General features: G+C 45.5%; 59 protein-coding genes, 2 tRNA genes, 1 other RNA gene, 1 pseudogene and 1 other annotated feature (1 of these 64 cut by a window edge). Of the genes and pseudogenes, 17 read left to right on the top strand and 46 right to left on the bottom strand.

The window, feature by feature from the left end:
* The 8 genes from ACIFQN_RS00315 to ACIFQN_RS00280 form a co-directional block, all read right to left on the bottom strand.
* Positions 1-810, bottom strand: the 5' portion of a protein-coding gene (locus tag ACIFQN_RS00315; RefSeq protein ID WP_429831036.1) for a CPBP family intramembrane glutamic endopeptidase. Its footprint begins 165 nt before the window's first position; 810 of the gene's 975 nt are visible here — the first part of the coding sequence; it begins with the start codon at positions 808-810; the stop codon falls past the left edge of the window.
* A gap of 71 nt (positions 811-881) precedes the next feature.
* A complete protein-coding gene (locus ACIFQN_RS00310; RefSeq protein ID WP_429831035.1) occupies positions 882-1,358 on the bottom strand; it encodes an SRPBCC family protein in 477 nt (158 codons plus the stop codon).
* Positions 1,359-1,423: 65 nt separating this feature from the next.
* Positions 1,424-2,020, bottom strand: coding sequence for a recombination mediator RecR (gene recR, locus ACIFQN_RS00305; RefSeq protein WP_429831034.1), 597 nt, complete (start codon positions 2,018-2,020; stop codon positions 1,424-1,426).
* 30 nt (positions 2,021-2,050) lie between these two features.
* Entirely contained in the window at positions 2,051-2,362 is a 312-nt protein-coding gene (locus tag ACIFQN_RS00300) for a YbaB/EbfC family nucleoid-associated protein (protein WP_429831097.1), read from the bottom strand.
* A 40-nt stretch (positions 2,363-2,402) separates the two neighbouring features.
* Positions 2,403-4,115 carry a DNA polymerase III subunit gamma/tau gene (dnaX, locus tag ACIFQN_RS00295; RefSeq protein ID WP_429831033.1) on the bottom strand — a complete coding sequence of 571 codons (1,713 nt, stop codon included), beginning with the start codon at positions 4,113-4,115 and terminating at the stop codon, positions 2,403-2,405.
* A gap of 129 nt (positions 4,116-4,244) precedes the next feature.
* Complete coding sequence (locus ACIFQN_RS00290; RefSeq protein ID WP_429831032.1) at positions 4,245-5,675, bottom strand: PAS domain-containing sensor histidine kinase; 1,431 nt, start codon at positions 5,673-5,675, stop codon at positions 4,245-4,247.
* 277 nt (positions 5,676-5,952) lie between these two features.
* Positions 5,953-6,217: signal recognition particle sRNA large type (ffs, locus tag ACIFQN_RS00285), an RNA gene on the bottom strand.
* A 79-nt stretch (positions 6,218-6,296) separates the two neighbouring features.
* Positions 6,297-8,039, bottom strand: coding sequence for an HD domain-containing phosphohydrolase (locus tag ACIFQN_RS00280; RefSeq protein WP_429831031.1), 1,743 nt, complete (start codon positions 8,037-8,039; stop codon positions 6,297-6,299).
* A 270-nt stretch (positions 8,040-8,309) separates the two neighbouring features.
* On the opposite strand from ACIFQN_RS00280, the gene ACIFQN_RS00275 reads away from it, so the two are divergent.
* The gene (locus ACIFQN_RS00275; protein ID WP_429831030.1) at positions 8,310-9,203 is read left to right on the top strand and encodes an EamA family transporter; all 894 of its coding nucleotides are present in this window, start codon (positions 8,310-8,312) and stop codon (positions 9,201-9,203) included.
* Here the strand turns inward: ACIFQN_RS00275 and ACIFQN_RS00270 are convergent.
* From ACIFQN_RS00270 to ACIFQN_RS00260, 3 genes are all read right to left on the bottom strand, one after another.
* Positions 9,191-10,069 carry a DMT family transporter gene (locus ACIFQN_RS00270; RefSeq protein WP_429831029.1) on the bottom strand — a complete coding sequence of 293 codons (879 nt, stop codon included), beginning with the start codon at positions 10,067-10,069 and terminating at the stop codon, positions 9,191-9,193. The genes ACIFQN_RS00275 and ACIFQN_RS00270 overlap by 13 nt on opposite strands.
* 102 nt (positions 10,070-10,171) lie before the next feature.
* Entirely contained in the window at positions 10,172-10,828 is a 657-nt protein-coding gene (locus ACIFQN_RS00265; RefSeq protein ID WP_429831028.1) for a DedA family protein, read from the bottom strand.
* A 14-nt stretch (positions 10,829-10,842) separates the two neighbouring features.
* Entirely contained in the window at positions 10,843-11,430 is a 588-nt protein-coding gene (locus ACIFQN_RS00260; protein WP_429831027.1) for a class I SAM-dependent methyltransferase, read from the bottom strand.
* Positions 11,431-11,727: 297 nt separating this feature from the next.
* Between ACIFQN_RS00260 and ACIFQN_RS00255 the strand changes: the two genes are divergently transcribed.
* On the top strand, positions 11,728-12,036 hold the full coding sequence (locus ACIFQN_RS00255) for a DUF4870 domain-containing protein (RefSeq protein ID WP_429831026.1): 309 nt from the start codon (positions 11,728-11,730) through the stop codon (positions 12,034-12,036).
* A gap of 298 nt (positions 12,037-12,334) precedes the next feature.
* Here ACIFQN_RS00255 and ACIFQN_RS00250 read toward each other — a convergent pair whose 3' ends face one another.
* From ACIFQN_RS00250 to ACIFQN_RS00215, 8 genes are all read right to left on the bottom strand, one after another.
* The gene (locus ACIFQN_RS00250) at positions 12,335-12,970 is read right to left on the bottom strand and encodes an NAD(P)-dependent oxidoreductase (protein ID WP_429831025.1); all 636 of its coding nucleotides are present in this window, start codon (positions 12,968-12,970) and stop codon (positions 12,335-12,337) included.
* A 277-nt stretch (positions 12,971-13,247) separates the two neighbouring features.
* Entirely contained in the window at positions 13,248-13,637 is a 390-nt protein-coding gene (locus ACIFQN_RS00245) for a rhodanese-like domain-containing protein (RefSeq protein ID WP_429831024.1), read from the bottom strand.
* Positions 13,638-13,661: 24 nt separating this feature from the next.
* Entirely contained in the window at positions 13,662-13,928 is a 267-nt protein-coding gene (locus ACIFQN_RS00240; protein ID WP_429831023.1) for a metal-sensitive transcriptional regulator, read from the bottom strand.
* 89 nt (positions 13,929-14,017) lie between these two features.
* A complete protein-coding gene (locus ACIFQN_RS00235; protein ID WP_429831022.1) occupies positions 14,018-14,500 on the bottom strand; it encodes a DsrE/DsrF/DrsH-like family protein in 483 nt (160 codons plus the stop codon).
* A gap of 84 nt (positions 14,501-14,584) precedes the next feature.
* Entirely contained in the window at positions 14,585-15,373 is a 789-nt protein-coding gene (locus tag ACIFQN_RS00230) for a sulfite exporter TauE/SafE family protein (protein ID WP_429831021.1), read from the bottom strand.
* Between the two features lie 324 nt (positions 15,374-15,697).
* Positions 15,698-15,922 carry a sulfurtransferase TusA family protein gene (locus tag ACIFQN_RS00225; RefSeq protein WP_429831020.1) on the bottom strand — a complete coding sequence of 75 codons (225 nt, stop codon included), beginning with the start codon at positions 15,920-15,922 and terminating at the stop codon, positions 15,698-15,700.
* Between the two features lie 115 nt (positions 15,923-16,037).
* Positions 16,038-17,432, bottom strand: a complete 1,395-nt coding sequence (locus ACIFQN_RS00220) for an ATP-binding protein (RefSeq protein ID WP_429831019.1) — start codon at positions 17,430-17,432, stop codon at positions 16,038-16,040.
* 35 nt (positions 17,433-17,467) lie between these two features.
* Positions 17,468-18,154, bottom strand: a complete 687-nt coding sequence (locus ACIFQN_RS00215) for a response regulator (protein WP_429831018.1) — start codon at positions 18,152-18,154, stop codon at positions 17,468-17,470.
* A 161-nt stretch (positions 18,155-18,315) separates the two neighbouring features.
* On the opposite strand from ACIFQN_RS00215, the gene ACIFQN_RS00210 reads away from it, so the two are divergent.
* Positions 18,316-19,116 carry a C40 family peptidase gene (locus tag ACIFQN_RS00210; RefSeq protein ID WP_429831096.1) on the top strand — a complete coding sequence of 267 codons (801 nt, stop codon included), beginning with the start codon at positions 18,316-18,318 and terminating at the stop codon, positions 19,114-19,116.
* A 331-nt stretch (positions 19,117-19,447) separates the two neighbouring features.
* Here the strand turns inward: ACIFQN_RS00210 and ACIFQN_RS00205 are convergent, their stop codons facing one another.
* From ACIFQN_RS00205 to ACIFQN_RS00165, 9 genes and pseudogenes are all read right to left on the bottom strand, one after another.
* Positions 19,448-19,606, bottom strand: a complete 159-nt coding sequence (locus ACIFQN_RS00205) for a hypothetical protein (RefSeq protein WP_429831101.1) — start codon at positions 19,604-19,606, stop codon at positions 19,448-19,450.
* Positions 19,607-19,732: 126 nt separating this feature from the next.
* A pseudogene (locus tag ACIFQN_RS00200) lies at positions 19,733-19,978 on the bottom strand (transposase zinc-binding domain-containing protein); the annotation flags it as partial.
* Positions 19,979-20,088: 110 nt separating this feature from the next.
* Positions 20,089-20,787 (bottom strand): glycerophosphodiester phosphodiesterase, encoded by a 699-nt coding sequence (locus ACIFQN_RS00195; RefSeq protein ID WP_429831017.1) that lies wholly within the window; start codon positions 20,785-20,787, stop codon positions 20,089-20,091.
* Positions 20,788-20,832: 45 nt separating this feature from the next.
* On the bottom strand, positions 20,833-21,696 hold the full coding sequence (locus ACIFQN_RS00190; protein WP_429831016.1) for an ABC transporter permease: 864 nt from the start codon (positions 21,694-21,696) through the stop codon (positions 20,833-20,835).
* The gene (locus ACIFQN_RS00185; RefSeq protein WP_429831015.1) at positions 21,693-22,868 is read right to left on the bottom strand and encodes an extracellular solute-binding protein; all 1,176 of its coding nucleotides are present in this window, start codon (positions 22,866-22,868) and stop codon (positions 21,693-21,695) included. Before ACIFQN_RS00185 ends, ACIFQN_RS00190 begins: the two co-directional genes overlap by 4 nt.
* Positions 22,869-22,952: 84 nt before the next feature.
* Positions 22,953-23,978 (bottom strand): ABC transporter ATP-binding protein, encoded by a 1,026-nt coding sequence (locus ACIFQN_RS00180; RefSeq protein ID WP_429831014.1) that lies wholly within the window; start codon positions 23,976-23,978, stop codon positions 22,953-22,955.
* Between the two features lie 35 nt (positions 23,979-24,013).
* Positions 24,014-24,838: an ABC transporter permease gene (locus tag ACIFQN_RS00175; protein WP_429831013.1), complete on the bottom strand. Its 825-nt coding sequence runs from the start codon at positions 24,836-24,838 to the stop codon at positions 24,014-24,016.
* A gap of 49 nt (positions 24,839-24,887) precedes the next feature.
* Positions 24,888-25,886 carry a CehA/McbA family metallohydrolase gene (locus ACIFQN_RS00170; RefSeq protein WP_429831012.1) on the bottom strand — a complete coding sequence of 333 codons (999 nt, stop codon included), beginning with the start codon at positions 25,884-25,886 and terminating at the stop codon, positions 24,888-24,890.
* Positions 25,887-26,351, bottom strand: coding sequence for a hypothetical protein (locus tag ACIFQN_RS00165; protein ID WP_429831011.1), 465 nt, complete (start codon positions 26,349-26,351; stop codon positions 25,887-25,889).
* 355 nt (positions 26,352-26,706) lie between these two features.
* Here ACIFQN_RS00165 and ACIFQN_RS00160 point away from each other — a divergent pair, with 355 nt between their 5' ends.
* Both ACIFQN_RS00160 and ACIFQN_RS00155 read left to right on the top strand, forming a co-directional pair.
* A complete protein-coding gene (locus tag ACIFQN_RS00160) occupies positions 26,707-27,720 on the top strand; it encodes a LacI family DNA-binding transcriptional regulator (protein ID WP_429831010.1) in 1,014 nt (337 codons plus the stop codon).
* Positions 27,721-27,735: 15 nt separating this feature from the next.
* Positions 27,736-29,100 carry an MATE family efflux transporter gene (locus ACIFQN_RS00155; RefSeq protein ID WP_429831009.1) on the top strand — a complete coding sequence of 455 codons (1,365 nt, stop codon included), beginning with the start codon at positions 27,736-27,738 and terminating at the stop codon, positions 29,098-29,100.
* A gap of 132 nt (positions 29,101-29,232) precedes the next feature.
* Here the strand turns inward: ACIFQN_RS00155 and ACIFQN_RS00150 are convergent.
* A tRNA-Ser gene (locus ACIFQN_RS00150) sits at positions 29,233-29,321 on the bottom strand.
* A gap of 186 nt (positions 29,322-29,507) precedes the next feature.
* Here ACIFQN_RS00150 and ACIFQN_RS00145 point away from each other — a divergent pair.
* Complete coding sequence (locus ACIFQN_RS00145) at positions 29,508-30,227, top strand: pseudouridine synthase (protein WP_429831008.1); 720 nt, start codon at positions 29,508-29,510, stop codon at positions 30,225-30,227.
* A gap of 56 nt (positions 30,228-30,283) precedes the next feature.
* Here ACIFQN_RS00145 and tadA read toward each other — a convergent pair whose 3' ends face one another.
* Entirely contained in the window at positions 30,284-30,772 is a 489-nt protein-coding gene (gene tadA / locus ACIFQN_RS00140) for a tRNA adenosine(34) deaminase TadA (protein ID WP_429831007.1), read from the bottom strand.
* Positions 30,772-31,368: a nitroreductase family protein gene (locus ACIFQN_RS00135; protein WP_429831006.1), complete on the bottom strand. Its 597-nt coding sequence runs from the start codon at positions 31,366-31,368 to the stop codon at positions 30,772-30,774. The genes tadA and ACIFQN_RS00135 overlap by 1 nt, the downstream gene beginning before the upstream one ends.
* 369 nt (positions 31,369-31,737) lie before the next feature.
* Here ACIFQN_RS00135 and ACIFQN_RS00130 point away from each other — a divergent pair, with 369 nt between their 5' ends.
* On the top strand, positions 31,738-32,235 hold the full coding sequence (locus tag ACIFQN_RS00130) for a ribonuclease H-like YkuK family protein (RefSeq protein ID WP_429831005.1): 498 nt from the start codon (positions 31,738-31,740) through the stop codon (positions 32,233-32,235).
* Between the two features lie 798 nt (positions 32,236-33,033).
* On the opposite strand, the gene ACIFQN_RS00125 is transcribed toward ACIFQN_RS00130, so the two are convergent.
* A complete protein-coding gene (locus ACIFQN_RS00125; protein ID WP_429831004.1) occupies positions 33,034-33,237 on the bottom strand; it encodes a hypothetical protein in 204 nt (67 codons plus the stop codon).
* Between the two features lie 37 nt (positions 33,238-33,274).
* Positions 33,275-33,487, bottom strand: a complete 213-nt coding sequence (locus ACIFQN_RS00120; protein ID WP_429831003.1) for a helix-turn-helix transcriptional regulator — start codon at positions 33,485-33,487, stop codon at positions 33,275-33,277.
* 167 nt (positions 33,488-33,654) lie between these two features.
* Between ACIFQN_RS00120 and ACIFQN_RS00115 the strand changes: the two genes are divergently transcribed.
* Positions 33,655-34,020: a helix-turn-helix domain-containing protein gene (locus tag ACIFQN_RS00115; RefSeq protein ID WP_429831002.1), complete on the top strand. Its 366-nt coding sequence runs from the start codon at positions 33,655-33,657 to the stop codon at positions 34,018-34,020.
* 94 nt (positions 34,021-34,114) lie between these two features.
* Here the strand turns inward: ACIFQN_RS00115 and ACIFQN_RS00110 are convergent, their stop codons facing one another.
* A complete protein-coding gene (locus ACIFQN_RS00110; protein WP_429831001.1) occupies positions 34,115-34,468 on the bottom strand; it encodes a winged helix-turn-helix transcriptional regulator in 354 nt (117 codons plus the stop codon).
* A 200-nt stretch (positions 34,469-34,668) separates the two neighbouring features.
* On the opposite strand from ACIFQN_RS00110, the gene ACIFQN_RS00105 reads away from it, so the two are divergent.
* The 3 genes from ACIFQN_RS00105 (at position 34,669) to ACIFQN_RS00095 (ending at position 35,895) form a co-directional block, all read left to right on the top strand.
* Positions 34,669-35,079, top strand: a complete 411-nt coding sequence (locus ACIFQN_RS00105) for a DoxX family protein (protein WP_429831000.1) — start codon at positions 34,669-34,671, stop codon at positions 35,077-35,079.
* Between the two features lie 206 nt (positions 35,080-35,285).
* A complete protein-coding gene (locus ACIFQN_RS00100) occupies positions 35,286-35,456 on the top strand; it encodes a hypothetical protein (protein ID WP_429830999.1) in 171 nt (56 codons plus the stop codon).
* A 10-nt stretch (positions 35,457-35,466) separates the two neighbouring features.
* Positions 35,467-35,895 carry an alpha/beta fold hydrolase gene (locus ACIFQN_RS00095; protein WP_429830998.1) on the top strand — a complete coding sequence of 143 codons (429 nt, stop codon included), beginning with the start codon at positions 35,467-35,469 and terminating at the stop codon, positions 35,893-35,895.
* A gap of 120 nt (positions 35,896-36,015) precedes the next feature.
* Here ACIFQN_RS00095 and ACIFQN_RS00090 read toward each other — a convergent pair whose 3' ends face one another.
* From ACIFQN_RS00090 to ACIFQN_RS00080, 3 genes are all read right to left on the bottom strand, one after another.
* Positions 36,016-36,459 (bottom strand): OsmC family protein, encoded by a 444-nt coding sequence (locus tag ACIFQN_RS00090; protein WP_429830997.1) that lies wholly within the window; start codon positions 36,457-36,459, stop codon positions 36,016-36,018.
* A gap of 178 nt (positions 36,460-36,637) precedes the next feature.
* Positions 36,638-37,429: a hypothetical protein gene (locus tag ACIFQN_RS00085; RefSeq protein WP_429830996.1), complete on the bottom strand. Its 792-nt coding sequence runs from the start codon at positions 37,427-37,429 to the stop codon at positions 36,638-36,640.
* Positions 37,430-37,517: 88 nt separating this feature from the next.
* Positions 37,518-38,117: an RNA polymerase sigma factor gene (locus tag ACIFQN_RS00080; RefSeq protein WP_429830995.1), complete on the bottom strand. Its 600-nt coding sequence runs from the start codon at positions 38,115-38,117 to the stop codon at positions 37,518-37,520.
* Between the two features lie 1,431 nt (positions 38,118-39,548).
* Here ACIFQN_RS00080 and ACIFQN_RS00075 point away from each other — a divergent pair.
* The 4 genes from ACIFQN_RS00075 (at position 39,549) to ACIFQN_RS00060 (ending at position 44,678) form a co-directional block, all read left to right on the top strand.
* Positions 39,549-40,361, top strand: a complete 813-nt coding sequence (locus ACIFQN_RS00075; RefSeq protein WP_429830994.1) for a hypothetical protein — start codon at positions 39,549-39,551, stop codon at positions 40,359-40,361.
* On the top strand, positions 40,358-41,005 hold the full coding sequence (locus ACIFQN_RS00070) for an ABC transporter ATP-binding protein (RefSeq protein WP_429830993.1): 648 nt from the start codon (positions 40,358-40,360) through the stop codon (positions 41,003-41,005). Before ACIFQN_RS00075 ends, ACIFQN_RS00070 begins: the two co-directional genes overlap by 4 nt.
* Before the next feature lie 2,478 nt (positions 41,006-43,483).
* Positions 43,484-43,624 carry a hypothetical protein gene (locus ACIFQN_RS00065; RefSeq protein WP_429830992.1) on the top strand — a complete coding sequence of 47 codons (141 nt, stop codon included), beginning with the start codon at positions 43,484-43,486 and terminating at the stop codon, positions 43,622-43,624.
* A 475-nt stretch (positions 43,625-44,099) separates the two neighbouring features.
* Entirely contained in the window at positions 44,100-44,678 is a 579-nt protein-coding gene (locus ACIFQN_RS00060) for a hypothetical protein (RefSeq protein WP_429830991.1), read from the top strand.
* An 82-nt stretch (positions 44,679-44,760) separates the two neighbouring features.
* On the opposite strand, the gene ACIFQN_RS00055 is transcribed toward ACIFQN_RS00060, so the two are convergent.
* The 8 genes from ACIFQN_RS00055 to ACIFQN_RS00020 form a co-directional block, all read right to left on the bottom strand.
* Positions 44,761-45,732 carry a tyrosine-type recombinase/integrase gene (locus tag ACIFQN_RS00055; RefSeq protein WP_429830990.1) on the bottom strand — a complete coding sequence of 324 codons (972 nt, stop codon included), beginning with the start codon at positions 45,730-45,732 and terminating at the stop codon, positions 44,761-44,763.
* Between the two features lie 182 nt (positions 45,733-45,914).
* Positions 45,915-45,991 (bottom strand) — tRNA-Arg (locus tag ACIFQN_RS00050).
* 96 nt (positions 45,992-46,087) lie between these two features.
* Positions 46,088-47,377, bottom strand: coding sequence for an isocitrate lyase (gene aceA, locus ACIFQN_RS00045; protein WP_429830989.1), 1,290 nt, complete (start codon positions 47,375-47,377; stop codon positions 46,088-46,090).
* Positions 47,378-47,413: 36 nt separating this feature from the next.
* Positions 47,414-49,024 (bottom strand): malate synthase A, encoded by a 1,611-nt coding sequence (aceB, locus tag ACIFQN_RS00040; RefSeq protein WP_429830988.1) that lies wholly within the window; start codon positions 49,022-49,024, stop codon positions 47,414-47,416.
* Between the two features lie 420 nt (positions 49,025-49,444).
* On the bottom strand, positions 49,445-50,725 hold the full coding sequence (serS, locus tag ACIFQN_RS00035) for a serine--tRNA ligase (protein ID WP_429830987.1): 1,281 nt from the start codon (positions 50,723-50,725) through the stop codon (positions 49,445-49,447).
* 51 nt (positions 50,726-50,776) lie between these two features.
* Positions 50,777-50,998: a binding site (T-box leader), on the bottom strand.
* A 150-nt stretch (positions 50,999-51,148) separates the two neighbouring features.
* Positions 51,149-51,724: a pyridoxal 5'-phosphate synthase glutaminase subunit PdxT gene (gene pdxT, locus ACIFQN_RS00030; RefSeq protein WP_429830986.1), complete on the bottom strand. Its 576-nt coding sequence runs from the start codon at positions 51,722-51,724 to the stop codon at positions 51,149-51,151.
* Positions 51,725-51,734: 10 nt separating this feature from the next.
* The gene (gene pdxS, locus ACIFQN_RS00025) at positions 51,735-52,619 is read right to left on the bottom strand and encodes a pyridoxal 5'-phosphate synthase lyase subunit PdxS (protein ID WP_429830985.1); all 885 of its coding nucleotides are present in this window, start codon (positions 52,617-52,619) and stop codon (positions 51,735-51,737) included.
* Between the two features lie 109 nt (positions 52,620-52,728).
* Positions 52,729-54,036 carry a D-alanyl-D-alanine carboxypeptidase family protein gene (locus tag ACIFQN_RS00020; protein ID WP_429830984.1) on the bottom strand — a complete coding sequence of 436 codons (1,308 nt, stop codon included), beginning with the start codon at positions 54,034-54,036 and terminating at the stop codon, positions 52,729-52,731.
* Between the two features lie 207 nt (positions 54,037-54,243).
* On the opposite strand from ACIFQN_RS00020, the gene ACIFQN_RS00015 reads away from it, so the two are divergent.
* Positions 54,244-54,696, top strand: a complete 453-nt coding sequence (locus ACIFQN_RS00015; RefSeq protein ID WP_429830983.1) for a hypothetical protein — start codon at positions 54,244-54,246, stop codon at positions 54,694-54,696.
* 151 nt (positions 54,697-54,847) lie between these two features.
* Here ACIFQN_RS00015 and guaB read toward each other — a convergent pair whose 3' ends face one another.
* Positions 54,848-56,308, bottom strand: a complete 1,461-nt coding sequence (gene guaB, locus ACIFQN_RS00010; protein ID WP_429830982.1) for an IMP dehydrogenase — start codon at positions 56,306-56,308, stop codon at positions 54,848-54,850.
* A 167-nt stretch (positions 56,309-56,475) separates the two neighbouring features.
* On the opposite strand from guaB, the gene ACIFQN_RS00005 reads away from it, so the two are divergent.
* A complete protein-coding gene (locus ACIFQN_RS00005) occupies positions 56,476-57,492 on the top strand; it encodes a YaaC family protein (protein ID WP_429830981.1) in 1,017 nt (338 codons plus the stop codon).
* The last annotated feature ends 31 nt before the right edge of the window (positions 57,493-57,523 follow it).

Here is a 57,523-nt window from a genome sequence, read left to right as displayed (position 1 = left end):
GCTGATCACAATACCGATCATTGCTCCCAGGCGACGCACTAGATATGTTTGCACCACACCTCGAAACAGCACCTCCTCGGCAATCGGAACGAGTATCCCAATTACCACAAAAGAGGCCAGTGCCGCCAGCATATCCGTGTCTTTTGCCTGCAAAATTTCTTTTTCAATCTGCTGTTCCCGCTCGGATGAAAGGGACAACCCAAACCAGTCAGCTATCGGGTTGGTAACCGCCACATCCAAAACCTTGGCAATCAAAAAGAACAACACCAGTAGCATGATGATCATCCGACCGAGTCGAACGGGCCGCTTCACACCAATTTCCTCCATACGTCCCCGAAACCATAATGGTACCATTAGCAGGAGAAACAATTGAAACGACGCAGATTCCAGTGTCCCTAGAATCGTCCCCCGGGAAAAGAAAGTGCCCTCCAGAAAAAATCCGTATACGATGAGCATGCCTGTTTGAAATACATGCATCCAGGCCACAATATGCAGCACATCGTTACCTGACAAATCCCGCTTTGCCCACAGACAGGAAGTTTGTTTTCTCTCTCTCCAAAGGGCAATGAGAAAACCGATTGCACCCACCAGGCTAACTGCCACTACGGCAAAAACGAGGAGCGACACCCAGACTTGCGGCTGGTCCGTCGTAGAAGCAACCCATCGTCCGTCTTCACCGAGATGAAAACGAACCATGGAAAACTCTGCGGCAAACATGAGCCAATACCCGACAAACAGCATGATTGCCCACGGAGTAGACTTTTGTCGCCATGCACCACTCTGTAGCGACAGTCCCGGTCCTGTCAACATCTCCTCACGCTCCTACTTTTACTCTATGTCTCGTCCATTCAAAAAAGTCCGTCTGGAGCCAGGACTCTTTTTCATTCGTTCTGGCTCAGTAACGCCTGAGCTTCAGCTACGCTCTTGATGTACTCGTTGCGTGTACGCAAGAAATTGGCCATATATTTTTCTAGCACAAGCCAATCAAAAAATCTGCCCAGAATGCCTGCTGGTGACGTGTAATCAAACGTATCCAGCATCCGGGTCTGGGTGGTTCCGAGAGGTATAAATTTATGTTCATGGCGAAACCGTTTGAATGCTCCGGCAACCATTTCATCGACAAAATACCGCGGCTCTTCCATCTCGGTAATCTTGGCAGTCAAATTTTGTTTAATCCCAAAGTGAACAGCCTCCCAAGTAACGGACTCTCCCAATTGGATGAGGCCACTGGTCACCCCAGCGATTGCCCTCTCCCGTGTCTTTGCCGTAGATTCCATATGCAGATCAATACTTCGAGCAGCATCAAAACAGATTTGCTGAGGTGCGCCAATGAGAAACTCCATGCGGATTACCGGCATGTCGCTTCCTCCTTTCATTGAAACGAAAAAAAGACAGGTAGATAGCCCCTGCCTCTCTTCGTTTCTTATAGGTCACGCCGACCTTCGAGTGCTTTGGTCAGCGTGACTTCATCCGCATATTCCAAATCTCCGCCTACCGGCAATCCATGGGCAATGCGCGTTACACGAATCCCAAACGGCTTGATGAGTCGTGAGATGTACATCGCTGTCGCTTCGCCTTCGATGTTGGGATTCGTTGCCAGAATGACTTCCTTTACCTGTTCGTCACCGAGACGCTTTAACAGATCCGGAATACGAATGTCCTCTGGTCCAATTCCGTCCATCGGCGAGATGGCACCTTGCAATACGTGGTAGTATCCTTCAAACTCTCTCGTCTTTTCCATCGCCACCACGTCTCTAGGCTCCTGCACGACACAGATGATCGAACCGTCCCGACGCTTGTCCCGACAGATATGACATGGATCCAGATCGGTAATGTTGTTACAGACCGAGCAGTAGTGAAGCTGGCGCTTGGCGTTCACTAGCGCCTTGGCCAGATCCAGCACGTCGTCTTCCTTCATGTTGAGTACAAAAAAGGCAAGCCGCCCAGCAGTCTTGGGACCAATGCCGGGCAGTTTCATAAAACCTTCAATCAGCTTGGAAACCGGTTCTGGATAGAACATCGTATAAAACTCCTTTACCTGTTTGGCTTATTAAAACAGGCCTGGGATGTTCATGCCTCCAGTAAATTTACCCATTTCTTTGCCAACCATCTCATCTGCTTTGCGCAGGGCGTCATTGACTGCCGTCAGCACCAGATCTTGCAGCATTTCTACGTCCTCAGGATCTACTACCTCTGGCTTGATGACGATATCTTTAATTTGTTTGTGTCCATCTGCCTTAACAAGTACTGCACCGCCGCCTGCGGAACCTTCAACGATCTTTTCTTTCAAGCCCTCTTGAGCCTTTTGCATGTCTTCTTGCATCTTCTTCACTTGCTTCATCATTTGTTGCATTTGCTGCATGTTTTTCATTGGGGGATCCTCCCTAAATGTTTATTATGAATTAGTCTTTTACTTCGACAAGCCCTTCGCCTACGAGCTTAATGGCTTCGGCTAGAAAAGGGTCCTGCCCATTTTCCTCAGGAGCATCCTTCTGCCCCACCTGCTCATCCACGCCTTGCCACTCTTCCTCCATCACGGATAAAAGCTGCAAGGGCCTTCCCAGCGCATTTGACATGACACGCTCAACTACACTCTTCAGTTCAGGCTCCATGGTCTTGTCACAGTGAATCGGACTCGTAAAGGTGACCACAACTGCATCGCTACCAGCAGCAACCGGCTGACCGTTTACTAGCCAAGCCTGGTACTGAATTTTGACCTTTTTTAAATCAGTCAAAATCTGGCTCCACTGTCCACGTACCTGTCTGGTGAGGTTCTCATCCAGCGTCTTGGCTACATCCCGAACTCTATTTAACGGGGTACGGGAGCCACCTGCTGCCGCAAGGGCACGTCTCGGCTCGGCCTTTCGGGGCTCTTCCGCTTTTTGCTGGCCGGGAACGATTATCTGACCCTGCAGCACTTGTGCCAAACGTTCTTCCAATACACGTATACGATTGGACATACCGGACAGTTCCTCACTGTTCATCGGTGCGGCTTCAGATGCAGCTGCTACACTTGCTCCCACGACTTGAGCCGCAGGCTGGCACATCTTCACCAGCGTCAGCTCCACCAATACTCGTGCATACGTTGACCATTTCAATTGGGCCAAGGCCTGGTTGCATATCTCAATCGTCGCATACAGATCAGGCAATGTGTACATCTTTGCTACTTCAGCGAACTGATCGTCTATCATCGTCCGCTCTACGATCTCTTCCAACTGAGGTGCCGTCTTCAGTAGCAGCATATCACGGTAGTAGTAGAGGAAATCATGCAAGAACTGCTCTGGATCCTTCCCCTGCACCATCACCTGATCAAATTGCTCCATGACCTGTGCGACATCGCGTTTGGCAATATGTTTGGCAAGGACAGAAAAGTACGATTGGGCAACTGTTCCCGTAATTTGCATGAGATCGCTTGCCCGAACCTCGTCCTTGCTATAGCTAATCGCCTGGTCCAAGAGGCTCAGTGCATCACGTGCTCCGCCTTCCGCCATTTTGGCAACCAATTGAAGTGCCTGCTCTTCTACCCGTACCCCCTGGGACTCACAAATCCTCCGGAGAAGATCGACCATCACCTTTAGCGGAATCCGGTGGAAATCGAATCGCTGACAGCGAGAGATGATGGTAGCTGGCAGCTTGTGCGGCTCTGTTGTCGCCAAGATAAAAATAACGTGGGAAGGGGGCTCCTCCAGCGTTTTCAGCAAGGCATTAAATGCCTCCGTCGTCAGCATATGCACCTCATCAATGATGTACACCTTGTACTTGACGTCGCTGGGGGCAAATTTCACTTTATCACGGATGTCACGGATCTCCTCGACCCCACGGTTGGACGCGGCGTCAATTTCCAGTACATCGGTCACTGATCCATTTGAGATCGCTTTGCATGTATCGCATTGATTACACGGCTCACCATCTATCGGCTGCTCGCAGTTGACTGCTTTGGACATGATCTTGGCCGCACTTGTCTTACCCGTACCACGGGGACCGTTGAACAAATAGGCGTGGGACAGCCTGCTTTCGCGTAAGGCATTACGCAAAGTAATCGTCACATGTTCTTGTCCGACTACATCCTGAAACGTCTGTGGTCGATATACGCGATAAAGCGCGGTATAAGCCATGTTCGTGTGACACTCCCCATCTGCTCAGTCCTCTTCCATATCCTATATATTATACACCATTGGATTGGTTCGTACAAAGAAAACGCCCCGATCACCTATGTGCGGGACGCTTCTTGTGAATAGACGTTTTTACAAATAAGGGAGCATGATGTGAAAGGTGGTTCCGTATCCCTTTGACGAGACACGAATCTGTCCGCCGATATCGTGAATGATTTTTTGACAAACCGACAACCCAAGCCCCGTTCCTTCTTCTTTCGTCGTAAAAAATGGGTCAAAAATCTTGTCGATGATGTACAGCGGAATACCAGGACCCGTATCGTGGATGTCGATGCTCATTCGGTCCCCATCCTGATCAATATGGTGAGAAATCTGGAGCGTCCCCTGTTCTCCCATCGCTTCAATCCCATTTTTACAAATGTTGATAAATACTTGTTTTAGAAGCTCATTATCACCGACCACCATAGGCAGCCTCCCTCGGGAAGTAAAACGGACATCAATTCCGTATAAAAGGGCCTGTGATTCGACAATCGGCAAAATTTCTTCGAAGACGGTGTTGAGATCAACCATACAGTATTGAATATCACGCGGCTTGCTCAGGAGCAAAAACTCGCTGACCAGTGAATTGATTCGATTGATTTCCGTCAGCATGATTTCGGTATAGGTCTTCTCCCGATCCATGCCACTGTCCCCAAAAGATTTTAAGAACATTTGCAAAAATCCCTTTATGGAGGTCAACGGATTGCGGATCTCATGGGCTGTGCCAGCCGCAATTTGACCAATCATGGCCAGTCGTTCATTGCGTTCAATTTTTTGCTCAAACGACCGCAAATTGGTGATGTCTTTAAACAGGACAAACGCTCCAACTGTTTTGCCAGCCTCGTCCTGCAAGGTGTTGGCATCAACGATCAATTCATACCGCTGGTTGTCGTTGGTCCAGGAAGTAGCAATATTCTGCAGCTTGACGCCTTCTAACAACTCTTTTTTTATGAGCCGATGTTGTTCAGGAATGCCAGCAAACACTTGATCAACATGCTTGTTGATGACATGCAATCTCTCCATGCCCAGTAGCTTGCACGCTGCCTGACTCGCCTCGATGATATGACCGTATTCGTCGAGAATGAATAGTCCCAAACTGGTGTCGTGGGTGAGCTTTCCCAGCAATCGTTCTGACAGGGGCTGATCGGTATCCTTCACCAATTGGAATAAGTGGATCAAATAAAGAGGCTGCTCGGCCTCTTGTACGAGTATCGTTGCGGGAGTCTTTTTACATCTGCCTTGTTTATCGCGCCATTCGATCTCGATGTTTGATCCAAGCTCTGTTTCTCTTTGCAACAGTTCCTCGTACATTTGTTCCGCGGAGCCTTGATAAGGTAGTATAGTCTGAAACGGTTGATTAATAAGTCGATCACATGAATATCCGGTTACACGAAGCAGTTGTTCGTTGACTTCCACGATACTACCCGCTTGATTCACCAATAAAACGGCAGTAGGCAGTTGATGCATGAACCGCTGCAATCGTCCGGACGAGCCGACGAGATGTAACGAAAAAGATGCGCTCACAGCTTGTCCCCCCTGGCCTATGACGTACTTCCGTGTGAAAAAATGCAAACGCGATTTCTTCCACCATTATGAAAACTTCGTGAAAAAGAGCTCAAAACCTGCCCTTGGAAGTACCAGATCGGAGGGAAATGTTTCGCTAGTTATCGTCAAAAATCAACAAAAAATAAATAGCTCGATCAACAAAATCTCATTTCGAAGCCCTGCCCTAGGTGGAGAGCATACAAAAAGTAGCATGCCTCCCGCAGGAAACATGCTACTTGGCATTCCTATATAAGTACCGTGCACCTATCTTCGATAATCCTCATCCAAGCGTTACTCATGGTAGCAGCTCAGAGCAGGCCACCCTGCGGCACACGCGATGATCCACTTATGGCTGCTTCCTTCCGGACCTGACCAGGTTCATGGGTTCGCGTTGCACAGGACCCGCTCCTCAACACCGCCGCCATAAGGCAGCCTCACATAAGAAAACCTATGATAGGAATTCAACCCTGCTATTGCGGATTGCAGGTTACAGGGCACCGCAACCTCCCCGTCTAGCACGGTACGATTAGAATACCAAAGATAAGCAATGATAGCAAGGCGAAAAGGCATCCATTCGAGGTAAAAGCATCCTCATGTACCTTATCTTAGATCAGAATAGCCGGAAGATGCTGCCTCAATAGCCAGCTTTTCGAATTCATTCGGTTGTTTTACTTGAATGGCACCCTCGTCAAAAGCTTGTTGAAAGACTGCAACAATATGGGGGTCAAACTGCGAGTGTGAACCGCGCAAAATTTCTTCATATGCTTCGGTAATGGTCATAGCCTTACGATAGGAACGTGTCGACGTCATCGCGTCAAATGTATCGGCAACAGCAAGGATGCGACCAATGATAGGAATTTTTTCTCCTTTTAATTGATCCGGATAACCGTACCCATCCCAGCGTTCGTGATGATGTCTGACACCGGGACTGACATGGGCAAGACTCTCGATCTGTTCCACGATATCTGCTCCGATCGAAGAGTGCTGCTTCATTTGCTCGTACTCCTCTTTGGTCAGTCTCCCGTTCTTTAAAAGGACATGATCTGGAATCGCAACCTTTCCAATATCATGCATCAAGCTGGCATAACGCAGGTCATCGCGCGAAAACAACTGACGATCCGACTGATTCATATGATCGTAAATGATGAGGGCGTACTCCGTAACTCTCTCCGTATGTCCGGCTGTATATGGGTCCTTCATCTCTACCGCTAAATAAAAGCTGCGTACAATTTGGTCCAGACCTTTTTGCAAATATTCCCGTTCACGACCGATCAAGGTATGCATCTGTTCGGCCATCTGATTAAACTTTCTTTCCAGCAGCGTGATCTCTTCCATTCCTTGAATGGGAACACGTACAGAAAAATCACCCTGCAACAAAACATCGGTAGCATCCACCAAGGTGGAGATTGGCTTGCTAACCCACCGAGAGAGTCTATGAGCGACGTAAGCGGCAAATCCCACAATCAAAGTGATGATGCAAAATAGTATCACATTTAGCCGATCAAGACGGCTAGTTATATCTTCACCCGGAAGCCTTTCTACGTACATATTTCCGCTTGTCGGGGAAATTTGAAGATAGGCGTACACTAGCCTTCCTTCTTCGCGAAAAGAAAACACTTCGCCACCATGCGAGGTTTTCAGCGATCTGGCAAGGAAGTCATAATCAGGAAGGTCTTGTATCTGTTTCCCCAGCTTCTCCCGATCGGCATGAATTAAGATTTTCCCCGTAGGAGAGATTACCATTAGCTCTTTATGCGTGTGCAAAATATTGCTTTGAATCCAATCGGCTAATAGGTCCAGCCGAATCTCCACCAACAAGATCCCAAATGACCTACCTTCATCGTTATGTACACGTTGAGAAAAAAACATAGATTTTTGAGTACTCAATTGATCCAAGCGACTGAGCAACCATACCTTATCCTCTTTAAGTCCAATATCCTCTCGATTAAACCAGAACGGCCGTTGCTTATCATTGTCCCAGCCATGCTCTTCACGCAAGGAAAGGGAGCTGAGATCGTCCCGTAACAAATGAATATTTCCAACCACTTCATGAGCCTGAGTAAAATGTAAGAAAACACTTTTTACCAGCTCTGCTTCCGACTTCTTCTCGGCCATCTGCAAGATAGGATTTTCGGCCAATTGAGTCGTTTCTTTTTGCATATTTTGAAAAAAAAGGGTCATCTGTTCGTCGACTAGATTTTGATGCCTTCCAATGCTTATTTCGTATTGTCCATACACTGCCGCTTGCGCTTCTCTATAAAACAGAAAACAAATCAACAAAATCGGGAGCAGGCTCAGCAGCAAAAAGGTTGCAAATAATCGGTCCTTTAATTTTAAAAGCACATGTGTCTCCCCCTTCCTTCTGCGCTGTAGGGTTGAAGCAGTTGAAGCACACTTAATTCTTCGTGTCACTTCCCTATTTCCGCGCTGAAAGAAAAGGTAAACCTCTAGGACAGGTTTCTTTTTGATACATAGACAAAGCTGTTATAGCGTATTATCCTAGCTAAGACAAAAAAACGGATGTTTCGCTGCCCCCTTGTGAGGACATAAACAGAGTCGACAGCTATGTTTCCCGGACTTTTTGAACAACCATTATGTAAGGAGATACCTGATATGAGATACGTATTGCTCGTCTTTTTGGGGGCTTGTAGTTACGGAATTTTATCTACCATCGTAAAGCTCGCGTACGAGCAAGGCTATTCACCAGCGGAAGTCATTGGCGGCCAAATGTTTTTCGGCTTTGTGATTTCTTGGATTCCTGCTCTATTCTTTTTACGAACAAAACCGCAAAAGCGTCAGATGCTGCTTCTCGTTGCTGTTGGCTTAGCGGTTGGCTCGACGGGACTCGTGTATTACAATGCACTGCAATTCATCCCCGCCTCCATCGCCATCGTCCTGTTATTTCAATTCACATGGATGGGTGTTCTGGTAGAAGCTGTGATGTCTCGCCGTCGCCCCGACAAACAAACCCTGCTTTCCCTCGTCTTGCTGTTGGCCGGAACATTGCTGGCTGGCGGTTTGTTTGAAACGGGAGGGTTGGCTCAGTTTAACCTCATGGGTGTCATCCTCGGTTTACTGGCAGCGGTCTCTTATACACTGTTTATCCTTTTCAGCGGAAAAGCGGCAGTCGCCGTAAATCCATGGCTGCGCAGTTCGAGCATGGCAACTGGCTCGCTTCTCCTCATTAGCTTGATTTATCCACCTGTGTTTATTTGGAATGGCGTCCTGTGGGATGGGCTTTTCCCGTATGTGTTCCTACTCGCTTTTTTCGGGATATTCATCCCTACGGTTTGCTTCAATTTCGGGATTCCACATACAGGACCGGGCATGGCTGCCATCCTAGGAGCTGCCGAGTTGCCTATGGCTGTGTTTTCATCGTACATCATCCTGCACGAATCGGTGTCTCTCTTGCAAGTGGTTGGGGTGATCATCATTTTGATCGGGATCGTATTGCCAGAGCTATTGCGCCAGCGTGAAAAACGACAAAAGCCGTCTCAGGCTTCCTGATTGCTCAGCTCCGTTATGTATATACCAGCAAGCATCAGAAAAACTCCTGTTAAAACAACAGCTGTTATAGGCTCACCCCAGAGCAGCCAGGAAAACAAAAAAGCAAAGACCGCTTCAAGCGATAGCAAAATGCTGACGTGGACGGGCGGTGAAAATTGCTGAGCCTTGATTTGCACCACGTACGCGAGCAACGTACCGATTAAGCAATCAAACCAATAGGCAAACCATCCGTATGAACTGAGTGGTTGGGGAATCGGCTCGGTCCCGACAGCAATGATTATATCAATCAGCCCAACTACCAGTAATTGGATCATGACAAAGCCAAGTGTATCTACATTGGGCTTTTTTTCGTAGGCACGGTCGACCATCAATATATGCAAGGCAAAAAAGATTGCGCAAAGGAATACCAGCATGTCGCCAAAAGAAATACCCGTCCATTCCCCTTCCCCAGACAGGCAAGCGAGTCCGAAAAACGCAAGGAAGCAGCCGATGATCGCTCCTTTATTCACAGCTTTGCGACGCCACAAGTAGTATAGGAACGGAACCAGAATGACATTGGTTCCTGTTATTACCCCTGCTTTTCCCGGCGTCGTTCGATCAATCCCTAACAGCTGCAGCGTAAAGGCAGCACAGAGTGCTACACCGCAAAGAGTGCCCTGTATCCACACATCGCGGCCAAGCATTCGCACACGCTTCCAAACAAACGGCAGCAAGATCAAAGCCGCAAGAAGAAACCTCGTCCCCAGAAAGTAGAAAGGGGTTATCTCGAGCAGAAGGTCCTTGCTCAAAATAAAGGTATACCCCCAGGCAAGTGCAATGATAAACAGCGACAGATCCGCCCAGAGTAATTGCTTTTTTGTTGCCACGTTCTTTTTCTCTCCTCTCACTCCCGTCTATATTATAAGGGAAGAGAAACAAAAAAAATCCTCTGCAAGTGCAGAAGATCGATTCATTAGCGTTTATTCTCATTACTCGTTTCGGTCACTCTTATTAATCAAAGTCTTTGCGGCTACCACAGAGCCTCTTTTTCTTTTCCAAACCTTGACTCCATAAAACGTCGCAGCGGCCACCAGTACCACCCCTGCAATCCCCGCCACCAAGCCTTGATTAAACTTACCAAGGAACGCATTGAGACGCTCCACATTATTTCCCATGAAATGACCGGCAAAGAACAAGATGAGGGTCCACACCAATCCTGTCGTGTAGGAGAAGGCGGCGTAACGTCCAAAGGTCATTTTACCAATTCCGACAAGATAGGGGACGACGTGTCTTACGACGGGCAAAAAATAACTGATGCACAGCGCATAGCTCCCGTATCTCTCCAAAAGCGACTGCGCGTGCTCCACATATTTATTCATCCCTTTTTTTCGACCGATCCAGCCTAGTGCCGGTGCTCCCAGTACTCTACCCAATACATATCCCAGCGACAACCCGGAGACTACACCCAAATAAGTGGCGATAAACGCGGGGACAATCTCTAATATATTCATCGAGGTCAGAACACCCGCTGACAGGACGATCACCTCATCAGGTATCGGCATGCCAACGATTCCGAGCCACAGCGTAAAAAACAGAGCAAAGTATCCGAACTGGTCCACTGACTCGGTCAGCATATCCACGATCATGATTGACTATCCTCCTACCCCTGCGCTTTTTGGCAGACGTACACAAAAGCGGGCGGCACATTGAGCGGAACCAGCTTCACAGACACCTGGTCAAAGACCGACGTAAGCTGCTTTTTCATTTGCAAGGAGTATTGAAACGCAACAAACACGCCTCCTGGCTTCAGTGTCGTGACTACCTGCTCCATGATCTGATCGCGCAGCGCTTGCGGAAAGTTGGCGAATGGCAATCCAGACACGATACAATCCGCTTTTCCTAATCCTGCCTCAGCCAGTACACGCCCTAAATCCACAGCATCTTCGTGAAAGAGGACATTCGGAAAAAGAGGCTCCAGCCTGCTTCTCATCGTGGTCTCCTTTTCAAAGGAAACGAGAGTCGCATCAGGACGCTTCATCTCCTGAATCCATTTTGTAAAAATACCTGTTCCTGCACCCAATTCTACAATCGTATTCGCTTTTTCCCAGTCAATCGGGTTCATCATTTGCTTGGCTAACGCACGGGAGCTAGGTGTAATACTCCCGACTTGTCCTGGCGCCTGCAAAAAATTATAGAAAAACATCAGCCGATCTTTTATCCCAAGTGGTTGATGACAATCTATCATCATATCGTTATCGCTCCCTTCTTCTTGGTCACCCAAACGGTAACATATGTTTAGTATCATAGCGGAATTTATTTGTTATTACGTTTCAAAAGGCGAAAGATTTTCTTAAAATGAAAAAAATGTTCGTGCCTGAGCATGCCTCGATAGAGGTTTTTCTAATCATAACAGTAATTCATTGGAATTCAAAAATCCTCCGTCTCGGGTCTGATCCCAAATCACGCTTTTGGTGGTTTTTATCGTGCCAGAATTTGCGTTACAATGAGATCAACCGTTTCCGTTCATAACAAGGAGGACTTTATAATGGATTATAGAGGTGTAAAAGCAATTACTCATGCCAGCGCATTTTTCGCACCATTCTTGGTGCCGATCATCGTCTGGCTCCTAATGGCAGATCGTGAAGCGAAAAATATGGCTCTGCAAGCCCTTTTGTTTCACCTGTTTATGGGGATTTTGATCAGTATCTCCTGGGCACTTTCCTTTATAATAATCGGCATTCCATTTTTGATCGTTTTCGGTCTGATGGCGATCTATTATCCAATCAAGGGTATATTGTATTCTCTGCAAGGACGCCCGTTCCACTATCCGATTATCGGTTCGTTGGTAGGCTAAGAACTTCCTGCTTTTTTGGAAAAAAAGGAAAAAAGACCAGCTCTCTATTTTAGAGGCTGGTCTTTTTGTTGTCTATTGGAAAAGCATTTATCTATTTAACCGCAGAAGACTCCCACCTCTATAGGTGGTGAGATCATCCTACGCAAATACGTAAACCAGAAAGATAGTCCTGATCTGATTCGTTCAGCAAGGGATAATGGTTGCTTGAAGCATCCGAAACGTATCCTCGTCTCCTAGACGACTTGGAACGTTTGAATCCCCACCTCTAAGCGTAAGAGAAGGTGGCGGGAGCCTTCAATTAATTAGAACCTACAGTGAAGCGTTCATTGTGATGTTTCGGGTTTTCCATTTCATCAAGAACGGCAATGGCATAGTCCGCATAGCTTACATAGCTTTGTCCGCTAGCATTCACCAACAGATGATCTTTCCCCAGTTGGTATGTGCCCGTTCTCTCACCAGCAGGATCAAAGAAAGCAGATGGACTGATAAAGGTCCACTGAATTCCGTTTGTTTCTTGCAGAATACGCAGGTTTTCACCTTGGTTTTGAGCTGTTGCCAGGTATGCTTCAGGAAACTCTGGCGTTTCAAGCACACGCGTCGTTTTCGCTTCGTCTACAAACAGGCTTCCCGCTCCGCCAACTACGAGCAATCGAGTAGAAGGAGCACCTTTCATCGCTTCAATCAGAACATTCCCTGCCTCGATGTGGAGATTCTCTTTGCCTGCCGGGGCACCGAAAGCATTCACTACTGCGTCAAAGCCTTTCAGGTCATCAGCTGTCAAAGCAAATACGTCCTTTTCCAGAACGGATACGTTTGGTTCAACGATTTTGGAAGCATCGCGCACGATCGCAGTAACTTCATGACCTCGATCCAGCGCTTCCTTCATAATCAGGTTCCCTGCTTTACCGCTAGCTCCTACGATTCCAATTTTCATGTTTTTTCCCTCCGACATATATGATTGGTTACTTTTTGCTTTCCTATGATGAATCTTTGGACTTCGTTGATGCATTCGCCCCTTAGTTGTAACTTTAACAGTTACAACCCGATTAAAAATAATAGGCGATGATCTCGTCGTCCTGTTGTAATCATTTTAGTTACAACAAGACAGAAAGTCAAGCACGAATGTAAACAACGCAATCGTAACTGTAAGCCCGCATAAAAAAACATCGGCTACTCCTTCCATCTTTCTGGGAGTAACCGATACTGGATCGTCATTTCTTTTTCGTAGCCCCCTGCCAGGTGGAGATTCCCCCTTGTAAGTGAGCCATTTTAGCAAAACCGTGCTTCTTCAGAATTTTCGCAGCCTGTTTGCTTCGCATCCCGCTCCTGCAGTACAACAAGACATCGTTCTTCATAGAGATTTCCTTGACTCGGTTGTTCAACTGGGACAACGGTATATTAACCGCAGTAGGTATGTGACCTGTCTTGAATTCGTGAGGCTCGCGTACATCAATGAGCAGCACCTTGCTTTTTTGATTCACACGCTCCTTAAATTGTTCTGGGCGAAGATTTTCCAGCCCTTTCACCGGCAGGAAGCGGGAAACCAGGTAATAGGTAATCAAGGCGTACGCAATGATGATAAGAATGGTAGAGAATTCCATGTGAACATCCTTTCCTGGTTGAGATTAGCGACTTTTCACAAGAAGCTCTACAGCCTCTTTTACCATCTTTCCCGTGTCTCTTCCTGCCACTTGTTCTTCCAGCAGACAACGCTGCAGATTTTCAGCCACGATCTGGGCGATTGCCTTGTCCGAAGCATTGCGAACCGCCGATAGCTGTGCGACAACCTCTTTGCAGTTTTTCTGTTCTTCCATCATCTTCAGAACACCACGAATCTGTCCTTCAATTCGACGCAAACGTCTTTTAATATCATCACCATAGTTGTAGTCCATGTGAATTCCTCCTGTTTTACAAAACGCATACGTATACAGGTATATTATGCGATAGCCAAGCTTTGTCAAGCCACAGGAAACAGCTTACTTTAAATAAAAAGATTTACTTTGGCTTGCGTTGCGTCTCCCAGATAAGCGGCTACCCCTGCATACTCCATCCCATCCAGCAGCTCTTCTTGTTTTAATCCTAAAAGGTCCATCGTCATCGTGCAGGCAACCAGCTTGACTCCTTGCTCTTGCGCCAGCTCAATCAGCTGCGGCAGAGTCAGTGCATTGTGCTTTTTCATGACGTGCTTAATCATCTGAGGCCCCATCCCCATCATGTTCATATTAGACAGACCTAGTTTTTTAGCACCTCTTGGCATCATCCAGCCAAAGGCCTTCTCAAGAAAGCCCTTGTTGACCTTGACGATTTCGTCTTTGCGCATCGTATTCAATCCCCAAAAGGTAAAGAAAATCGTGACGTCGTGATCATAGGCAGCGGCGCCGTTCGCGATGATAAAGGCGGCGATTGCTTTATCCAAATCCCCACTGAAGAGGACGATTGTTGTTTTTTCTTTTTGCGTATCCATTGTAAAACCTCCCGTTAATACTTATACTACTATAGGTATAATTAAAATGAAAAAGAGCCCTTGCAACAAAAAATCGGCTTTTTTTTACAAAATGTCGCTCCAAATTTTGATGACAGTCGCACAAATCAATACAATCAAACCGTACCGAAGATACACTACATCTATTCTTCCACTGACACGGCTGCCTAGAGGAGCTCCCAGTACGCTGCCGATTACCGTAAACAGAACGGGCCAAAAAGGGATATGGCCAGTTGTCAGCTTCCCTAATACACCACCAATAGCGGAGATGAATACAATAGCAAGGGAAGAGGTAATCGTCACACGTGTAGGGATCCTCAGGATGGTCAGCATAATCGGAATCAAAATAAAGGCACCACCCGCTCCTACAATCCCAGAAACAATCCCGACGATAAAAGCGGAAACAATCGCAATGAGCCTACTGTACGAGATTTCCAGTCTCTCTTCATCATTTCCCTTGTTCTTGATAAGCATCAAACCAACTGCTACGACTGCTAAAATTCCGTAAACAAGATTGATGCTTGCACTGGGCAAAAACCTAGAGGCGAATCCACCCAGCAAACTCCCAAGCAGAATACCTCCCCCCATATCTTTCACTAGACCTTTGTGGATCAGCGCAGATTCTTTGCCCCTACGCTTTCGAAAGCCAAGAATACCGGACAACGATGCAAAAAACACCTGGAACATGGAAATGGCTGAAACCTCTTGTGAAGGAAAGTGGGCCACTCCGAGCCAGGCAGGTACAAAAAGCAGCAGCGGGTAATTGATGATGGCTCCACCTATACCGAGTAAACCGGAAAAGAAAGAACCGACAAATCCGAGTGATACCATGAGCAAAAATAAATCGAACTCCATATATCCTCCCTGCCTTCTCAGCTAACTCGCGCGCGAGAATATCCAGACAGCTTCTCAAATGCAAAAAAATCAGGTAAAATAAAACCAAGTAAATTAATCAGAATATGGTGATATAAATGTTTCGATTTCTGAAATCCCTTTTTCAACATCGATGCCCCACCTGTAGGCAGCTGTTGCATTCGCAAGCGGATTCCCTGCTTTGTGCAAAGCATTGTCCAAACGGTCATTACCAAGAAGAGACCTACTCCACACTCGGCGTCCGTATCATCTATGAAAACCGGAAATAAGCGAACACGGTAAAAGGTGCTCGCTTATTTTTTTCAATTATCCCTTTTTTACTAGGAATTTGTATACCCCGTTTTCTTCCTCATGGGAAACCATCTCATTTTTTGTTTGCTTCACCCACGCTGTGAAATCATTCAAAGAGCCCTTGTCCGTAGACAACACTTCCATTGTTTGACCTGGCTGCAAGCCATCCAATGCTTTTTTGGCTTTGACGATCGGCATAGGACATGCCAATCCTTTTGTATCTACAGTGATATCTGCCATTCTCTATTCCTCCTTATTATTTAACGCGATTGTTTTAATACTAATACCCGTATAGGTATATAATATAGTCCGATCATCTCCCTGTCAATACGCTTCGCCCATACAATACCTAAAGCTAGATTCCTTTTACAGTAGGTGAGCTATCGTCATCCGCAGGGGTTTGCTCCTTTTTCAACCGAACGTGTACCTGCGTCCCCCCCATAGACGATGCACTGATCGTAATCGCACCCTGATGATCATCTACAATCGACTGGGCGATCGCCAAACCTATCCCGGTTCCTCCCCTGATTCGATTGCGTGATTTCTCTACCCGGTAAAAGCGCTTGAATAGATGGGGTATCTCACTCTCAGGAATACCTATACCCGTATCTTCAATGACGAAATGTACCCACTCCTCATCACTGAAAGCCTTTACCACTACCTGGCCCTGATCTGTGTATTTGCGGGCATTGTCCAAAAGAATATCTAACAACTGCCTCATGCGTTCTCTGTCCATGTATAGATAAAGCGGATCGGTCCATTCAAATGACAGGGCAATCTGAGCCGGATAGACCGGGAGCCATGCCTGCTTTACTTCGAGCAGAAGAGGCGTTAACGACTGTATCTTTTTTTGCGCGCTCATTTGGGGAACGTCCTGTAGCTTGGCAAGAGAGAGCAGATCCTCGATCAGTCGAGAAAGTCGTTCACATTCCTGTCCCATTGCGACTAGCGCCTCCTCTCTTACCTCAGGCTTATGCTTCCCCCACCTCTGCAAAAGGCTTATATACCCTTCCATGATCGTGAGAGGTGTACGCAATTCGTGGGAAGCATCGGTCACGAATCTTTTCTGCGAGACGAGAGCCTCCTCCATCCGGTCCATAAGTAGGTTAAAAGCATGGATCAGCTCATAAATTTCTGTTTCTACATTGTAATGATGGATCCTCTGGGATAATCGCTTCGGGGAAATGGAGTGAATCTGCCGAATGAGCTGATCCAGTGGCTTGAGCCCCCATTTACTAAGGAGATAGCCTCCGATCCCAGATAGCACCAGCGTAATGAAAGAAGAAAGAAGGAGCATCGTGGATAAGATCGTAAAATACCATTCAAATGCTTCTGTGGTCTCACTAATTTGGACGAATAATAATTGAGAGCCGAACGGAAACTGAACCGATTCCTTTGCTGTCAGGACCCTTTCATAAAAATCCTGAGGTTCCTTATTCCAGTTCGCGCCCTCAATCGAAGCGAGCTGCGTTCCTTGTTGATTGAGAAGTGAAATGGATTGATTGGCATCTGAATAGTTCATGAGTAACCGTGACAAGTAGGAGACATCTAGAGAAGATTCTTCGTTAATCTCCGTTTCTAAGTCTGAGGCAATAGCAGAGGCCTTTTGATTGAGTAATCGCTGTTCGTGTTGGTAAACCAGATTGGAAGTACTCCAAAAAATAAACACTGTAAGAAAGAGAAGCAAGACTAGCATGGCTGAACTGAATAAAAAAGTAAGTCTCCATTTTAGAGAATATCTACGATGCATGCGCACAAGGATCACCTATTAAGAACAGAGTAGTATTATTCTCTTAGTGTGTAACCAATCCCTCGAACGGTATGAATCAGTTTAAGTGAGGGCTCTTTCTCAATTTTGTTTCGTAAATAGCGGATGTACACATCAACTACGTTTGTATTCCCCATAAAGTCAAATCCCCATACAGACGTCAGTATTTGCTCGCGTGATACTGCTTGCTCTTTATTTTGAACCAGGTAATACAGCAAGTCGTACTCCCGTGGCGTCAGCATAATTTCCTCATCCGCTCTGTATACTCTCCGAGCGTTAGGCCGTATACGCAGATCCCCTACCAAAATCTCTTGTGTCACCTGTGCTTCTCGATGTCGCAATACAGCCCGAATCCGTGCAAAAAGCTCTTCAATTGCAAATGGTTTCGACAGGTAATCATTAGCGCCACTATCTAGGCCGGTAACAACATCGGGCACCTCGCCACGAGCCGTAATCATAATAATCGGGACGTCGCTTGCCTCTCTGATCCGACGGCATACTTCTATTCCCGACAACTCCGGTAACATGATATCTAATAGGATCAGATCGTGCACAGTTTCAAAGGCTTTTTCTAACCCTGCAGGACCGTCGTAAGCTACATCCGTAGTAAATCCCTCATTCTCCAGCTCAAGCTGTAAATACCGCGCTAGATTTTTTTCATCCTCTACGATTAACACGCACCCTTTGGTATCTGGTATAGACATCTGAATCACCTCCGTAAATGAAGTAAAAAAGTGAAGATCTTACCAACAGTTTTCTCATGAAACTCTCATGAAATTCTATCGGGAATCTTAGTTTTCATCTGTAGGATAAAAGCGTGAGTGGATATCCTCTCAACAACCCCACATTCAGAAGGAGGAAAATGATGATAAGACGAAACTGGAAAGGTAAAACTTGCACGGTATTAGCGATTCTAATGGGAACTTCTCTTCTAATGGGGGGACAAGCCTATGCGGCTACAGAAAAAAGTCACAAATCCACTACGCATCATAAACAACATCAGAAGCACATAAAGCATACACAGGTAAAGAAGAGCTACCAGCAGACTGAACAACAGGCTAAGCAACAGACTGATAATCAAGCCGACAAACAATCAAATGTTTGGCAAAACAACGACGAACAAAGCGTCGATAACACACCAAAAGAAGAAAATACTGTAACCCCTGATCTAACAAATGACCTTGCTCAGGTGAATCCGGACTCTGGCCTAAGCACAAGCGCAGACAACCTGAACGGCTCTTTCGCAGCAACATCGGCTGCAAAGAATGCTTCTGTGAGTTCTAACGTTGCAAACCAGATTATTTCAAACGGACTGAAATATAAAGGCAGACCTTACAAATTTGGTTCAAGCAAAAACACAACCAGTACGTTCGATTGCTCCTCCTTTACACAACGCGTATTTAAAGAAGCAGGAATTACTCTGCCCCGAGATTCTCGCCAACAGTCCAAAGTCGGGCAACAGGTATCCAAGAATCAGCTACAAAAAGGAGATCTAATCTTCTTCCGCAGCTATGGTAGTTCATCATCCCGGATTACCCACGTTGCCATTTATGCTGGAAACAATACTTTATTGCATACCTATGGATCACCTGGTGTAACCACATCGAAATTTCTGGGAACTTCATGGGAAAAACGCTTTGAAATCGCACGACGTGTTACTGCTTAATCATAGCGTTCAAATAAAATCGTGATAGTGCGCAGGCTGTCGAGGAGAGACTCGGCAGCCTTTTTGTTCCCATTATGAATGTATCGCTTTTATATGAATGATTCGTAACTCAAATAAGAAAAATGCGGAAAATGCGCCCGCGTCCTTAGGTTAAGTGGTCGGTGAGGCTGTGGCGGAGAAGGAGGAAAAGGGAGAAAACGCTCCAGCTTCTTGGGTCCCCTGCTGCGGGGTCATCCCTGCACGGTTCCATGAAAAAAGGAAAACCGCGTCCAAAGTAGCCGATCCATGACGCTTCTCAGAGGTGGACGCTTAAGACCGTGTTTCCCTTTTTTCATTCCACCTCGGCTGGGCCCCAAAGAGCTTCGCTTTTTTCTCCCTTTTCCCAGGCCAGCTTTAACTCCTCCCCCGTCTTATTGTTTACCAAAGAACCGTTAGGGCCCACCCTAACGGTTCTTTGTGCTTTAGCGGATATCCGAAAGATTGTATTCATAACCATGAACCCCTTGTAATACTCAGGGTACATTAGACTTCCGCACAACTCGAAGCCGAATTGCGGTGGCACTGTAGGATCTCCATCGTCCATTGCATCAAAGCTCCGAACAACATCCAAAGGGATTTCCTCGGTTTCACCGCATGAACAAGTCGTACAAAAACGTCCCTTACAACGATACGGAACTCTTCTCACATGATGGCATCCTTCGCAAACCAACAATTTGAAACCGTTTCTAGGGTCACCACAAGAACGAAACTCTTCTACTTCCTTTAAGACTGAGAAACGAATTCGTTTACCATACTTCTTAACGAATGTATCCCCGTTCTTGTTTTCATCAAAGAAAATGAACGTAAGAATGTTCGTCTCCATGTCCTCATTTTACCAGCAAATAAAAGGGATGACTCCCCTCAGATTTTATACTTTCCGATATTAAAAAAAGACTCTTACGTCATGTCCACATGAACATGACATAAGAGTTTTTATCGGATAATGCGTAGCGTATCCACCCGGCATGTCGTAATCGCATCGACGCCCATCCTGATCATATTCCTCTGGTGAAGGGGATCATCGACCGTGTACACCCAAACTGCCAAACCTTTCGTATGAGCATATGCTACGAGCTCTTGGCAACAAGTAAGGTAATGCATGTTCAGTCCAAAATACCCTTCCCGAGCCAGCCTGTCGCACGTTTCCATCACGATGTCACGGTTGTTCAGCCACTCGGAAGGGTCCCAATCAGCCGGTGTGTTCCAAACGACCCGGTTGCGGTAATGCTGAACCCCCTGCGTGTTCCCTGTGAAAAATACCCGTTGTGTCATCCCCATTCTCTCCATGACTTCAATAGCAGAATAGGCTGCCTCCTCTGTCTTCAGGTCCAAATTGTATCGAACGTCAGTGTCTATCGTCGCCTCGAACAGCTGCTCCAATGTCACTAATTCGCGATCCATGTAAATGGGGGAGAGCGTTCGACGCAAATCTGGGTGATTCAGTTCCGAGAAAGTCGAGGTAGAAAAAACAGATAACTCATCGTGAAACAAGAATGCAATCCCGTCTCTTGTTGACTGTACATCCACTTCGATCAGATTTGCCCCGGCTGCGATTCCTGCCAGACTGGACTCGATGGTATTGTCAGGCGTTCCCAGACATCCGGTATGAGCGGTAATGTCAGGTACTTTCATTATGCGATCAGCTCCGTTCTTGTCTGCATGCTCCATTTTTTCTGCCTAATGACCTGCACGAGTTGCTTCATCTTTTGCGTCCTTCGTCATTGTTCGGATGTAGAAATACCCCATCGCCGAGCAAAGCAGAAACATGAAGACGGCAAGAGCACTCGCTTGGGCGGTTTCCTGATATACGGAGAACACCTGATGCATCGCGACACCGAGAACCTGGGGCGCGTTCGGACCGATCAGATAAGGCGCGGTGAAGCTGCCGATCACCCCCATGAACACAAATGTCACAGCAACGAGCATTGTCTTATAGGAGAGAGGCAAAATAAATCGAAAGAACAATTGCCATTTTCCAGCTCCCGCATCCTTTGCACTCTCTATAATCGAATTGGGGATGCCACCGAGTGCCGAAGCAAGCAGCATCGTTGAGAATGGGATGTTAAACCAGAGATTCGCCAGGATCAAGCCCTTGAGATCAAATATAATTTTCGGAAATGATTCGATTCCGAAAAGGGTAAAAAAACGGGCCAACCAACCGTGATTGCCATACATAGAGATGATCGCGTATGTGGCGATTACACCTGGTACGAACATCGGAATAAGATAGAGTCTACGTATCCAGGTCGCTGCTGTTCCGTTGCTAAACCGCAACAGAAGTGCTACCCCGTAACTGATAGCCAGCACGAGAACCGTAGAAATGATTGTCACTTTGAGCGTATACCAAATGTTCAAGCGCATCACTTCATCAGAAAAAAGGGCGGTATAGTGAGAGAAATCGTAACCTCCCTGCTCATTCAACAAACTTTCCTTGGTAGAGAAAAAAATAGGGACGATAACGACACCAAGCAACAGTAAAAAGGAGGGGAATACCAGAGCAAGCCCCAGAATCCCCGATTTTTTTTCTTTACTCAGTTTCATTTTGACCCCGCCACTTCTTTCTGCCAGCGTTTGTTCATCTCTTTCTCCAAATCACCGCCAGAAAATTGGCGGTAGCCTTTTGCCACGCTTGCAAACTGCTCTTGCATACTGCTTGGCATTTCCGCCCATTTGATGCCTGGATATCCGTACATCGTGTTCACAACGACTTCTTGTGCTTCGGGAGTCAACAGGAAGTCAAGGAATTTCTGGGTCGCTTCTTTTTTCGCGGACATGGCTGGTACCAGCATGTAAGCCGGACCACCTGTAAAGCTTGGTTCAATCTGAGCTAACTTTGTCGTTTCCGGCAGCAGTTTCTTGTTGATCTGTTCGAGGGCCATGTCGGACCAGGCGGGAATCATGTCCACTTCACCGGAAGCAAGCAGATCAAGCGTGCCCTGGTTTTTCTTTGGGTAGATACCTTTGCCGTACATGTATGGGCCAAGTTCCTTCAACAAAGCAAATCCTTTGTCCCACTCCTTCATAACTGCCGGATCATTGCTCGTGATCGCGTCAGGCTCCAGAAAATTGTAGATTGCCGTGACGACGAATGAATTTCCCGATCCTCCGGTAGCAGGATCGTTGTATGCAAAGCGTCCAGGGTTTTGACGAATCCAATCGTACAGTTCATCTGCAGATTTTGGAGGATTCGCAACCTTCTCGCTGTTATAAGCTAGAACGACGGATGAGGCGCGGTACGGAACCCCTTTATAATGGATCTGTTCCAAGAACTTCTGGTCCACTTTACTCAGGTTTGGCACTTGAGTATCGCTTAATTTTTCCCATATGCCCTCTTTTTCACCTGCAGTGATCTCACCAAGTCCGCCTTCAAACAGGTCGATATCTACCGAGCTCTGTCCACTCTTCTTCGCTGCAACAAGACGATCCACGATCGGGGACGCAGCTTGTCCAGGGGGCAGGTAAGTCTGCTTCACTTTGATGCCTGGGTTTTTTCCCTCGAACATCGGAATGAGCTTTTCCCACAAGTTCTTAACGTTCAGCGAGCCTCCATAGTGGAAATTGATTTCGACAGGTTCAGTGGAAGTGCTGGTAGCGTTTGTGTTACCCGCTGCGACGTTGCCGGTAGAATTAGATGTGGCTCCACAGCCTACTAATAGTGATGTAGACATCATCGCTGTGAGCAGTACCGCTGTTGATTTTTTCCATATTGTCATGATTGGTTTCCTCCTACCCCACGTCAGGGTCTCTCATATGTGAACATGATTCACTCGAAAAACAGATGATTCACTTTTCACTATTCAATTGGAAAATATGGCTGTTTTTCCGAACTCTACCTTGCAGGATTTCCCTTGTTGGAGCTGTTCTGTCCTTTCTCTTGGCAGGAACGCCTTCATGATGCCATGTTGCGTATCTAGCGAGACCTCGGCGTAATGGCCCAACATCATAATCTGACGAATAGTCGCTTGCATGCCTGCTTCCTGCTCGTCCCTTATATGAACTTCTTCCGGACGAACGGCAAGAATAACACGACCAGACAAAACTGTTTTCCATGGATGATCCAGACCGTCGATCCGTGCTTCTCTTCCATCAGCCACCCCCTTTACAAAGTTCATGCGCCCAATGAAACTTGCCACGAACAGCGTGGCAGGATGATCGTACATCTCTTTGGGAGAAGCAAGCTGTTCGATTTTTCCGGCGTTCATTACGACGATCCGGTCTGAGATGGAGAGTGCCTCCTCTTGATCATGCGTGACAAACACCATGGTCATGCCTGTGGCCGCCTGAATCTCCCGCAATTCTTCGCGCATTTCCAGCCTTAATTTTGCATCAAGCGCTGAAAACGGTTCGTCCAGAAGCAGTACTTCCGGCTCGAGAAGCAGTGCACGGGCAAGAGCAATACGTTGCTGCTGGCCACCGGAAAGCTCGGTAGGATATTTCTTTTCCGCTCCAGCGAGCCGCACCATTTCTAACACACGGGATACTGCATAGTGAATGTCTTCTTTCTTCCTTTTTCGGATTTTCAGCCCGAACGACAGGTTTTCGTACACTGTCATATGAGGCCACAGATTATAGCTCTGGAACACCATTGCAGTCGGGCGTTTCTCTGGCGGCAATGTGAGGATGCTCTGCCCCTTGATCCTGATGTCGCCGCTCTCGGGATCAAGGAAGCCCCCGATCGAACGGAGCACAGTCGTCTTACCGCAACCTGAAGGGCCAAGCAGAGAGACCAGCTCCCCTTTTTGGATTTCCAGCGATATGTCGGAGACGCCTTCCCCCGTTTTGTATCGTTTGCTTAGTTGATGGATCGAAAGCTGCACTGTCATAAACGTTCACTCCTTCTATTGCTGCCGAAACTCGCTTATTTGATTTGAAATCCACCGGAGAGGACGTCCGCATTTACAAAACGTTTGGCTACCAGCAGCAGCACTACTGTCGGGAGCGTTAAAATGACTGAAAATACAGCACCAGCCGTGCTCGGATAGTCCGATATGATCGAATACATGATAATTGGCATCGTTTTGAAATCAGGGATTCCGATCAACATCGTTCCCTGTGCCTCGTCCAACGAGTTGAGAAACGTAAAAATTGAGGCTACCAGAATGCCGGGCATCGCCATGGGAAGTGTAATATGCCAGAAAACCCGGAGGGGGCTGGCACCCGCATCGCGGGCTGATTCCTCCTGCGCCCGATTGATACTGCGAAAGGCTGAAGTCGGAATCCAGGTCATGAACATAAGGGTGTTGACGATATGAATGAGGACGACCCCAAGGAACGTGTTCATTAGCCCGACTTTATAAAACAGTACTGCAATCGCCACATACAACCCCATTTTGGGAAACGCCTGCGTTAGGAGAAACGAAAACAGGAACCATCGGCTAAGAGGAAATCGTATTCTCGCGAACGCGTATGCTGCTGGGATGCAAACGATGATGGAGATGAGCGTCACCACCGTGGCGATCAAAAACGATAAACCAATGGATGAGAGAACCTCATCCTGACTTAGTACGAAGTGCCACCATTCAAGCGACCATACCTGCGGCACAACTGCGGGATACTGCCATTTTCCTGAGAAGGCAAGAACCAGCAAGTTGAGCATTGGCCCCATAAAGAAGAATACAAAAAGCAGCAAAGCAATAAACTCCAAAGTCTTTCTTCTTCCGAGAGATTTAAAATACCATCTCATGTAAGTCACTCCCATTTGACGAGCAAGCATGCCTTGCCTGAATTGTTATTTACTTCGCGAAATAGACAGGATTCGTAAATGCAATCTTGGTACGCACACCGTGAAACACCCCGAACAAGTCCACTCTCAGCCACTTCAACCCGTTTACAGTCAGTCGGCATTTCACTTCGGTCTCACCCGGATTGAGTATCACCTCATCCATGTTCCCGAGGTTGCTTCTCAGCACAATAGACAGAGGCTGTGGCTCCAACGTCCAGGCACCCGGGCGTACAAGGAAGTCGAGCGACACGGTTACAGATGCTTCCTGCCTTTCTGAAGCGTCACGAATAGGTACAGTCTCCCCAAGACCGTAGCTTCGCCCATCGAGTCCAACCTGACAAAGGAGGAGTGGCCCCTGGCTAATACTCACAGCTCCCCTACGAATCGCTTGAAGGACGCCGACTTCAGAAAGTTTTTCCGAGCTCGGGATTCCGAGAAATGTTGCCGCCTCAGGATCATCCCCCGCTTTTGATCGGTGCCAATCCCGGCCTGATGTGGCGGAAATCCGTATGCCTTCATTGAGCAGCCCTTCCCATAACTCCAATGCTGGCTGATTGTGCATACGGATGGATGAGAATGTCTCATGCCAAACCTCGATATAGTCAACATCAGTCCAGTCTGAAATGCGATAATCCCAGTGGCACCCTGTACAGATGGGGCTTCCAAGTGCATAAGGGTGGGCGATGCCAACGAGTCCCCCTTGACTATGTACCCGCTGGATGCCCTTGTGGATGTCATCAGGACCCAAATCCCTCCAGTCGGCATAGCCCTGCAAGCCAAGTGTCAACATATGACCGTAGAAGGTCGTCCATTCCATCCCCTGGATGATGACAATGCCTGTCACCTCCTCAACGTCCCTACGTTCTGCCAAGCCCGAAATCGTGTTGTGATCCGTTAGCGCAAGACCTGCCAGTCCGCGCCGCCTCGCTTCTTTCGCCATTTCCGCCAGCGTGTGCCTACCGTCGCTATGAGGTGTATGAGTGTGAAGCTCAAAAGGATACCAGTTCATTTATTCCCCTTCCCCTTCCCATACCTTCAATTCATAATGGCAGTCCGGCGTGACAATGCAGTGCACACTCAGCGTCACCGTCCAGATCCCCTTTGGTAGTTCCCCCGCCGTGAAGCCAGGCGAAGCTTCTGTCTCAGAAAGTTTGTGGAGCTGAACTGGATCGTGTCGATGTGCCGAACCCCGGAAGCCTTCAGGATCATCTATCGATACCGTAATCAGATTCTGAAGCGGAAAAAACTCTTCCCATCTTTCTATTAGAGCCTGTTGTTGTTTCTCAGTAGCGTCTCGGTGAAGCGCTGTTTTGATTTCTCGCTCCGCTGTTACGGGATCTTCCAGTCGTTTTGGCACATAGGAAAACTGGATATGCAGCTCATCAGATGGCTGCGGCAAGTGGAATCGGAAAGCAAGATGTGTTTTGGAGCAGATTGGTGTCAGCGTCCCCGCCGTTTCGAATCTCAAGTTCATGATCATATCACCTGCCGAAATAGTATTTCTGGAAACCTACACGATCTGGAATCGATACCAGAACTTTTTCGCCTTTAGTGTAAAACTCCCCTTTATCACCCGTCAATTCACAAAACGAGCATTTACATAACCTTTAAAATCAACCTCAAAAATATGAAACTCTATTGACCAGAGGATCATGAGTTTCTCGGGATTTTCGTTGGTTTTACTCGATTTCTTGTAAAGGTCTTGTAAACATCGAAAAGACAGTTTACACGGCACCGTACTGGCGATTACACTGAGAAATGTATCCTATGGAATCGATACCAGTATCAATTAACAAAAAGAGGAATTTGGATAGTAAGGTTGTGGTCAAGTGGATATCAAGATCAAGGACGTCGCACGGGCGGCCGGCGTATCGGTCACCAGTGTTTCAAGAGTCCTGAACAAAGAGCAGTATGTAAGCGAGGAGATCAAACGGAAGGTTAATCAGGCGATCAACGAACTCGGTTATACACCGAGCCATATCGCCCGTAGCTTGAAGCGCAAAAAAACAAATCTGATTGGTGTAATTGTATCCAACATTACTAGCAATTTTTTCTCAACCATCTTGAGCAGTATTGAAGAAACAGTTGACCAGCACCATTACAATCTGCTTGTTTGCAATATTATGGAGAATCTCGACAAAGAGCTTCGTTATCTGCAAACCTTTCACGAGATGCGGGTGGACGGCATTATCATTATGCATGAGAAGGCAAACGATGACATCCGCCGTTTTCTTGACCAAACCAAGATTCCGATCATTTTTTGCGCCTCACCCGTCGATCCGGCTTTTCCCGGTGTCACAGTCGATGATTTTGCCGCTGCCTATGACGCGATTCGCTTTCTAGGCGATCTCGGCCATCAGCACATCGCCTTTATCGGAGGGGATCTCGAAGATGTATCATCCGGCCGAAAGCGATACGAAGGCTATCTGAAGGCCATGGCTGACATCGGTCTTCCGGTCGAGCAGCGATGGATCCGGTTCGGTGATTATCAAGTCAAAAGCGGTTACGAGCAGATGAAAGCCATTCTGCAGGAGGGATCGCGGCCAACTGCCGTATTTGCTGCGAGCGATGACATGGCGCTCGGAGCGATGAACTGCTTGCACGATTGTGGTTTTCACGTTCCAGAACAAATGTCGGTCATCGGATTCGATGGGAGCGAATTAACCGAGCTAGCCAGACCGAGACTTACCTCTATGCAGCAACCAATCGCGCTGATTGGACGTCTGTCCGTCGAATTGTTGCTCGAGGCCATCCAGAACCCGGAACGTCCCGCTGCCGTAACGACTGTACCACACCAGCTCGTTATCCGTGACAGCTGCAGGGCACCAGCCGGTTTTATGTAAGGGAAGGAACTTGCTATGACTCAACAAGAATCGACTCTCAAGAAATGGAGCCTGGTCGCGCTCGTCTGGCCAATTTTTCTGGAACAGCTCCTGCAAATGCTCATGGGTAGCATTGACACGATTATGCTTAGCCATTATTCAGATGAATCGGTGGCGGCCGTCGGCGTGGCCACCCAAGTCTATACTCTGGCCACTTTCCTGTTCGGATTCGTCGCCACCGGAGCCAGCGTTCTTATTGTCCAGGCCATCGGGGCACAGCGTCATACTCAGGTCGGAGAAGTATCCATCACTGCAATAGTCATGAATCTGCTCGTCAGTGCGACTGTCAGCGTCGTACTTGCTTTCTTTGCGGAACCACTGCTGCGTCTGTTTAAACTGTCTGAAGAGCTGATCAGCTATGGCGTACCCTACTTGGCCATTGTCGGCTCGTCATCCATGCTCAGTGCAGTGATCGTAACGATTGGGGTTATTATGCGCGGACATGGGTATGTGCGGGAGGTAATGGCAGCCTCCATAATGATGAACATCCTCAATCTGGCTGGCAACTATGTGGCGCTGTTTGAGCCGTTTGGTCTTCCGGTGTTCGGTGTAGAAGGTGTAGCCGTCGCCACCGTAATCAGCCGCGTTATTGGACTTGTCATTCTACTCATCCTGTTCCAGAGGCGGCTTCCTAATCTGCTACCATACAGGAGAGTGCTTCGTTGTTCTGGACAGTACGCGCTGCCGATATTGCGGATCGGCATACCATCTGCAGGAGAATACATTTCGTACAACGCCTCACAAGTGGTGATTACATCATTCGTCGCCATACTGGGGACAGCTGCACTGACGACGAAAATTTACACGCAAAATTTGACGATGTTCATCTTCTTGTTTTCCGTTTCAATCGGACAAGCTACTCAAATTTTAGTCGGCCGCTTTATCGGAGCGCAACGTACAGAAGATGCTTACAGAATCTGCCTAAAGAGCTTGAGAATCAGCTTGTTGATCACTTCTGGAGTAAGCGTCGCGATGTTCGCCTTGGCACAGTCGTTGCTTGGTCTATTCACGGAAGACCCTCTCGTTTTGGAAACCGGTCGCACACTCATGCTACTATCCCTCATCCTGGAAGCGGGTCGTACGTTCAACATAGTCGTGATCGGTTCCCTCAACGCAGCAGGCGATGTGAGATTTCCGGTTATTGTAGGGATCATCTCGATGTGGGGCCTAAGTGTGCCTCTTTCCTACATCTTTGGTATCAGTCTGGGGTTCGGACTCGCCGGAATCTGGTGGGCGTTCATTGTCGACGAGTGGTTGAGAGGATTGCTCATGCTGTGGCGGTGGAGGTCTCGGAGCTGGCAGCGAATCGGACTTTCTCTTCCGGAGGCATCAAGCATGTAAAACGTACAAACCCATTTCGCTTCGTACGGTGGGGGTTCTTACCCCCAAAAAAACGGAAGCATATCATTGCCAATGTGGCAAAGATATGCTTCCGTTTTACAATTACAGCAACGTTATGCTTTTCCTTATAAGCGGAGAGAGTGGGATTCGAACCCACGCACGCCTCACGACGCCTAACGCATTTCGAGTGCATCCCCTTATGACCACTTGGGTATCTCTCCATATTGGTTTATCAGAAACATTATCTACTATAGCAAATTATCATCAAAATTGCAAGACTCGATCCTCTGCGTTCCCCTTGATTTGCGCTCTGTATTAGGCCAAACTAGTATCAATGTACAAAATGGGTCATGGCAAGCATGAGCAACGACCATTTTTTCAATCAGGATGAAAAGCGAGGAACATACATGAAACGTGAGCGTTTGGACAAAGTGCTGGCCAACATGGGGCTAGGCACTCGTAAGGAAGTGAAGGTGCTGGTAAAACAGGGCTTGGTCGTAGTGGAAGGCGTAGTCGCTACTGATCCAGGCATGCATGTCATTGCTGAAGAACAAGAGATCGTCGTGGATGGTGAGCCGCTCAATTTCAAGCGTTGGGTATACGTCCTTCTGAACAAGCCGCCAGGAGTGGTTTCCGCAACCGAAGACAATGTTCATGAGACTGTGGTCGATTTACTGCCTTACGAATGGGCGATCAAGGTTCACCCCGTTGGCCGCCTGGACATTGATACAGAAGGACTGCTACTGCTGACCAACGACGGTCAGCTATCCCACAGCCTGCTCTCTCCCAAAAAGAAAGTGGACAAGGAATACTTTGCCCGTATTGATGGCCGGGTAACAGAGCAGCATGTACAGGAATTTGCCAAAGGGGTCGAGCTGGAAGATTTTACGACACTGCCAGCCAAGTTGGAAATTATTTCCCCAGGTGAAACTTCGGAGATTCGCGTCACCATCATGGAAGGAAAGTTCCACCAGGTGAAACGGATGTTTGCTGCTTTTGGCCTGCAGGTGACCTATTTGCAGCGTGTTCGCATGGGTCCTCTCCATCTAGATCCATCTCTGAAACCTGGTGAATACCGGGAACTGACTGAAGAAGAGCTCGATATGCTACAAAATGTAAATAAGTAAAAGAAACCGCCCGGCACAAGCAAGAATGTACCGGGCGACTCTCGTTTCCTCTCAGGTTAATCCTGTACAGGCTGTCTTTTTTTTCGTAAGCCCCGGAAAAAATCCTTGAGCATCTGTGCGCACTCTTTAGCGAGTATCCCTTCTACGACGGGTACTTGATGGTTAAAGCGGGGTTCGTCCAGCAGATTCATCAATGTCCCGGCACAACCAGCCTTGGGATCGCGGGCTCCGTATACGACCTCTTCAATTCGGCTCTGTACGATGGCTCCAGCGCACATGGGACAAGGCTCCAGCGTCACATAAAGCGTACACCCAATCAACCTCCAGCCACCTAGCCGATTACTTGCTTCACGGATCGCGATCATTTCCGCGTGCAAGGTGGGGTCTTTTTGCGTTTCCCGCAAATTGTATCCTCGTCCTACAATTTCTCCATCTCGTACGATGACTGCCCCGATAGGGACTTCACCGATCGCCGCCGCCTTCCCGGCCTCTTCTATCGCGGCCCTCATATACTTTTCGTGATTGTGTTCGTTGCCGGGTATCACTATTTTTTAAATACTCCCTCAAAAACAGTCTCAGACAGATCGCGGCGGCTAGATGGCTTTTCCCGCTCCTGCATGGCTTCAGACAATGTTTCTTTTTCTCCTTGGTACCCCACGGCAATGACCGCATGAGCCTCAAAATCTTCTGGAATTCCCAGTACTTCTCGCGCTCTTTCCGGGTCAAATCCACCCATGGCATGCGTGCTCAGACCTTGTCTGGTCGCTTCAAGCGCCAGATAGCCCCAAGCTGTCCCCGCATCAAAAGCATGTGCACGATTATGTGTACCGCGAGAACCGATTGTTTGGGAAACAACGAGTACCAGGACAGGTGCTTTTTCGCACCAAGTGCGGTTACCTTCAGCGATAAACGGATAAAAGCGCTCTTTGTCTTCCTGTGTACGGGCAAAAATAAACCGCCATGGCTGCTCATTGCTCGCAGACGGCGCCCACCGAGCTGCTTCAAAGAGGCTGAAGAGCACCTCATCGGGAATAGAATCAGACTTGTAAGAACGCGGAGACCAGCGATTTAGAAATACAGGGTCAATTTCATGACCTGCTTGGCGATGTTCTTTTACTTGTGGAAGATACGCGTTCATCATGGTGACAAACCTCCTGCAAATTTTTTATAAGTTATCCTTGATTAACGAACAATGGACGAATCACGTTACTCAATATTGATTCATCACATGATTCATCATCGCGGATAAATGACTGTCCTCATGCGTTAGGCCGTTCAGAGGTGCCTGGAATCTGCGGACCAACTCTTATAAGAATGGGCAAGTTTGACTTAGAGGCACCTTCTGTATAGTACGAGCCTTTCGCCATTGTTTGTTTCCAACTGAAAAGATCGTTTATTCGAGAAGTTTTTGTCCCAACCTGCTCACATACTCTCTGCGAGATTACATACATTAATGATGTACGGATGATCTATGCAGTCTTATAGATAGCCTCTATCTGGAGGGATGTGAGTGGGCTTAACCTCAGCAAACACCTTGTTCGATTGCTTTCACAGTCCGACTAGAGGGCTGCTTCCAAAGAAGGACGTATTTTCCCACATTGAACAAACCATAACGACCTTGTCAGGTCCGTTTGAGATTATCGTGGGAGCCGATTCACAGCTAAAAAGTCGCGGGACGTTTTTTGCCCTTGTCATTACTGTTATTCGTTCCGGACACGGCGGTACATTTTTTTATCACAAATTTCAGGAACGGCGCTACTCATCACTGCAGCAACGTATTTTTCAAGAAGCCATGTACGCGGTAGGTCTGGCAAGCGAGGTGCGCCAGTATCTTCGTGACCGTAATCATGATACCCCGATCCGACTGCATTTTGACATAGGCAGAAACGGTCCTACCCGTAAGTTTATCCAGTCTTTGTTGAGCTTAGCAGAAAGCAATCATTTCCGGGCAGAGATCAAGCCAAATTCTTTCTGCGCCTCAACCATTGCTGACAAATTTACCAAGTAAAAGGTCGACTTTTCACGAATGCAACCAATAAGCACACTGGCGGATCGCTGTAACGCATCCGCCCGCTTTATTTTGGCTGAGTCTCGGGCATGTTCGATTCACCTATTCGGGACAAGCCACTCCAACTCCTGCCCATACCTTCACTTCAAACTGTTTGTCGGCTTGCTTATCCCTGTTGGTACAAGACAAGAGTCATTACTACATAGAGAGCAAACATAATCAAATTGGTTTGCCATTTGTAATTTTCTAATACACGGATCAAAAAAATAACAGAGAAGAGGAAGAACAACCAAAAGAGCGCAACCTTTCCTACGTATAGGCCAATGGCTGCATAGATAAGGGCCAGGCAATAAACCAAGCACTCAATAACAAAGAAAGGTTTTTTTCTATTTTTGCTACGAAAGAACATTTCACTTCACCTGCGATCGAATTGGTCATATTCAGTCTTCCTTTCAACATAGCATGATTTCCATTTTCCAAAAAGTGCTAAAGGGTATATCTACCGTTCACCTGGTGATTGACAATAGAAATGACGTCAGCTGTGATTAGCAGTATTGAAGCCTTTTCACACGGCAGGTTACTGGTGATGCAGGCATGAGCCGAGAAGATCTTTTTATTGCTAAAAAGGTTTTTTCGGCTCTTTTTTTGTCTAAAGGTGGTGGATTGGGTGTCCCGTGAACAAAACTGTAGGAACAGCTTTTAGAAAAATCAGCTCTGGTTACGGTGGATGCCGTACGAGCTGGTTTCTGTTTTTCAGTCTGCCTTTGATCAGGCTTAGAGCGAGCCTTTCTACGTCATTTATGAATGGCCGGAATGATGAGAGCTGCACCAAAGCATAACGGGATGCTCTGTACTTTGCTCCAATTGTTTTTCAAATTGCTCCAAACGATAAAGAAATCCATCGCATGCTGGCTTGCTTTGGGGCGCCATCATTGCAATTTCATACGCTAACGTTCTTTTCCATATCTCCAATTGCCGCCTGTTTGCATCCAGCGCATCCAATCTATTCACTCCTTACCTGACTACTTTTTTTGCGAATTCAGCAAATCACCAAAATAAACAGATCATTCAATTTACACTTTAATTTTTTGGCCAAAACAGGCATATGCTTCGCTTTGAAATCGTAGTCACCCTTTTCGTATTTCAAGTACGTGGAGGCATTCTTAAATCCCAATGATTCAGCCATTTCTTGCAAGGTTAGCCCATGTTCGATTCTGCGTTTGGCTATAAACGGGAGGTTAATTCGTTCCATTTGCTATCCTCCTCCTTTTTGTAGAAATAGCAAATATTTATAATTCATATGATATCTTTTCCGTTTCAACAAAGTCAATACAATATTTGTCATTTCAGCAAATCTATTTTTTCCGTTTTGGAAAATTGTTAGAATGTAATTGCCAAAACGAAAAAGGTGGTCTCACGATGTCCATAGTTGGTCAACGCATAAAGTGGCTGCGAGAGAAAAAAGAGTGGTCCCAAATCCAATTGGCCGAAAAGCTGGGCATACATAATACCGTCCTGTCACGGATTGAGTCGGGTGAAAAGAAGGGCGTAGATTTTCATTTGATTTCGAAAGTGGCGGATTTGTTTGAAGTCTCTACGGATTTTATACACGGAAAAACAGATAACCCGACGCCTTTTTGGCAGCATGCGTCTGTCCGAGAGGAGCCTGCCCCATTTTTGGACGTAGATGGATTAACGCCGAATGAACTAGAAGAACTCAAACGTCATATTGAATTTCTTAGATGGAAGGCTGCTAGTAAGGGGAGACAAAACGAGAATTTGTGACAAAAGAAATGGATTCAAAGGAAAACCCCTGTTCCCAGGGGTTTTCATCATGGCAAGCGTCAGGCATTCTCCTGATGCTCTTCTTTTTTTATTCTTATTCCTCTGCTTTGTTGTCGTCTGCCATTTCTTCTGCATCCAGCTCGATCCAAGACTGGGACCAGTTTTCAATACCTTTGATCACCGGTTCCAACGCCCGCCCCATCTCGGTCAGTGAATACTCTACCCGGACCGGAGCCGAGTCAGTATACACCTGACGATGTACCAGACCTTCCTTCTCCAAATCCTTCAGCCGTTCAGATAGTAGCCTTCCGCTTACCGGCAGAGAGCCCTCCAACGCACAAAAACGCTGTGGACCCGAAAGCAACTGGTATAAGATGAGCCCTGTCCAGCGTTTTCCGAGCAATTGCATACCCTTTTCAAACTTTGGACAGAGGGAAGACTGTTTCATAGGGATCACCTCATTCTACCTTCAGTATACCGCTCTTTCCCGATTCCTTCAAAACCAATGATGACCTCTTACCTAAATAGCTGCACTTTCCATTGTTTGTAAATTCGGAAAAGTGGCTTGACATATAATCTTATTATTGTATACTTACTAACGAAAAGTAACTTTGTTACTGAAATCAATTCTATCGGAGGTAACGATACATGTCTACTCGTTTTGAATGGAGTGCACTTATTTTACGATTGGTAGCTGGTCTTACATTTGTCATCCATGGCATCGCCAAGTTCCAGATGGGTCTGGAAAATGTCGCAGGCTTCTTTGGCTCTATGGGTCTTCCCTCCTTTATTGCGTATCTGGTTGCCTTTTTGGAAGTTGTCGGTGGTTTTGCTCTGATTCTGGGCTTGGGTACTCGTATTTTCGCTGGTGGACTGGCTGTAGTCATGATCGGGGCTATCATCAAGGCGAAGCTGGCTGCTGGTTTTATGGGTGGAGAGAGTGGTGCAGGGTATGAGCTTGAGCTCGCTTTGCTCGCGATTTTGATTTCTCTTGCCGTAAGCGGCAGCACGATGTTCGGATTGGACAAAGTCCTGTTTGGTAAAAGCTCGGTGGAATAACCATAGGTCATTAAAAATGCCAGTGAGAAGGCGCTATTTGCCTACTCGCTGGCTTTTTGATTGATTAATCCCAAAGACGGAATCGATAACAAAGAAAATAGCTCGTTTCCAAAATGGCATGATTATTTTCTCACCTGATCTTATACTATATTGTTGGGAGTAACATTTTTCCAATATTGGTCTCGATGGACAAGGGGGAATCTGTTTTGCCGGTTTGGATGTTTGTACTGGCCGTATTAGGCGGGCTACTACTCGTTGGAGCGGTTTTTGACTTTTACAATAAGCGAAGCAAACGGAAGGTAAACATGGATCTAAAAAAAGAGAATCCTTTAGATAATGCCTATGACCCGAGAAATAAAGACGATCATTTGATTTAGGCTGGTGCTTGTGATCCATACGCGCGATGAAAAACTGCTTTCCTCCCTCGACGCAGATATCAAAGCTGCGTTCGAAACCTTAATGATTCATCAGACAAAGCAAAGTCTGTATTCTTTCTTACAAGAAGTTCAGCCGGGACGTCTCTTGGTCAACCGAGATTTTCTTGCTTCTGATTGGCGAACCAAAGGATACTTTTTCTCTTTCGACCCATTGATTGAAGGGAACTCCTATCCTCAGCCATCCCTGTTTCTGCTCGGCCGTCAAGATGCGATATGCGGCTATCGAGACCATGTTGAGTTGCTAGAACACTTCCCTGCTAGTACGTTCTCGATCCTAGACAGTGCTGGCCACATGCTTGAAATAGAACAACGCAGTTTGGTCCAAACGCATTTTTCCGATTGGCTCGACCGGTTAGCTTTGTATACAGCAAGCAAGTAATCACAGTTGACTCTTCTTTCCCATCGAGAAGTCGAGAAGGTTTCTTTGGCGTGGGCAAAAAAAAACACCACGTGGGTGTCAGATTATCATTATTATCACTCATCTATGTTTTTTGCCCGCTTACTTTTCAATAACAATGCCATTTAACTTGAGATTAACCGGATTGGCTATCGTATCTCCGACCGGGCATGTCCGCTCCAAAAATTCGATGAATGCCTCGACTTGTTCTTTGGGAGCGTCTGTTTTGATATGGAAAGTGTATCGGATATCAGAATAACCGCGACGTACATCGGATTTGTTCATAAAACCATCCGTATCAAGCTCCCCTTCTACTTCCACCCAAAAATCATCGAGATGAACATTGAATTTACCGGCATACGCTCTTGCTACGATAGATTGGCAAGCCCCTAATGCGGAGAGAACCACTTCAACCGGATTCATTCCTGTATCTGTTCCTCCTAGGCTTTTTGGTTCATCAATTGTCAGCTCAAAATCTCTGGAACGGGCTTTAACGACCATTCCTTTTTGCAAATGTGCGGTGGCTCTAAAGGTTTCGACAGGCATTTTCTACACTCCCTCGCTGGAAATTATCAGACTAATCATAGTATATCATATAATTCCGAGGGATTTAATATGAATAATAGATATCCTCTCTCATCTTGGGAGGAAAAGCCAAACCCGTCTCCGATTCATTCGGCGGACGGGTCAGCTACGATAGAGCAAGTTGAAAATCGAATATTCCCTAAAATTGTTCAGCTATCTTCAGCAATTCGGCCTTTGATGCGTATTGAGAGTTGCAGTTGATTCGGTACAAAAGGTTTGTGTCTGCTTTTATCCAGCGGATAGACTGAATCACCGCTCCGTTTTCCGTAGTGAATTCCGAATAGAGCGCTTCCGTCCCATTCACTTTCCATTTTTCTGTTTTCTCATTGTCTTGAGAAGATAAATATTGAGTCTGATCCTTTACACCTTCAAAATTTTGGACCATCAGTTGGAACTTATCTTGGTTGTGCTTGTATTGGATAGAGATCATTTCCAATCGATCTGACATTTCCAAAGGAATCGTGACGTAGTCCTTTTTGGTCTTCACGGCTTCCTTGTACATCTTATCGGGGGCAAAAATGACATCTTTGATTGAATATTGTACGTTCGCATTGTCGAACGAAAAATCCTTGTATACCTTCTCTGGTAATTGAGAGAGCGTGCTCACTTTTTGTTTCAAAGCAGGTAGATTGTCGAACGAATACGGTTTATTGATGATATCCACTTCTTTATCCGGATTATCAGCCATCACAAACACTGAAGCTGCTGTTCCTTCCGCCATTTTTTCTTCAATCTCATTCAATTTATCAATCCGGGAAATGGAATCCTTTGTAATGGTTACCCCATCCTCTTTGCCTTCTTCTGCGACTTTCTCCTGATAGACCACATTGCCGTCTTTATCTTTTAATTGAAAGTATTGAATGGCAGCGAAACCGGTAGAGATGCTGAGTAAAAGTACTGCTGCTAGTAACAGTCCGACTTTATGTTTCATGAAAAATCGCTCCTTTTTATTGGTTTGGGACTCTCGCAAATGTTGTATGACGTTATGTTTGATATCTATTTGACGAATCTGCATCTTGCTAAAGAGGCCTTTCAGTTCGTTTGAAGAGGGCAAATTCTTCTTCACTGATATCAGCTCCTTTCCCAGAGGAGTAGTACTTTTTGAACTTTTGGACGGCTCGCTCATACTTTTTGCGGAGACTAGCCTCTTTGTAGGGCAGAATCATCGAGATCTGTTCATATGACTTTTCTTCCACGATCCGTAAGATCAATACGTTCCGTTCTTCTATGGAGAGCTTGGATAAGGCGCACAAGATGGCGTCATTGAATTCCCCCTCTTCCAGCGGAACATGGGGACTTATGCTTGTGTACTGCTCTTCATTAAATAGAAACGGAAGCCACTGCACCAATTTGCGACGCTTGATCAAATTAAGGCAATGATAATAAGCAATCTTGTAAAGCCACGCCGAAAAGGTGCCATTTTGTTGATATTTTGCGATATTTTGATAGGTTTTAATAAAAATGTCCTGAACAGCATCCTCAGCTTCCTGATGATGACCGAGCAAATGATAACAATACCGATAAATTGGGTTTTGGAAATGGTCGATAAGTTGCTCATAACCATCGTAGTCGCCTGCCTGAACGCTTCTTACGATGAATTTGATTACGTTTTCATCCAATTGGCTCGCTCCTTTCACAATATAAGACAATTGGCGGGTTCGGTTTTGTGACAATCTTTACCATAAATTTCTATAGTGATAGCTAAAATAATTACAGATCAGTTCACTTATGAAATCCACATGCTCTAGATAAGTGTTTAATTCTCCGCAGTCTAGTGTCTTGATGTCGAGGGAATCCTTACGTAAAAAGCCGTGGGTTACAGCGTTGCTGTTCCTTATCGGAGCAGTCACAGCTGAGTTCCCCACGGCATACTTCACCATTAATTGAGTTTTATATGACCACCCTTATTGAATCTTTTTTTGATTCATTATTCCTAATACAAGAAGAATAACGATCCCCACAACGGTAATAGGGAGAAACCATATTCCAAAACCATTCCCCCACCCTAATGCAATAGAAACAGACTCAACTAAAATGAGGGCAAAGATCATTAAACAGCTATTTTTTATTTGGTTCACAGGAGCAAAATACTTGACGTTGCTTGCATAGTCACATTGAGTACGGTGGTATATGCGAAAACACATTTCTCCGAACTCTTCTTCGTCGACGACCAGCTGTTCAACGAGTTCACACCCCGAGTTGTGGTCTAGCTGTTTATTCCATGTTGGATGTTTAAATGTAAGTGAAAAAGTTGTTGAAGCCAATTATGAGAATGATTCTTCTTGAAATAAATAAAATAGCTTTTAAAGTTATAATCAAGGGGAACAGTATGTTTATAAAGATGAAAATCTATTGGCTATCCTGATCATTCACAAATAATATTCGCCAAGCGTTTTTAAAATCAATCCATTTCACGGTCCTCTAAAAAAGTATATTTTTTTCTCAAATGTGTTCGACAATAATTGTATTATATTAACGAAAAATGTTACGAATTTGTGAAAACAACAATTAAAACATATTTATCGACATGATTCTACAATATTATATTCCAAAAATACCTATAATTGGTATTGTTGTTAAAATCTAAATTTTAAGAAGGATTGTAATTTATGAAGAAGAAAGTACTTGCATCTTTACTAGGACTATCAATCTTTGCTGTAGCAGGCTCCGCGTTTGCAGCAATATCTGAAAGTAATGTCCACGTACCATCCAATGGTGGAAACTACTGGTCCCCTTCAGCTCCCGCTACTGGTAATACCCAGTACGGGTCTATTGGATCAGTACAACCTACTAGTAAGGTATAAGGCACCATAGTAGACACTGCTACAGATAATAGCCTCTCAAGCGAAACTAGACTTGGTACTTCCAAAACAAGCATCAAAAGTTCAGCAACTATAAATCAGAATATTCAATTGATGCTCGAGACCAGTTTATTCAATGGAGACCCTGTACGTGTAAGCTACACTTTCTGGCCCTAATTAGTTACAGAAGAGGAGAGTTCTCATCATGCTCTCCTCTTTACATACGTTTTCGTTAAGGTGGTGGTTGAAGTGTTAGGTTCTTTAATGAAAGTAGAGCTTAGACGTTTTCTTAACCGTTGGCAACTTTGGGTAGCAATGTTGTTAATGGTCGCCTGTTTTATTCAAGGATACGTTTCATTCCGTCCCTTTGGCTTAGAAATTGATCAATACCATGACAATTATTTTGTTGCATTCAGTAACGCACAAGGCATGGGGGCCGAAGCCATTTTGGCGGGAGTATACCCACTTATTATTTCATTACTGGCAGGAGACTCGCTTGTACGCGACAAACGTTCGGGATTTGATCGCTATATACTTACTCGAGCTTCCTATAGAAAATACATCCTAGCTAAACTCCTTTCCTCTGCTATCGTGGTCACTCTATTTGTATATATTGTCGAGGTTATCATGTTCGTATGTGCTATGGTCGTCTTCCCTTCTACTGAAACTGTACAGGCCATACAGGGAATCACTCCTGTTTATGCAGAAAATATTTTTCTCACCTATCCGTATCTTTTTATCTTGCTAATCACAAGTAATGCTGTCCTATACGGAATTGCACTAGCAATGATGTGTAACTTCTTTGCTACTCTGACAAGAAATATATACGTTGTACTAGTAGCTCCTTGGATATTGCTATTTGTGCTGCAGTTGGTTTTCTACAACATGGAGTTTTCTGATTATGCACCTTTGGACCTATTAGGACTATATCTAAGCGGCGGTCTTATCTATCAGCAATCAACAGTGGAGATACCAGTTATCTTTCTAACGGTTATAGCCTTTTTCTGTTTGGCTACCTATTTAATATTTTCCTTGAAAATAAAGCGAGGTAATGGGAAATGAAGCAGCCAATTGAATTTCATCAAGTCTTTAAAAAGTTGGGGAAAAAAAGCATTTTAGAAGACATTAACCTGTCAGTTCACGCAGGAGAAGTAGTCGGAATCGTTGGCACGAACGGGTCTGGTAAAACCACATTGCTTAGATTAGTAACTGGGTTAGTATATCCCGACCAGGGTGATGTTTTCGTTGGTGGTAATAAAATACACCCTGGTCTACTAGGTGTCCTTCCGACCTCTGTTGGAGCCGTGATTGAATCGCCTTCTTTTCTCCCACAGTATTCAGGTTTGAAAAACCTTACTTTACTCGCAGACATTCGTGGAAAGACAAGCCTTCATACTGTTATTTCCACAATGAAAAAAATGGGACTCGATCCTTCCAACAAAAAAGCGGTCCAAACCTATTCTCTTGGTATGCGCCAACGTCTAGCCATCGCTCAAGCTATTATGGAGAATCCCGACATTTTGCTTTTCGACGAACCAACGAATGGACTTGATGAGCAAGGCGTAAATATTTTTTCGAGCATTATGCAAGAGCAAGTGCAACGAGGCACAGCGATCATTATTGTCTCTCACAATAATGATGAAATTACAAGATACTGCGACAGAGTATTTGGATTGGAAAACTGCACTTTGAAACAAAAAGTCTGAGAAAACTAAGTTTGACCTATTTATTACTATCTAGAGGTGAATCACATGCTAATATTTGAACTGTCTCAACTGATTTACCGCCATTCGTGGCGATGGATCGTAGGGACAGGTGTACTTTGTCTAAATTTACTGTTCTACCTGAACAGTCAAGTATCGGCACATAATTCCATTTGGGAGTTTACTTTCTCGTTTTTGACCAGTCCAACTCAAAGCATGTTGATCCTACCCATACTATTTTTAATAATTACTATTGATGTAATGCGGCTCGATATGTCGAGTAATTATATACAGTATCTAATTGTGCGGGCTTCCTCTCGTACGCACTGGTTCATAGCAAAACTATCTTCTATTTTTGCTATGTCGGTACTATACACGATCATTATAGTAGTTGTACCATTACTCATAGGAATCATTTGGGGATTAGAGACTTCGTATGTGATCGGGGAAAATTCCGTATTTTTTCCAACAACTCCGCCCATTTCATTTATTGGCACTATTCTGCCTACCTTTGTTATTACCTTAACGACATTGGGTACTCTGTTCTCAATACTTAGTCTATATACACACTATCACTCCCTATCTTTAGTCTTAGGAGTACTATTTTGTCTACTATCTTACTTTACCTACGTACGATTTCATGATATTGGCTATGCTTATAAATGGATGTTGACTACACATATGTTTCTACTTCCAAAAATACCAACTAAACTTTTTTCCGCAAACAATTTATTGACCCTATCATTTGCGTGGTCTTATGGGTACTTGTTATGTTTGTATATCACATGCGTAATTTGTGGCTACATACGAATCAGAAAAATGAACATGTAGGTAAGTTGGTGACTAAAATTGAAAGCAAGCCTGAAAATTAATGTCTTCTCACAGCCAATAAAATTAGTATTATCGATCACGTTACTATTTGTGGTGCTCTCCATCTTACATGGCATCTCTGTCCGGTCCAGTTACGTTCAACCAGGCGATTTCTCTGTTTTTTTGCTGAGATCTACCGGGGGATTATTTTATCATAGTAGAATATTAGAAGTAATCAGCTGGACTATAGTTACACTGCCTCTCTTACTTTTCATCTACCGGATGATGGTTCAACTCAATGGATATGATCACTACATAATGTTACGTTTGCGATCTCGCAGTAAATGGTGGATAGAGAAATTTGTGTCAAGTATTCTTGTTTCCACCTTTTACGGTTTATGGTATATTATGATTCATGCGCTGGTCGGCTCTTTCTTGTTTTCTTTTCCCTTTACTTATGAGATCAACTCTGTCGGAGAAATGGCTCGACTTCACGTTCAGTCGATTACATGTAGGATCGATTTCATTTCTCTTCTTGTTTTTATCACCGGATTGATCGCCTTGGGAAGTGTAGCTCTGATTGCTGCGTTGCTATGTAAAAAATCTGGTAGCATGTACCTTTTGTTTACTTTGCTTTTATTTTTCTCGGGGTCTTTGTATGTTAATAAGCTTATACCTCGTGAAATCTCTCCAATGATGTATCCTTCGTTTTTTGATTTATTTCCTAATTATTTCCAATACGATCGTGTATACTATGCATTATCTCTTAATGCTAGCGTTACTTTGTTCTGTTCTTTAGCTGGTTTCATAATTATTAGATCAGCCATGTTTTCACTCCGTACAGAGTAACTCTTCAAAAAAAGATGTAATCTCTCATAAACATAGAGACCCTTCTGCAGAACGGGGCTCCATTGATTGCTCTACGTTTAAGTGCTCTCGCTGAATCACTCCAATCATCAGTAACCCATGCTCTTATCACGCTTAAACGGTGTGCGCCATCGAGTACAAATACTTGTTCTGTTCTATGGTTGTACCATAAAATGACACTTGGAATGATATATCCATTTATAACGCTCTTTAAGAGATCAATAATCTAATCATCATCTCAATAATGAGTAGCTCTCTGAAATTCAGGTCAGCACGAGAGAGTAGTGGCGCTGAACGAATAAGATGATCTAAATTCGCGTTTGGTGATTTTTTATAAGAAGCGATTTTCGCTTTTTCTTATCTTTTTCAAGCACAACACTAACGTTGCATTAATGTAGTCAAAATACACAAAAGACTCGGTCTTGGCTCAATGTGGATATAAAAAAATCCTTTACAATGGAATGGTCAGGTAGTTTCTGTCCATAATCCACCGAAAGGATTAGCGCATGGACAAGAATACCTTATTTTCGTCATTTGGTAAAAGGGTTTCGCCGATTTTTTCGAAAAGGTTTTATCAAGAGGTAGCTTCAAGTGAACAGGACAAGTATGTCAAAAAGCTGACCACTCCAGCTACCTCCTGTTATTTCTCCATGCTCAATTGCAACAACGGGAAGGGTTGCGTGCAATAGCAAACGATGCGTTCGGGACGAGATTTCAACGAGAATTAGGATTTACACCCATCAGTGCTTCGCAACTTTCACGTAAGCATCAACAAATGAACACGTAACTGCTCCAGCATGTCAGATGACAACCGCTCGTTCCCATGATCGAACACAGCTGGATGACCTGGTCGATCAGTCTGGCATCACGTATGTATTTGACCGGGGCTTTGTGGACTATGCGAAGTTTGATGAGTATGGTGAACAACCTAATTTCAAAAGGTAAACTGTTGGTCAATACAACTCCCCTAAAAAACAAAAAAGCCTTGATATATCAAGGCTTCAGGCTGTCGAGAAAGTCTCGACAGCCATTTATATGCTCAATTAATTTAATAAACTACTGCGTTAATGCGTTATAGTAATAGTAATCCGACATAAAATGACGGGATAGTATGCACTCTTCAAATAAAGAAAAACAAACAGACAGGACTTGATAAACTAATCTTTGGTTTAAATGATGACAGTTTATCTATGACAGCAGAAGAAATCTTAACTAGAATTGATAATATGAACAACAATGAACGTACTAAGCTTCTGGAAAAGCTTTATGACAAGTATTTTTTGAATAATGGCTCTGCTAAGAACAAATAAAATCTCAGTTCCATTGAGTTTTTGTTCAAAGTGTAGGGGGTATCATCTTTTTGCAGTAATGTTAAAGAACCACTAGATTTCTATGTGAACAAGTAAAGGAGCTGACACTAGTGATTATTACATGTGATGCCTACTGTAATATGGGATATATCTATGTACAACCGCCAAAGGAAAATTTAAAAAAACTCCTATGTGATAAGGACAATAAAATAAGCCAATATGTTGATGAACAATCATTACATATACCTTTGGAAATAGAATCAGAAAAAAGCAATTTCCTTGAAGGTATGAGTTTGTCCGAAAAAACCTACAAACAGGCTCTCGGAACAGAGGTTGATGCAGAATATTGTAATGACTTGGATAAGGACGGGTATTTAATCGGAATTGAGTTGAATCTAACAAAAGACAGACTCATCAACCTAGTAGTAAATCGAGCCTTTAAGATTTATAAAACAAAGTGGCAAGGGCTTTCCTTTTACATTTCTACATATGATTATGAGAACAAAGTATTTGATTCAAACAATGTGATTTATCCCCTCTCGAAAAAACGGGACGCTTTTATTATCATCGAAATTACAGGGCCGTATAAAGTTGGATTAGTAAAAGCGTTAATTACAGCAAACGACGATGTGTACCCTATTGATTATTTATTAGACCCACAATTTATTTTGAGTGAATATACGCTATAGAACGAAAAAAGGGGCTTCATATTGAAAAAATGAAACGCAGGAATCACGTGAAGTGCTTTCCTGCGTTTCATTTTAGTTGTGGTTAGTACTCTCTTCTTTTCTTTCTCAGAACATTAGACAAGGGACTATACTGATTATGCTGCTGCACCAAATCCTCGTTATTTAGCTGTATATAACGCCTTGTGGTGGTGATATCAGCGTGTCCTAGTATCCGCTGTAATGAAAACAAGTCCATTCCGTTCAAGGCAGAATGCTTCGCGTAAAACCTTCGAAATGCGTGAGGAGATACGGTCTTTCTAAGTCCCGCTCTCTTCGCGTATTTTTTGATATTTGTTCTTATGCCATCAGGTGTTAATCTCTCACCGAAGTTACTTACAAAAAGGGCATTAGTCTCGAAATATTGCCGTGTCTCCGTAATCAATTCTTGGAGAAGGCGAATGACATCCGCTGACAATGGAATTACCCTCGATTTTCGATTTTTATTTTTGTTCGCTGGCAAATGGACACATCGGGTAGTAGGGTCAATATCCTCAATATCTAGGACGCAAACTTCTTGCACCCTCATTCCGCTGTCGATAAACAGCATGAGCATAACATAATCACGATATTGAGCATACTGCCGCTGATTTGGCTGTTGAAGTAGCAATCGGACTTCATCTTCGGTCAACGGGTCTTTCAAGTCTATATCGACTTTCATCAACTTTATGTTCTTTACAGGACTATCCAACATCAGTTTTTCTTTGACCAGTACGTTGAACCAGCATTTAAGAAACCGTATACGGATATTGATGGTGTAAGGCGATAACCCCTTTTGATTACAGAGCTTTTCACTACGGTAGGGTATCCCTTCGTCCACAAAGTATCGGTACTGAACGTAGTATTCGCTCTTTGTACGCGTTTTTACATTCTCTGCTTCTTTAATGCACACAAACAACTCAAACGCCTCTTGAATGGTCGTCTGGCTCTCCCTAAGCGTACTTATTTCCCCTGATGTTACCTTCCCACGTTGCAGGACGATTCTTTTCCCTTTTCTGCTTTCTGTACCTGTTTCCAATGTCTTTTCCTCCTGACATCGACTACAGGAGATAACACAGTCATTCATAAGCTAGGCAATTAGACCAACAGTTTCATGCTGATTGAAACCACAGTCTACCTAATGTCAAAAGGTAAACTGTTGGTCATCAAAGCGCCCATAAAAAAAGAAAAAACCTTGATATATCAAGGCTTTTTCGCTTATGGCGTCCCCGAGAGGATTCGAACCTCCGACCTACAGTTTAGGAAACCGTTGCTCTATCCTGCTGAGCTACGGGGACATTGATTCACTCCTTCTATTATAAAAAGAATCGCGTCATTTGGCAAATGAGGACTAGGGTACACAAGCCCCTAGTCCTCGTTGTCAGCGGATATGTTTAGTTATGCGCGAACTGTTCTTCTTCTGTCGATCCACTCAGCGCAGTCGTGGAGGATTTTCCTCCTGAAATCGCCTGTGCGACCTCGTCAAAATAGCCGGTACCTACTTCACGCTGGTGGCGTGTCGCTGTATAACCATGAACCTCGCTGCCAAACTCTGCTTGCTGCAATTCAGAGTAAGCAGCCATGCCGCGATCGCGATAGCCGCGTGCCAACTCAAACATGCTGTGATTCAGGGAATGGAAGCCTGCCAGTGTGACAAATTGGAATTTGTAGCCCATCTCGCCCAGCTCTTCCTGGAAGCGAGCGATCGATTCTTCATCCAGCTTTTTCTTCCAGTTGAAAGATGGCGAGCAGTTGTAGGCCAACAGCTTTCCAGGGAATTTCGCATGGATCGCCTCTGCGAAGCGACGTGCTTCCTCCATGTTTGGCTCTGAAGTTTCGCACCAGATCAGATCTGCATATGGAGCGTACGCCAGACCGCGAGCGATTGCCGCATCCAGTCCACCACGCAGACGGAAGAATCCTTCTGGAGTCCGTTCACCAGTGAGGAACGGTTGATCCTGTTCGTCGATGTCGCTCGTGATGAGGAAAGCGCCATTGGCATCAGTACGCGCCACGATAATGGTCGGAACCCCCATGACATCCGCTGCAAACCTTGCTGAAACCAGGTTACGAACGGCTGCCTGCGTAGGAATCAACACTTTTCCACCCATATGACCGCATTTTTTCTCGGAAGCCAACTGATCTTCAAAGTGAACACCTGCTGCGCCTGCTTCGATCATGCCCTTCATTAGCTCAAATACATTGAGCGGTCCACCAAAACCCGCTTCAGCATCAGCCACGATTGGCGCGAACCAGTGCGTATCGGTACCCCCTTCGGATTGGTCGATTTGGTCAGCACGCTGGAATGCTTGATTGATGCGTTTTACTACTTGTGGAACACTGTTTGCGGGATAGAGACTTTGGTCAGGATACATTTGGCCAGAGAGGTTGGCATCTGCCGCTACCTGCCAACCGCTTAAGTAAATCGCTTTTAACCCTGCCTTTACCTGTTGAATCGCCTGATTCCCGGTCAAAGCACCCAGCGCCTTGATATGATGCTCAGTATGGAGTAGGTTCCACAAACGTTCTGCACCGAGGCGAGCCAATGTATGTTCAATCTGAACGGATCCACGCAGGCGGACAACATCCTCTGCGGTATAAGTACGGGTAATTCCTTTAAAGCGCTCGCCTTGCCAGATTTGTTCCACTTGTTGAATCGCTTCTTGCTTGTTTTGTTTGGTCATTTTCGTTTCCCCCACTCTTTTTGTTTTTTATGTTCTTTATGAAAGATAGCGATAGCCTGGAACAGTTAAGAAATCTTCGAATTCATCTTCTGTCACCAGCTGCAGGAACAGCTCACCTGCCGCTGGGAGCTTGCTGGTCTCATAACGCTCCTGACCCATCGCTTGTTTCAATGCCTGCAATTCCTCACTTAGCCATTGCTTCACCAACGCCTCGGTAATTTTGCGTCCATCCTGCAGCACGCCCTGACGATGGCGAATCCATTGCCACACCTGTGCACGAGAGATTTCTGCGGTAGCCGCGTCCTCCATCAAGTTGTGGATGGGAACAGCACCCATACCACGCATCCAAGCCTCGATATATTGCAAGCCGACACTGATGTTGGTGCGTACCCCCTGTTCGGTTATCACACCTTCTGGCACGGCTAGCAGATCACTTGCCTCTACTTGTACATCTTCACGCTTGTACCAGATTTGGTTTGGTTCGCGCATTAAGCGATTGAATACTTCCATTGCCACTGACACCAGTCCAGGGTGAGCCACCCATGTTCCGTCATGTCCATCGTAAGCTTCCCGCTCTTTGTCTGCGCGCACTTTGGCGATAGCTTCCTCATTTTTCACCGGATCATTTTTAACCGGAATCTGTGCAGCCATTCCACCGATGCACGGTGCTTGTCGCCTATGACATGTCTTTACTGCTAGCGTGGTATATGCCTTCATGAATGGAACGGTCATCGTCACCTGCGCTCGGTCAGGCGTAATGACATCAGGTTGGTTCCGAAGCTTTTTAATGTAGCTGAAAATGTAATCCCAGCGTCCGCAATTGAGTCCGGCACTGTGCTCACGGAGTTCATACAAAATCTCATCCATTTCGAAAGCAGCCAGAATCGTTTCGATTAGTACAGTGGCACGGATCGTACCATGTGGAATATTTAATTCATCCTGTGCGTAAAGGAAGATGTCATTCCAAAGTCGTGCTTCCAGATGACTTTCCAGCTTCGGCAGGTAGAAGTAAGGAGCAGTCTGGTTAGCGAGTAATGCCTGCACATTGTGGTAAAAATAAAGCCCAAAGTCTACCAGGCTGCCGGATATTGGCTTTTGGTCGAGAAGAATGTGTTTCTCGTCTAGGTGCCAGCCGCGTGGTCGGACGATAAGCACCGCCGTCTTTTCATTAAGCGTGTACTTTTTGCCTTCCGGGCTGGTGTATGAAATGTTCCGACGAACGGCATCCTTCATATTAATCTGACCAGAAATGGTGTTGTCCCAGGTAGGCGAATTGGCATCCTCAAAGTCTGCCATGAAAAGGCGCGCTCCAGAGTTCAGAGCATTGATCACCATTTTCCGATCTCCAGAAGGTCCGGTAATTTCTACTCGCCGGTCTAAGAGATCTTTAGGCAATGGGGCGACTGTCCAATCCCCATTTCGAATCTCGGCTGTTTCGGGCAAAAAGTCAGGTAGCTGCCCAGCATCAATTTTCAGCTGTCTCTCTTGGCGCATAGCGAGCAATTCCTGTCTACGATCGCCAAATCTTTGCTCCAGCTTGATCACGAATTGAATGGCCTCCGGTGTTAGAATTTCACTGTATCCGGAGCGCATCTCGCTGGCAATGTGGATCTCCAGCGGATATGGATTAGTTGGAATGGTAGTCAAAACAGCTCCTCCTCCCTGAGCAAACATTTTTTATTATGGTACAGATGTTGTTTTCGATAGTTATTATAGTACAGCAGGTGCAAAAAAAATGGTCTTACTCCTGATACCCGCTGCCACTGCAATGGCTGCAACTAACATGTCCATCTCCCAAGCAATTATGGCAAGCCGCTCCGTTGTCATCATGACCAACGCCTCCACATCTTGGGCAATTCTGTTCGCCGTTTCCTTCACACCGGTAGCAGTCCATTTCCCATTCCCTCCATCTCTGTATTAAAACAATTTTCATAAGATTTGTTTTTATTATATAACAGAGAATGGTACAGTGCAACACAATTTTTAAAAAAATCATACTGTATTAGAACACAAAAAAAACAGCCCTTGTCCCAAGGGATCAAGAGCTGTCTATTCCTTATCTTATTGTTATTTCGGTGCGATTTTTTCTACCCCGCCCATGTAAGGACGCAGCACTTCTGGAATAACGATCATTCCATCAGCCTCTTGGTAGTTTTCCAAAATCGCTGCTACGGTACGGCCAATCGCAAGACCCGAACCATTCAATGTATGCACAAATTCCGGCTTCGATTTCGTATCACGACGGAAGCGGATATTCGCACGACGCGCCTGAAAATCTCCGAAGTTCGAGCACGACGAAATTTCCCGATACGTATTATTGCTTGGAATCCATACTTCCAAGTCAAATTTCTTCGCTGCAGTAAAGCCGAGGTCACCCGTGCACATGCTCAGGACACGGTATGGCAGCCCGAGGAGTTGAAGCACTTTCTCCGCGTTTTTCACCAGCTTATCCAGTTCATCATAAGAATCTTCCGGCTTGACGAATTTCACCAGCTCCACTTTGTTAAATTGGTGTTGGCGAATCAATCCGCGTGTATCGCGGCCGGCAGATCCCGCTTCCGAACGGAAACAAGCGCTATATGCAGCATAGTAGAGTGGTAAATCTGCTCCATCCATAATTTCATCACGGTGCATGTTAGTGACAGGCACTTCTGCAGTTGGAATCAGGAAGTAATCAGGTCCTTCCAGTTTAAATGCATCCTCTTCGAACTTTGGCAATTGGCCGGTTCCGGTCATGCTCGTACGGTTAACGATATATGGCGGAATAATCTCCTCATAGCCGTGCTGGTTCGCATGCAAATCGAGCATGAAGTTCATTAGTGCACGCTCGAGACGCGCCCCCATGCCTTTATAGAAAACAAAGCGGCTTCCTGTTACCTTGGAAGCTGTTTCAAAATCAAGAATTCCTGCTTGGCTGGCCAAATCCCAGTGAGGTTTTGTCTCGAAACCAAATTCACGTGGCTCACCCCATGTCCAAGCAACGACGTTGTCGTCTTCAGAAGTGCCGATCGGCGTGCTTTCATGCGGCAGGTTCGGCAGGCTGAGCAAAATCAATTCTTGCTGCTCATCCAATTGACGCAGCTCTTCATCGAATGCCCTGATTCGCTCATTTACTTCTTTCATTTCTGCGATTAAATGGTCGGCATTCTCTTTGTTGCGCTTCATCACTGCTACCTGTTCAGATACAGTGTTGCGTTTATTTTTCAATGCTTCTGCTTCTTGGATCACTTGGCGTCGTCTTTCATCTACTTCTGCGAATTGATCCAGAGCAGAAATATCTTCATTCCGATGCGCTAAACGACGTCTTACTTCCTCCAGATCCTGGCGTAACACTTTTACATCCAACATATGCGAATCCCTCCGAATCCATAATAAATAACAAAAAACACCCGTCCCCTGGTAAGGGACGAGTGTTGTATACCCGCGTTGCCACCCTCGTTGATACATGCACATCTATCTAGTGCATCTATCCACTCTTCCGTCATAACGGGACGGGACCGGACAAAGTTATTCCTTTGTCACTCCGAGATGGATTCCTCCGCACACCGGATCGGTTTGCACCTACCACCGACTCTCTAGGCCAGGCTCTTGCGAAGTACTTATTCTCATCAGCGCATTGTCTCATACATGATTATTACAATCTATCTTCTATTGTTAACTGTACTACAGGTTCTATACTCGTGTAAAGGGCACCTACCCATAATGTCCTTAAATGAAAAGATCGGCACCCTGTCGATGCCGATCTCTTCATAAAAGCTTATTTCGTATTTGTTAACTCCGGTATTCTTTCACCATCTCGAGGAAGTACTTGTGAAGTCTCGCATCTTCCGTCAATTCAGGGTGAAAGGCTGCCGCGAGATAATGACCGTTTCTTGTTACCACGATCTTGTCTTCATACTTTGCCAGAACCTGACCATTTTCTCCTACTTCCATAATATATGGTGCACGGATGAAAACGGCTGGGTAATCAGCTGCGACTCCCGCAACCGGCATTGTGACTTCAAAGCTTTCCTTTTGGCGCCCAAAGGCATTACGCTCCACTTTGATATCCATCAGTCCAAGGTGAAAATCGTCCTGTCCATTGATCCGGTTCGCCAGGAGAATCGCTCCTGCACATGTTCCAAAGATCGGTTTTTTCGCTTCGCCAAATTGACGAATGGCTTCCATGAACCCGTACTTGTACATCAGTTTACTAATCGTTGTGCTTTCGCCGCCCGGGATTACCAAACCGTCGAGGTCACCTAGTTCTTCCACTTTTTTAACCGGAACTGCTACCGCTCCTGCTTCTTCCAACATCCGCAGGTGTTCTGCTACAGCTCCTTGCAAGGCAAGTACACCGATTTTCATGCTGTTCACCTTACCAGCCGCGCTCTTGCATGCGATCTGCTTCGCGGATTTTGGAGATTTCGATACCTGGCATGGCAGTACCCAAGCCTTTGGACACGCGTGCGATCAGTTCGTAATCGGTATAGTGAGTGGTAGCTTCGATGATTGCGCGAGCAAATTTCTCTGGGTTTTCTGATTTGAAGATACCAGAGCCTACAAACACGCCATCAGAACCGAGTTGCATCATCAGGGCAGCATCCGCAGGTGTTGCTACACCGCCAGCCGCAAAGTTTACTACTGGCAGCTTGCCTGTCTTATGCACTTCTTCGAGAAGCTCATAGGGAGCACCCAGATTTTTTGCTTCTGCCATCAATTCATCGTAGGACATCGCTTGTACTTTACGGATTTGGCTCATCATGGTGCGCATATGACGAACGGCTTCAACGATGTTGCCAGTACCCGGCTCTCCTTTTGTGCGGATCATGGATGCACCTTCCCCGATACGGCGAAGTGCTTCACCCAGATCACGGGCGCCACATACAAACGGTACAGTAAACTCTTTTTTATTAATATGGTACAAATCGTCTGCTGGTGTCAGTACTTCACTCTCATCGAGGTAGTCCACACCCAGAGACTCCAGAACACGCGCTTCTACAAAATGACCAATACGTGCTTTTGCCATAACAGGGATGGAAACTGCTTTCAAAACGTCTTCCACAATACTGAGATCAGCCATACGAGCTACTCCGCCTGCTGCACGAATGTCAGAAGGTACACGTTCAAGTGCCATGACAGCTACAGCACCTGCTGCTTCGGCAATTTTCGCTTGCTCTGCATTCACGACGTCCATAATGACGCCGCCTTTTTGCATTTCAGCCATACCTTTTTTTACGCGAGACGTTCCTACTTGTACCATGTGATTTCCCCCTACTTCATTTGAAGTCAGAACCGGAAGTGTTATGTGGTGTTATGGTTCCTTGTTACCGACATTGTAAACCAAAGAAGAGGGAGAAAACAATAGTTATTTATTTTCCTGTTCCACTACTAAACAGATTGCCAAAAAATTGGATGATGCTGCGGAAGAACAGACGAATCCAGCTTGCCTCTTCCACTTCTTGACCAGCTACTACATCAATCCCTGCTTTCGCCTCATCTTCTGACTGCAAGTAATCAGTATTAGAAGCTCCTTCTTCTTTCAAAACGAGCTTTCCGATTACTTGTCCCGCTTTGATCGGAGCGTTCAGATCTTGGAATGTAACAGTCGGAGTAAACTTCGGTTCGGTACCGATTTTGGTCAGAACTTTCACTTCACTGCCTGTAACAGCAGGTACGTTTAGTTCCACCCCATTTTTTACAGGTGCGGTTTCAAAGCCTTTGACTGGTGCATTTTTGTCCATTTGTTTCGTTAGTTTGAAATTGCTAAAACCGTAGTCCAACAGTTTTTTGGTTTCTACAAAGCGCTTTGTTTTACTATCTGCCCCCATGACAACTGAAATCAGACGCATGTTGTCACGAACAGCTGTCCCTGTGAAGCAATATCCTGCTGCATCCGTATAACCAGTCTTCACCCCGTCTACTCCTGGATAGTAATTGGGGAGGTCAGGCAGCATCCAGTTGTTATTCGCCATTTTCAGCTCATTTTTAGAACCAGGACGGAAAGTAAAACGTGGAATCTTCGATACTTCCAACGCTTCCGGGAAATCACGAATCAGGTTTCTGGCGAGGATGGCCGAATCACGAGCGGACATCAGGTTTTCCACTTGATCGGTCTTAACAGAGTATGGTCCCAGCTCATTTGCTGGCAAACCGCTGGATGTGACAAAAGAGGTGTTTTTCATTCCAAATTCGGCGGCCTTCTTGTTCATCATCTGCACAAAGTTAGCTTCGCTGCCGGCAATCTTTTCGGCAAGCAGTACAGTTGCATCATTTGCAGAAACGATAGCCATCGCATTGTACAGCTCTCTGACCGTGAATGATTCGCCTGCATTCAGATATACACCTGACGTATCAGAGATTTTTGCTACATAGAAAGCATATTCGCTAACTGCAACTTTTTCATCCCAACTTATTTTCTTTTGCTTTAATGCTTCCTGCACCAAGTATTCCGCCATCATTTTACTCATGCTGGCAGGTGGCAATGGAGCATCGGGGTTCACGCTATACAATATTTTGCCAGTTGATGCCTCTAAAAGAATGGCAGATTTTGCTGCCAGTTGCAGATCAGCTGCAGGTGCTGCATCTGCTTTTGCTGCCATGCTGCCCATTGCTGCAACAAATACAGCGATAGAGAGGAACAGACCTGTCAGTCGCTTTTTCCATGTGGTTTGTTTCATAGTTTCTTCTCACTCTCCAGTTCTATCATAAGTTCATAGGGTAATTGAGCACCAAGTGTAAGTTTAACATACCATTATGATTCCATTGAAGCCCAATTAGACTCATTAGAAGGTAATTGATTCAATATATAACATATAATTGTAATCTACTTTATTTATGGTATAATTGGGAATATATTCAAACTAATTTTTTGGGAGGTTTATTGAATGAAAAAAGTTTTGTATACCTTCGCTTCACTCGGTCTTGCCTTGGCTGTTATGAATCCGGTTCCTGCTCATGCGAAAGCTGAAAGAAATGCTAAGAATCATGTAGTTGAACAGCAAGTTGAAAAAGGCGTTAATATCATGAGCATTGAACTTGACTGGACATCTTTCAGTGTAACGCAGGGTGGAACGTATATTGGTCGTGACACATTCCATCTCTATGGTAAGGCTAACGCTGGATTAACTGCTTCAAATAGCAATTGTGATGTTACAGTTTACATTGAAGAAGTAAACGAAAATGGAAAAGTAGTAAATACAATTAAACTAGGAAAATTAGCTGCTCCAAAAGGCAACACTGATTATACAGACCCAGTATCTGTGGGGCCAGGAAACTATCGACTTAAGATATATGGAAATATCGCTTCTAGCGGACAAATTGCTATCTATAGAAATTAAACTGCCGTTCGTCTAACCACGCTTCCCCTGAATACACCTGTTTTAAAACATTTGAGCTTAACAACATCTACGTAAATGTTTGTCCTTACAAATTATGGTCCCTTAAACTAAACCCCCCTCTCTGGAAAGAAAGGGGGGTGGTTCTTTCGAACTAGGAAATAGAGTAGTTTGGAGATTCTTTCGTAATTTGGACATCATGTGGATGGCTTTCACGTAAACCGGCTCCGGTGATGCGGACGAACTGGGAGTTGTTAATCAAATCCTCAATCGTTTTGGCTCCGCAGTATCCCATACCTGCACGCAATCCCCCGATCAACTGATACGTAACATCTGCCAATGGTCCTTTGTAAGGTACCCGTCCTTCAATTCCTTCTGGAACCAGCTTTTGTTCATTTTCCTGGAAATAACGATCCTTACTTCCTGCCTTCATCGCACCAATGGAGCCCATACCACGGTACACTTTAAAGCGTCGACCTTGGAATATTTCAAACTCTCCCGGACTTTCCTCCGTTCCAGCGAACAGGCTGCCAATCATAATGGCGGATGCACCCGCACCTACAGCTTTTGGCAAATCACCCGAGTATTTAATGCCCCCATCGGCAATAATTGGAATATTGTACTCTCGCGCTACACGGGCGCAATCGTGAATCGCAGTAATTTGCGGAACGCCAATACCGGCTACAACACGAGTCGTGCAAATCGATCCTGGACCAATTCCAACTTTTACTACGGATGCACCAGCTTCGATGAGATCACGAGTAGCTTGTCCAGTCGCCACGTTTCCAGCCACGATCGTTAGTAGCGGATATAGCTTTCTTATTTCCTTTACGGTTTCAATAACCCCTTTGGAGTGTCCGTGAGCCGTATCTACAACCAGCAAGTCAACACCTGCCTGTACCAGTGCTGCTGCACGTTCAAACGTATCTGCTGACACACCTACGGCTGCTCCGCACAATAGACGTCCTTGTGGGTCTTTAGCCGCATTTGGATATTGAATCGCTTTCTCAATATCTTTAATCGTAATCAGTCCTCGCAGAATGTTTTGCTCGTCCACCAAAGGAAGTTTTTCGATCTTATGCTTCTGTAGAATGGCTTCCGCCTGATGCAAGGTAGTGCCGACAGAAGCAGTCACTAAATTTTCCTTGGTCATCACATCTTTAATCGGAGTAGTAAAGTCGTGTACAAAACGGAGATCACGGTTTGTAAGGATTCCGATCAAATGTTTTCCTTCGTCTACAATCGGAACACCGGAGATACGGTATTTACTCATGAGAGCATCGGCATCTTCTACCGTATGATCCTGTGTCAGTGAAAATGGATTGGTAATAACGCCGCTTTCTGAACGCTTCACACGATCCACTTCACTAGCTTGTTGTTCAATCGTCATATTTTTATGGATAATCCCGATACCACCCTGACGAGCCATCGCGATTGCAAGAGCAGATTCCGTTACCGTATCCATCCCGGCACTAATTAGGGGAATGTTGAGGATAACGGTCTCGCTCAATTTCGTTCTAAGATCAACATCCCTCGGCAAAACTTCAGATTTTGCTGGAATGAGCAATACGTCATCAAACGTCAAACCCTCTTTTACGAATTTGTCTTCCCGCACAGTAGCAATCTCCTCTCGGCAAATAGTTTAAGACAGTTTAACAAACGGCATAATTTACTGTCAAGGAATGTGTACAATGTTCGGTTATGGATTGGATTATACAGATAAATCAAAAAAATGACAGTGAATAATAGTTGGAAAACGAAAATTACAGAAAGGTGGTTTCTATGGATAAGGCTTGGAAGGCACTCCGTTTTTTAGAAACAGAGCCCACTGCTCGTAAATATTTAGCAGCCTGCTATCAAAGCATGGGATTTGAGCATTTCGATCGTTTGGCGTTTCAACAAAGCACTCGTTTTCTTTATTTATGGAAGCAAGCGAGACAATTTTATACAACGGCAATGGCTGCCGACCTCTCGATCCAACCTTTACTGCTGTTTTATGGCTGTACTCATCTGTTAAAAGGCATGCTCTTAACTCGTGATCCTGCCTATCCCCAAAACAGCCGAGTACTTCAACATGGGGTGACGACTAGGAAATTAAAGCGTAGTGCTTATTTATTAACGGAAGATGAGATTCGCCCGCAAAAGGAAGGCTTCTTCGCACATCTCGCTCACGTATTCTCTCTTACCCCACTGCAAGATCGCTATTTGGCTCATGACTTATTTGCATCTATACCTGGAGTTAGTGATGCCTATGCGGTGACGACTAATAAAGAACAATTTTGGGTTGGCATAGAGATGACGAAGGTTGCTCCTTCAAAGGAGTTGGGCACTGCTCCTGGAATATGGATAACCGTTTCTTTTCCAGAAGGGAAACAAGGTCCCTTAGCCTATTCGACAGAAACCTTCATGCAATATATCCGTCGGTTAACTCCTTCCACCTGTAAATTGGAACAGGTGCGTTGGCGAGAAGGAACTATTAAGGAATTGTTACTTTCCCAGTTTGCCCTTTCACAGTTGGAACAACACCCTTTATTTCGGGTTCAAGGAAACACCCTCTTTTTTTGGAACGGCCCATCGACATCGCTCCCCCTTCCCGAATGGGCTAGCCATTATCTGCTCTTGTATTTGCTTAGCATGCTTTGTCGCTATGAAACAGAATGGTGGGGGGAATTGACACTCTCTCACGGTTTTGCTGAACGATTCCTAGTTGAGCTGTTTCTTGAACATCATGCCACTACATTTCCCACGGTTATTATGAAACAGATCCAGCAAAATAACCCTCTCGTTTTACCTTATTAAAAGAACATACAACAAAAAACCTTCCAGCCTT

This window comes from Brevibacillus sp. NRS-1366 (assembly GCF_050467985.1).
The sequence above is the reverse complement of the archived record's forward strand: the minus strand, read 5'-3'. Positions and strand labels throughout refer to the sequence as shown.

What these genes read in the sequence shown, in the direction of transcription:
- ACIFQN_RS00310 (WP_429831035.1), bottom strand. Translation starts at nt 1,358, where the DNA reads ATGCCGGTAATCCGCATGGAGTTTCTCATTGGCGCACCTCAGCAAATC.
- recR (WP_429831034.1), bottom strand. Translation starts at nt 2,020, where the DNA reads ATGTTCTATCCAGAACCGGTTTCCAAGCTGATTGAAGGTTTTATGAAA.
- ACIFQN_RS00300 (WP_429831097.1), bottom strand. Translation starts at nt 2,362, where the DNA reads ATGCAGCAAATGCAACAAATGATGAAGCAAGTGAAGAAGATGCAAGAA.
- dnaX (WP_429831033.1), bottom strand. Translation starts at nt 4,115, where the DNA reads ATGGCTTATACCGCGCTTTATCGCGTATATCGACCACAGACGTTTCAG.
- ACIFQN_RS00275 (WP_429831030.1), top strand. Translation starts at nt 8,310, where the DNA reads ATGAGATACGTATTGCTCGTCTTTTTGGGGGCTTGTAGTTACGGAATT.
- ACIFQN_RS00265 (WP_429831028.1), bottom strand. Translation starts at nt 10,828, where the DNA reads ATGATCGTGGATATGCTGACCGAGTCAGTGGACCAGTTCGGATACTTT.
- ACIFQN_RS00260 (WP_429831027.1), bottom strand. Translation starts at nt 11,430, where the DNA reads ATGATGATAGATTGTCATCAACCACTTGGGATAAAAGATCGGCTGATG.
- ACIFQN_RS00255 (WP_429831026.1), top strand. Translation starts at nt 11,728, where the DNA reads ATGGATTATAGAGGTGTAAAAGCAATTACTCATGCCAGCGCATTTTTC.
- ACIFQN_RS00250 (WP_429831025.1), bottom strand. Translation starts at nt 12,970, where the DNA reads ATGAAAATTGGAATCGTAGGAGCTAGCGGTAAAGCAGGGAACCTGATT.
- ACIFQN_RS00245 (WP_429831024.1), bottom strand. Translation starts at nt 13,637, where the DNA reads ATGGAATTCTCTACCATTCTTATCATCATTGCGTACGCCTTGATTACC.
- ACIFQN_RS00240 (WP_429831023.1), bottom strand. Translation starts at nt 13,928, where the DNA reads ATGGACTACAACTATGGTGATGATATTAAAAGACGTTTGCGTCGAATT.
- ACIFQN_RS00235 (WP_429831022.1), bottom strand. Translation starts at nt 14,500, where the DNA reads ATGGATACGCAAAAAGAAAAAACAACAATCGTCCTCTTCAGTGGGGAT.
- ACIFQN_RS00230 (WP_429831021.1), bottom strand. Translation starts at nt 15,373, where the DNA reads ATGGAGTTCGATTTATTTTTGCTCATGGTATCACTCGGATTTGTCGGT.
- ACIFQN_RS00225 (WP_429831020.1), bottom strand. Translation starts at nt 15,922, where the DNA reads ATGGCAGATATCACTGTAGATACAAAAGGATTGGCATGTCCTATGCCG.
- ACIFQN_RS00220 (WP_429831019.1), bottom strand. Translation starts at nt 17,432, where the DNA reads ATGCATCGTAGATATTCTCTAAAATGGAGACTTACTTTTTTATTCAGT.
- ACIFQN_RS00215 (WP_429831018.1), bottom strand. Translation starts at nt 18,154, where the DNA reads ATGTCTATACCAGATACCAAAGGGTGCGTGTTAATCGTAGAGGATGAA.
- ACIFQN_RS00210 (WP_429831096.1), top strand. Translation starts at nt 18,316, where the DNA reads ATGATAAGACGAAACTGGAAAGGTAAAACTTGCACGGTATTAGCGATT.
- ACIFQN_RS00205 (WP_429831101.1), bottom strand. Translation starts at nt 19,606, where the DNA reads ATGAATACAATCTTTCGGATATCCGCTAAAGCACAAAGAACCGTTAGG.
- ACIFQN_RS00195 (WP_429831017.1), bottom strand. Translation starts at nt 20,787, where the DNA reads ATGAAAGTACCTGACATTACCGCTCATACCGGATGTCTGGGAACGCCT.
- ACIFQN_RS00190 (WP_429831016.1), bottom strand. Translation starts at nt 21,696, where the DNA reads ATGAAACTGAGTAAAGAAAAAAAATCGGGGATTCTGGGGCTTGCTCTG.
- ACIFQN_RS00185 (WP_429831015.1), bottom strand. Translation starts at nt 22,868, where the DNA reads ATGACAATATGGAAAAAATCAACAGCGGTACTGCTCACAGCGATGATG.
- ACIFQN_RS00180 (WP_429831014.1), bottom strand. Translation starts at nt 23,978, where the DNA reads ATGACAGTGCAGCTTTCGATCCATCAACTAAGCAAACGATACAAAACG.
- ACIFQN_RS00175 (WP_429831013.1), bottom strand. Translation starts at nt 24,838, where the DNA reads ATGAGATGGTATTTTAAATCTCTCGGAAGAAGAAAGACTTTGGAGTTT.
- ACIFQN_RS00170 (WP_429831012.1), bottom strand. Translation starts at nt 25,886, where the DNA reads ATGAACTGGTATCCTTTTGAGCTTCACACTCATACACCTCATAGCGAC.
- ACIFQN_RS00165 (WP_429831011.1), bottom strand. Translation starts at nt 26,351, where the DNA reads ATGAACTTGAGATTCGAAACGGCGGGGACGCTGACACCAATCTGCTCC.
- ACIFQN_RS00155 (WP_429831009.1), top strand. Translation starts at nt 27,736, where the DNA reads ATGACTCAACAAGAATCGACTCTCAAGAAATGGAGCCTGGTCGCGCTC.
- ACIFQN_RS00145 (WP_429831008.1), top strand. Translation starts at nt 29,508, where the DNA reads ATGAAACGTGAGCGTTTGGACAAAGTGCTGGCCAACATGGGGCTAGGC.
- ACIFQN_RS00135 (WP_429831006.1), bottom strand. Translation starts at nt 31,368, where the DNA reads ATGATGAACGCGTATCTTCCACAAGTAAAAGAACATCGCCAAGCAGGT.
- ACIFQN_RS00120 (WP_429831003.1), bottom strand. Translation starts at nt 33,487, where the DNA reads ATGGAACGAATTAACCTCCCGTTTATAGCCAAACGCAGAATCGAACAT.
- ACIFQN_RS00115 (WP_429831002.1), top strand. Translation starts at nt 33,655, where the DNA reads ATGTCCATAGTTGGTCAACGCATAAAGTGGCTGCGAGAGAAAAAAGAG.
- ACIFQN_RS00110 (WP_429831001.1), bottom strand. Translation starts at nt 34,468, where the DNA reads ATGAAACAGTCTTCCCTCTGTCCAAAGTTTGAAAAGGGTATGCAATTG.
- ACIFQN_RS00105 (WP_429831000.1), top strand. Translation starts at nt 34,669, where the DNA reads ATGTCTACTCGTTTTGAATGGAGTGCACTTATTTTACGATTGGTAGCT.
- ACIFQN_RS00090 (WP_429830997.1), bottom strand. Translation starts at nt 36,459, where the DNA reads ATGCCTGTCGAAACCTTTAGAGCCACCGCACATTTGCAAAAAGGAATG.
- ACIFQN_RS00085 (WP_429830996.1), bottom strand. Translation starts at nt 37,429, where the DNA reads ATGAAACATAAAGTCGGACTGTTACTAGCAGCAGTACTTTTACTCAGC.
- ACIFQN_RS00070 (WP_429830993.1), top strand. Translation starts at nt 40,358, where the DNA reads ATGAAGCAGCCAATTGAATTTCATCAAGTCTTTAAAAAGTTGGGGAAA.
- ACIFQN_RS00065 (WP_429830992.1), top strand. Translation starts at nt 43,484, where the DNA reads ATGACAACCGCTCGTTCCCATGATCGAACACAGCTGGATGACCTGGTC.
- aceA (WP_429830989.1), bottom strand. Translation starts at nt 47,377, where the DNA reads ATGACCAAACAAAACAAGCAAGAAGCGATTCAACAAGTGGAACAAATC.
- serS (WP_429830987.1), bottom strand. Translation starts at nt 50,725, where the DNA reads ATGTTGGATGTAAAAGTGTTACGCCAGGATCTGGAGGAAGTAAGACGT.
- pdxT (WP_429830986.1), bottom strand. Translation starts at nt 51,724, where the DNA reads ATGAAAATCGGTGTACTTGCCTTGCAAGGAGCTGTAGCAGAACACCTG.
- pdxS (WP_429830985.1), bottom strand. Translation starts at nt 52,619, where the DNA reads ATGGTACAAGTAGGAACGTCTCGCGTAAAAAAAGGTATGGCTGAAATG.
- ACIFQN_RS00020 (WP_429830984.1), bottom strand. Translation starts at nt 54,036, where the DNA reads ATGAAACAAACCACATGGAAAAAGCGACTGACAGGTCTGTTCCTCTCT.
- ACIFQN_RS00015 (WP_429830983.1), top strand. Translation starts at nt 54,244, where the DNA reads ATGAAAAAAGTTTTGTATACCTTCGCTTCACTCGGTCTTGCCTTGGCT.
- ACIFQN_RS00005 (WP_429830981.1), top strand. Translation starts at nt 56,476, where the DNA reads ATGGATAAGGCTTGGAAGGCACTCCGTTTTTTAGAAACAGAGCCCACT.